This window comes from Pseudomonas sp. LF020 (assembly GCF_053456425.1).
Genome location: NZ_JBRFIX010000008.1, coordinates 245453 through 299352, shown reverse-complemented (window position 1 = coordinate 299352; position 53900 = coordinate 245453). Strand labels below are relative to the sequence as shown.

General features: G+C 60.4%; 62 protein-coding genes and 1 tRNA gene (1 of these 63 cut by a window edge). 31 read left to right on the top strand and 32 right to left on the bottom strand.

From position 1 onward, the window contains the following. On the bottom strand, window positions 1–541 hold the 5' portion of the coding sequence (gene emhA / locus ACU680_RS20340) for an efflux RND transporter periplasmic adaptor subunit EmhA (protein ID WP_007963180.1). 614 nt of this gene lie to the left of the window's left edge; 541 of the gene's 1155 nt are visible here — the first part of the coding sequence; it begins with the start codon at window positions 539–541; its stop codon lies off the left edge, out of view. 267 nt (window positions 542–808) lie between these two features. Between emhA and emhR the strand changes: the two genes are divergently transcribed. Next, on the top strand, window positions 809–1441 hold the full coding sequence (gene emhR, locus ACU680_RS20335; protein ID WP_027614407.1) for an efflux system transcriptional repressor EmhR: 633 nt from the start codon (window positions 809–811) through the stop codon (window positions 1439–1441). A gap of 344 nt (window positions 1442–1785) precedes the next feature. On the opposite strand, the gene ACU680_RS20330 is transcribed toward emhR, so the two are convergent. From ACU680_RS20330 to ACU680_RS20315, 4 genes are all read right to left on the bottom strand, one after another. Further along, window positions 1786–2235, bottom strand: a complete 450-nt coding sequence (locus ACU680_RS20330; protein ID WP_367083543.1) for a hypothetical protein — start codon at window positions 2233–2235, stop codon at window positions 1786–1788. Between the two features lie 159 nt (window positions 2236–2394). Next, window positions 2395–3444, bottom strand: coding sequence for an alkene reductase (locus ACU680_RS20325; protein WP_448180365.1), 1050 nt, complete (start codon window positions 3442–3444; stop codon window positions 2395–2397). Between the two features lie 30 nt (window positions 3445–3474). Then, complete coding sequence (locus tag ACU680_RS20320) at window positions 3475–4641, bottom strand: MFS transporter (protein ID WP_108590685.1); 1167 nt, start codon at window positions 4639–4641, stop codon at window positions 3475–3477. Between the two features lie 5 nt (window positions 4642–4646). Further along, window positions 4647–4967: an ArsR/SmtB family transcription factor gene (locus tag ACU680_RS20315; protein ID WP_003222436.1), complete on the bottom strand. Its 321-nt coding sequence runs from the start codon at window positions 4965–4967 to the stop codon at window positions 4647–4649. 169 nt (window positions 4968–5136) lie between these two features. Here ACU680_RS20315 and ACU680_RS20310 point away from each other — a divergent pair, with 169 nt between their 5' ends. Then, entirely contained in the window at window positions 5137–5715 is a 579-nt protein-coding gene (locus ACU680_RS20310; protein ID WP_448180364.1) for an acyl carrier protein phosphodiesterase, read from the top strand. Between the two features lie 125 nt (window positions 5716–5840). On the opposite strand, the gene ACU680_RS20305 is transcribed toward ACU680_RS20310, so the two are convergent. Together ACU680_RS20305 and olsB are read right to left on the bottom strand one after the other, a co-directional pair. After that, complete coding sequence (locus ACU680_RS20305; protein WP_448180363.1) at window positions 5841–6632, bottom strand: lysophospholipid acyltransferase family protein; 792 nt, start codon at window positions 6630–6632, stop codon at window positions 5841–5843. Next, window positions 6632–7387, bottom strand: a complete 756-nt coding sequence (olsB, locus tag ACU680_RS20300) for an L-ornithine N(alpha)-acyltransferase (RefSeq protein ID WP_007963187.1) — start codon at window positions 7385–7387, stop codon at window positions 6632–6634. Before olsB ends, ACU680_RS20305 begins: the two co-directional genes overlap by 1 nt. 153 nt (window positions 7388–7540) lie before the next feature. Between olsB and ACU680_RS20295 the strand changes: the two genes are divergently transcribed. The 5 genes from ACU680_RS20295 to ACU680_RS20275 all read left to right on the top strand — a co-directional run bounded on the left by ACU680_RS20295 (window position 7541) and on the right by ACU680_RS20275 (window position 11908). Next, entirely contained in the window at window positions 7541–8422 is an 882-nt protein-coding gene (locus ACU680_RS20295; RefSeq protein WP_448180362.1) for an acyl-CoA dehydrogenase middle domain-containing protein, read from the top strand. 137 nt (window positions 8423–8559) lie between these two features. Further along, the gene (locus ACU680_RS20290; RefSeq protein ID WP_448180361.1) at window positions 8560–9639 is read left to right on the top strand and encodes a serine hydrolase domain-containing protein; all 1080 of its coding nucleotides are present in this window, start codon (window positions 8560–8562) and stop codon (window positions 9637–9639) included. Further along, the gene (locus ACU680_RS20285) at window positions 9636–9941 is read left to right on the top strand and encodes an amidase (protein WP_448180360.1); all 306 of its coding nucleotides are present in this window, start codon (window positions 9636–9638) and stop codon (window positions 9939–9941) included. The genes ACU680_RS20290 and ACU680_RS20285 overlap by 4 nt, the downstream gene beginning before the upstream one ends. 217 nt (window positions 9942–10158) lie before the next feature. Further along, window positions 10159–10749 (top strand): YceI family protein, encoded by a 591-nt coding sequence (locus tag ACU680_RS20280; protein WP_448180359.1) that lies wholly within the window; start codon window positions 10159–10161, stop codon window positions 10747–10749. A 1-nt stretch (window position 10750) separates the two neighbouring features. Continuing rightward, complete coding sequence (locus ACU680_RS20275; protein WP_400759440.1) at window positions 10751–11908, top strand: phospholipase D-like domain-containing protein; 1158 nt, start codon at window positions 10751–10753, stop codon at window positions 11906–11908. 127 nt (window positions 11909–12035) lie between these two features. Here the strand turns inward: ACU680_RS20275 and bglX are convergent, their stop codons facing one another. Next, entirely contained in the window at window positions 12036–14327 is a 2292-nt protein-coding gene (gene bglX / locus ACU680_RS20270; protein WP_007963198.1) for a beta-glucosidase BglX, read from the bottom strand. 258 nt (window positions 14328–14585) lie between these two features. On the opposite strand from bglX, the gene ACU680_RS20265 reads away from it, so the two are divergent. The 4 genes from ACU680_RS20265 to ACU680_RS20250 all read left to right on the top strand — a co-directional run bounded on the left by ACU680_RS20265 (window position 14586) and on the right by ACU680_RS20250 (window position 18191). Next, window positions 14586–15194 carry a LemA family protein gene (locus ACU680_RS20265; protein ID WP_007963199.1) on the top strand — a complete coding sequence of 203 codons (609 nt, stop codon included), beginning with the start codon at window positions 14586–14588 and terminating at the stop codon, window positions 15192–15194. 110 nt (window positions 15195–15304) lie between these two features. Next, window positions 15305–16054, top strand: a complete 750-nt coding sequence (locus ACU680_RS20260; protein ID WP_448180358.1) for a TPM domain-containing protein — start codon at window positions 15305–15307, stop codon at window positions 16052–16054. A 33-nt stretch (window positions 16055–16087) separates the two neighbouring features. Next, the gene (locus ACU680_RS20255) at window positions 16088–16705 is read left to right on the top strand and encodes a TPM domain-containing protein (protein WP_448180357.1); all 618 of its coding nucleotides are present in this window, start codon (window positions 16088–16090) and stop codon (window positions 16703–16705) included. Window positions 16706–16976: 271 nt separating this feature from the next. After that, window positions 16977–18191 carry a class I SAM-dependent methyltransferase gene (locus tag ACU680_RS20250; RefSeq protein ID WP_448180356.1) on the top strand — a complete coding sequence of 405 codons (1215 nt, stop codon included), beginning with the start codon at window positions 16977–16979 and terminating at the stop codon, window positions 18189–18191. Between the two features lie 59 nt (window positions 18192–18250). Here ACU680_RS20250 and ACU680_RS20245 read toward each other — a convergent pair whose 3' ends face one another. Beyond that, window positions 18251–19156, bottom strand: a complete 906-nt coding sequence (locus tag ACU680_RS20245; protein ID WP_448180355.1) for a DMT family transporter — start codon at window positions 19154–19156, stop codon at window positions 18251–18253. Between the two features lie 324 nt (window positions 19157–19480). Between ACU680_RS20245 and ACU680_RS20240 the strand changes: the two genes are divergently transcribed. From ACU680_RS20240 to ACU680_RS20230, 3 genes are all read left to right on the top strand, one after another. After that, window positions 19481–20062: a DJ-1/PfpI family protein gene (locus ACU680_RS20240; protein ID WP_448180354.1), complete on the top strand. Its 582-nt coding sequence runs from the start codon at window positions 19481–19483 to the stop codon at window positions 20060–20062. Window positions 20063–20075: 13 nt separating this feature from the next. Next, window positions 20076–20381, top strand: coding sequence for a ribbon-helix-helix domain-containing protein (locus ACU680_RS20235; protein ID WP_448180353.1), 306 nt, complete (start codon window positions 20076–20078; stop codon window positions 20379–20381). Window positions 20382–20574: 193 nt separating this feature from the next. Beyond that, complete coding sequence (locus ACU680_RS20230) at window positions 20575–20919, top strand: YegP family protein (protein WP_041070456.1); 345 nt, start codon at window positions 20575–20577, stop codon at window positions 20917–20919. A 131-nt stretch (window positions 20920–21050) separates the two neighbouring features. On the opposite strand, the gene ACU680_RS20225 is transcribed toward ACU680_RS20230, so the two are convergent. Next, window positions 21051–21935: a dihydrodipicolinate synthase family protein gene (locus ACU680_RS20225; protein ID WP_448180374.1), complete on the bottom strand. Its 885-nt coding sequence runs from the start codon at window positions 21933–21935 to the stop codon at window positions 21051–21053. Between the two features lie 22 nt (window positions 21936–21957). After that, entirely contained in the window at window positions 21958–22740 is a 783-nt protein-coding gene (locus tag ACU680_RS20220; RefSeq protein WP_367083572.1) for an aldolase, read from the bottom strand. A 106-nt stretch (window positions 22741–22846) separates the two neighbouring features. On the opposite strand from ACU680_RS20220, the gene ACU680_RS20215 reads away from it, so the two are divergent. Further along, window positions 22847–23389: a helix-turn-helix domain-containing protein gene (locus ACU680_RS20215; RefSeq protein ID WP_027614428.1), complete on the top strand. Its 543-nt coding sequence runs from the start codon at window positions 22847–22849 to the stop codon at window positions 23387–23389. Between the two features lie 136 nt (window positions 23390–23525). Here the strand turns inward: ACU680_RS20215 and ACU680_RS20210 are convergent, their stop codons facing one another. Beyond that, window positions 23526–24545 carry a DUF4917 family protein gene (locus tag ACU680_RS20210; RefSeq protein WP_448180352.1) on the bottom strand — a complete coding sequence of 340 codons (1020 nt, stop codon included), beginning with the start codon at window positions 24543–24545 and terminating at the stop codon, window positions 23526–23528. Between the two features lie 154 nt (window positions 24546–24699). Between ACU680_RS20210 and yiaY the strand changes: the two genes are divergently transcribed. Next, window positions 24700–25848, top strand: a complete 1149-nt coding sequence (yiaY, locus tag ACU680_RS20205) for an L-threonine dehydrogenase (protein ID WP_448180351.1) — start codon at window positions 24700–24702, stop codon at window positions 25846–25848. Window positions 25849–25998: 150 nt separating this feature from the next. Here the strand turns inward: yiaY and ACU680_RS20200 are convergent, their stop codons facing one another. Beyond that, window positions 25999–26487, bottom strand: coding sequence for a DMT family transporter (locus ACU680_RS20200; protein WP_448180350.1), 489 nt, complete (start codon window positions 26485–26487; stop codon window positions 25999–26001). 77 nt (window positions 26488–26564) lie between these two features. Between ACU680_RS20200 and ACU680_RS20195 the strand changes: the two genes are divergently transcribed. Then, window positions 26565–27488: a LysR family transcriptional regulator gene (locus ACU680_RS20195; RefSeq protein ID WP_448180349.1), complete on the top strand. Its 924-nt coding sequence runs from the start codon at window positions 26565–26567 to the stop codon at window positions 27486–27488. A gap of 7 nt (window positions 27489–27495) precedes the next feature. Here the strand turns inward: ACU680_RS20195 and ACU680_RS20190 are convergent, their stop codons facing one another. Next, the gene (locus ACU680_RS20190; RefSeq protein WP_367083582.1) at window positions 27496–27780 is read right to left on the bottom strand and encodes a type II toxin-antitoxin system RelE/ParE family toxin; all 285 of its coding nucleotides are present in this window, start codon (window positions 27778–27780) and stop codon (window positions 27496–27498) included. After that, window positions 27770–28009, bottom strand: a complete 240-nt coding sequence (relB, locus tag ACU680_RS20185; RefSeq protein ID WP_103485684.1) for a type II toxin-antitoxin system RelB family antitoxin — start codon at window positions 28007–28009, stop codon at window positions 27770–27772. The genes ACU680_RS20190 and relB overlap by 11 nt, the downstream gene beginning before the upstream one ends. A 108-nt stretch (window positions 28010–28117) precedes the next feature. On the opposite strand from relB, the gene ACU680_RS20180 reads away from it, so the two are divergent. The 6 genes from ACU680_RS20180 to ACU680_RS20155 all read left to right on the top strand — a co-directional run bounded on the left by ACU680_RS20180 (window position 28118) and on the right by ACU680_RS20155 (window position 32239). Beyond that, on the top strand, window positions 28118–28834 hold the full coding sequence (locus tag ACU680_RS20180) for a PA3715 family protein (RefSeq protein WP_367083584.1): 717 nt from the start codon (window positions 28118–28120) through the stop codon (window positions 28832–28834). 4 nt (window positions 28835–28838) lie between these two features. Next, a complete protein-coding gene (gene fos / locus ACU680_RS20175; RefSeq protein WP_367083586.1) occupies window positions 28839–29255 on the top strand; it encodes a fosfomycin resistance glutathione transferase in 417 nt (138 codons plus the stop codon). Between the two features lie 60 nt (window positions 29256–29315). Continuing rightward, window positions 29316–29954, top strand: a complete 639-nt coding sequence (locus ACU680_RS20170; protein WP_367083587.1) for a LysE family translocator — start codon at window positions 29316–29318, stop codon at window positions 29952–29954. A 79-nt stretch (window positions 29955–30033) separates the two neighbouring features. Further along, a complete protein-coding gene (locus ACU680_RS20165; RefSeq protein WP_448180348.1) occupies window positions 30034–31383 on the top strand; it encodes a sensor domain-containing protein in 1350 nt (449 codons plus the stop codon). A 118-nt stretch (window positions 31384–31501) separates the two neighbouring features. After that, the gene (locus tag ACU680_RS20160) at window positions 31502–31660 is read left to right on the top strand and encodes a KGG domain-containing protein (RefSeq protein WP_003222499.1); all 159 of its coding nucleotides are present in this window, start codon (window positions 31502–31504) and stop codon (window positions 31658–31660) included. Window positions 31661–31735: 75 nt separating this feature from the next. Next, window positions 31736–32239, top strand: a complete 504-nt coding sequence (locus tag ACU680_RS20155; protein WP_027614439.1) for a DUF4142 domain-containing protein — start codon at window positions 31736–31738, stop codon at window positions 32237–32239. 100 nt (window positions 32240–32339) lie between these two features. Here the strand turns inward: ACU680_RS20155 and ACU680_RS20150 are convergent, their stop codons facing one another. Further along, window positions 32340–32750, bottom strand: coding sequence for a low affinity iron permease family protein (locus ACU680_RS20150; protein WP_003222503.1), 411 nt, complete (start codon window positions 32748–32750; stop codon window positions 32340–32342). 187 nt (window positions 32751–32937) lie between these two features. Between ACU680_RS20150 and tam the strand changes: the two genes are divergently transcribed. Beyond that, the gene (tam, locus tag ACU680_RS20145) at window positions 32938–33708 is read left to right on the top strand and encodes a trans-aconitate 2-methyltransferase (RefSeq protein WP_448180347.1); all 771 of its coding nucleotides are present in this window, start codon (window positions 32938–32940) and stop codon (window positions 33706–33708) included. 126 nt (window positions 33709–33834) lie between these two features. On the opposite strand, the gene ACU680_RS20140 is transcribed toward tam, so the two are convergent. The 7 genes from ACU680_RS20140 to ACU680_RS20110 form a co-directional block, all read right to left on the bottom strand. Beyond that, the gene (locus ACU680_RS20140) at window positions 33835–34563 is read right to left on the bottom strand and encodes a class I SAM-dependent methyltransferase (protein ID WP_448180346.1); all 729 of its coding nucleotides are present in this window, start codon (window positions 34561–34563) and stop codon (window positions 33835–33837) included. 244 nt (window positions 34564–34807) lie between these two features. Beyond that, window positions 34808–34966, bottom strand: a complete 159-nt coding sequence (locus ACU680_RS20135; RefSeq protein ID WP_448180345.1) for a hypothetical protein — start codon at window positions 34964–34966, stop codon at window positions 34808–34810. Beyond that, window positions 34963–35688, bottom strand: a complete 726-nt coding sequence (locus ACU680_RS20130) for a zeta toxin family protein (RefSeq protein ID WP_448180373.1) — start codon at window positions 35686–35688, stop codon at window positions 34963–34965. The genes ACU680_RS20135 and ACU680_RS20130 overlap by 4 nt, the downstream gene beginning before the upstream one ends. Before the next feature lie 367 nt (window positions 35689–36055). After that, window positions 36056–36129 (bottom strand) — tRNA-Gly (locus ACU680_RS20125). 159 nt (window positions 36130–36288) lie between these two features. Further along, window positions 36289–37173, bottom strand: a complete 885-nt coding sequence (locus ACU680_RS20120) for an alpha/beta fold hydrolase (RefSeq protein ID WP_448180344.1) — start codon at window positions 37171–37173, stop codon at window positions 36289–36291. 315 nt (window positions 37174–37488) lie between these two features. After that, the gene (locus ACU680_RS20115; protein WP_448180343.1) at window positions 37489–38181 is read right to left on the bottom strand and encodes a pseudouridine synthase; all 693 of its coding nucleotides are present in this window, start codon (window positions 38179–38181) and stop codon (window positions 37489–37491) included. Window positions 38182–38214: 33 nt separating this feature from the next. Beyond that, window positions 38215–38445: a cysteine-rich CWC family protein gene (locus tag ACU680_RS20110; RefSeq protein ID WP_448180342.1), complete on the bottom strand. Its 231-nt coding sequence runs from the start codon at window positions 38443–38445 to the stop codon at window positions 38215–38217. A 264-nt stretch (window positions 38446–38709) separates the two neighbouring features. Here ACU680_RS20110 and ACU680_RS20105 point away from each other — a divergent pair, with 264 nt between their 5' ends. Further along, window positions 38710–38973 (top strand): hypothetical protein, encoded by a 264-nt coding sequence (locus ACU680_RS20105; RefSeq protein WP_123586907.1) that lies wholly within the window; start codon window positions 38710–38712, stop codon window positions 38971–38973. Window positions 38974–39152: 179 nt separating this feature from the next. After that, a complete protein-coding gene (locus tag ACU680_RS20100; protein WP_007963255.1) occupies window positions 39153–39551 on the top strand; it encodes a hypothetical protein in 399 nt (132 codons plus the stop codon). Window positions 39552–39616: 65 nt separating this feature from the next. On the opposite strand, the gene dspII is transcribed toward ACU680_RS20100, so the two are convergent. Further along, window positions 39617–40729 (bottom strand): enoyl-CoA hydratase/isomerase DspII, encoded by a 1113-nt coding sequence (gene dspII / locus ACU680_RS20095; RefSeq protein WP_448180341.1) that lies wholly within the window; start codon window positions 40727–40729, stop codon window positions 39617–39619. Between the two features lie 132 nt (window positions 40730–40861). Between dspII and ung the strand changes: the two genes are divergently transcribed. Then, window positions 40862–41554: a uracil-DNA glycosylase gene (gene ung / locus ACU680_RS20090; RefSeq protein WP_448180340.1), complete on the top strand. Its 693-nt coding sequence runs from the start codon at window positions 40862–40864 to the stop codon at window positions 41552–41554. A gap of 158 nt (window positions 41555–41712) precedes the next feature. Here the strand turns inward: ung and ACU680_RS20085 are convergent, their stop codons facing one another. The 5 genes from ACU680_RS20085 to ACU680_RS20065 all read right to left on the bottom strand — a co-directional run bounded on the left by ACU680_RS20085 (window position 41713) and on the right by ACU680_RS20065 (window position 47137). Further along, a complete protein-coding gene (locus tag ACU680_RS20085; RefSeq protein WP_448180339.1) occupies window positions 41713–42747 on the bottom strand; it encodes an AbrB family transcriptional regulator in 1035 nt (344 codons plus the stop codon). Then, complete coding sequence (locus ACU680_RS20080) at window positions 42740–44254, bottom strand: tripartite tricarboxylate transporter permease (RefSeq protein ID WP_007963259.1); 1515 nt, start codon at window positions 44252–44254, stop codon at window positions 42740–42742. Before ACU680_RS20080 ends, ACU680_RS20085 begins: the two co-directional genes overlap by 8 nt. 1 nt (window position 44255) lies before the next feature. Then, window positions 44256–44714, bottom strand: a complete 459-nt coding sequence (locus ACU680_RS20075; protein ID WP_448180338.1) for a tripartite tricarboxylate transporter TctB family protein — start codon at window positions 44712–44714, stop codon at window positions 44256–44258. A 58-nt stretch (window positions 44715–44772) separates the two neighbouring features. Beyond that, a complete protein-coding gene (locus ACU680_RS20070) occupies window positions 44773–45750 on the bottom strand; it encodes a Bug family tripartite tricarboxylate transporter substrate binding protein (protein WP_115988033.1) in 978 nt (325 codons plus the stop codon). A gap of 94 nt (window positions 45751–45844) precedes the next feature. Further along, a complete protein-coding gene (locus tag ACU680_RS20065) occupies window positions 45845–47137 on the bottom strand; it encodes an OprD family porin (protein ID WP_448180337.1) in 1293 nt (430 codons plus the stop codon). A 236-nt stretch (window positions 47138–47373) separates the two neighbouring features. On the opposite strand from ACU680_RS20065, the gene ACU680_RS20060 reads away from it, so the two are divergent. Continuing rightward, window positions 47374–48045, top strand: coding sequence for a response regulator (locus ACU680_RS20060; protein ID WP_003222545.1), 672 nt, complete (start codon window positions 47374–47376; stop codon window positions 48043–48045). Beyond that, the gene (locus ACU680_RS20055) at window positions 48038–49423 is read left to right on the top strand and encodes a sensor histidine kinase (RefSeq protein WP_448180336.1); all 1386 of its coding nucleotides are present in this window, start codon (window positions 48038–48040) and stop codon (window positions 49421–49423) included. The genes ACU680_RS20060 and ACU680_RS20055 overlap by 8 nt, the downstream gene beginning before the upstream one ends. Window positions 49424–49574: 151 nt before the next feature. Here ACU680_RS20055 and ACU680_RS20050 read toward each other — a convergent pair whose 3' ends face one another. Beyond that, a complete protein-coding gene (locus tag ACU680_RS20050) occupies window positions 49575–50396 on the bottom strand; it encodes an HDOD domain-containing protein (protein ID WP_448180335.1) in 822 nt (273 codons plus the stop codon). Between the two features lie 35 nt (window positions 50397–50431). Then, window positions 50432–51373: a CAF17-like 4Fe-4S cluster assembly/insertion protein YgfZ gene (gene ygfZ / locus ACU680_RS20045; RefSeq protein ID WP_448180334.1), complete on the bottom strand. Its 942-nt coding sequence runs from the start codon at window positions 51371–51373 to the stop codon at window positions 50432–50434. A 149-nt stretch (window positions 51374–51522) separates the two neighbouring features. Between ygfZ and ACU680_RS20040 the strand changes: the two genes are divergently transcribed. Continuing rightward, complete coding sequence (locus tag ACU680_RS20040; RefSeq protein WP_003222550.1) at window positions 51523–51777, top strand: FAD assembly factor SdhE; 255 nt, start codon at window positions 51523–51525, stop codon at window positions 51775–51777. Then, window positions 51761–52213 carry a protein YgfX gene (locus tag ACU680_RS20035; RefSeq protein ID WP_448180333.1) on the top strand — a complete coding sequence of 151 codons (453 nt, stop codon included), beginning with the start codon at window positions 51761–51763 and terminating at the stop codon, window positions 52211–52213. The genes ACU680_RS20040 and ACU680_RS20035 overlap by 17 nt, the downstream gene beginning before the upstream one ends. On the opposite strand, the gene nadB is transcribed toward ACU680_RS20035, so the two are convergent. Beyond that, entirely contained in the window at window positions 52182–53798 is a 1617-nt protein-coding gene (gene nadB, locus ACU680_RS20030; protein ID WP_448180332.1) for an L-aspartate oxidase, read from the bottom strand. The genes ACU680_RS20035 and nadB overlap by 32 nt on opposite strands. Window positions 53799–53900 lie beyond the last annotated feature (102 nt).

The following is a 53900-nucleotide window of genomic DNA, read 5'->3' as shown; positions in this document are numbered from 1 at the left end:
CATTGCTGACCAGCGCGCCTTCGGTCACCGAAGAACGGCCAATGCGGCCGGAGATCGGCGCGTAGACCTTGGTGTATTTCACGTTGATCTGCGCGCTCTGCAGCGACGCTTCCGATTCCATGCGATTGGCGACGGCGGTGTCGAATTCCTGGCGGCTCACGGCCTGCTCATCGACCAGTTGCTTGTAGCGGTCGGAGATCGACTTGGTCGAACGCAGGTTGGCCTCAGCGCTTTTCAGGGTCGCTTCATAGACTGCCGGATCGATCTGATACAGCTGCTGGCCGGCTTTGACGTCGCCGCCTTCCTTGAACAGACGTTTGAGAATGATGCCGTTGACCTGTGGTCGAACTTCAGCGATGCGGTACGCACTGGTGCGCCCCGGCAGTTCCGACGTGAGGGTGAACGCTTGTGGTTGCAGGGTGACGACGCCGACCTGAGGAGGCGGAGCGGCTGGAGCCGCTTCTTCCTTTTTACATCCGCTGAGCAGCGATGCCAGGGCGACGGCAGTGACCAGAGCGGTAACAGCTGGCTTGAATTGCATGAAGATCCTCGGGTCAGGCGCGCACATTGCGCACAAGAAGTGTGAAAGGGTAAAAAAATCGGGTCGAGTGGATAAGTAGCTTGCTAAGGAATATACTTACGTTCATGGTTGTTTGTAAATAGCTTGGCGTCGTACCCACCCTGTTACAAAATGCGTCGCAAGGTTTGAAATTGTAGGCCGGGGAGCTGATTCGTGAGAGATCGGCCCCCTCTTTATTCAGCGGATATTCAGCCATCCCTGAAACATCCCGTTTGAGGTTTTACTGCCATGGTCCGTCGTACCAAAGAGGAAGCTCAGGAAACGCGCAGCCAGATTCTCGAAGCGGCCGAGAAAGCGTTTTATGAAAGGGGCGTGGCGCGCACGACCCTGGCGGATATCGCGACAATGGCCGGCGTCACGCGCGGGGCCATCTATTGGCATTTCAGCAACAAGGCTGATCTGGTGCAGGCGATGCTCGACAGCCTGCATGAACCGCTGGATGAATTGGCCAAGGCCAGCGAGAGCGAGGATGAACTCGACCCGTTGGGGTGCATGCGCAAGCTGTTGATCCATCTGTTCCATCAGGTAGCCCTGGATCCGAAGACCCGTCGCATCAACGAGATTCTGTTTCATAAGTGCGAATTCACCGATGAAATGTGCGATCTGCGCCAGCAGCGCCGCACGGCCAGTCTCGATTGCAACCTGCGCATCGGCCTGACCCTGCGTAATGCGGTCAATCGCGGCCAGTTGCCGGAAGATCTCGACACTGCCCGGGCGGCCATCAGCATTCATGCGTATATCGATGGCCTCCTGTATGGATGGCTGTTGGCGCCGGACAGCTTTCAATTGCATGCCGAAGCCGAGCGCTGGGTCGATACAGGGCTGGATATGCTGCGCCTGAGCCCCAGTCTGCGCAAATGAAACAAAATGCGTAATTGAATCTATCCGTGTCAAGACTTGAAGCGGGGAAATGTCCCTGCTTCAAGACTTTCTGTAATGGGGTGCTTTTATATACGTACGTCGGCCGGGTTGATAGGTAGCGAGCTACGTATTTTGTAGGGGTTTTGTGTCGACTGTGTGAATGAGTGTTAACGCTGGGGCTAAAAGGGCGCCGAGCAGCCGATACGCACCAACCGGTCCGTTTTGTTTCTGTGTCCCCTGTGCCCGATTTTTACCACTGGGCTGCGTCACTTCCGATGGGCTGGAGCCACGGTGGTGAGTTGCCTTGCGCCTTTACCGTTACTGCATGAGGGGGTAACTCTCTATCAGTCCGATGGCGTCATAAATGCGACCATCTTATTGCTGTAAGGATAAACCGGGTTTTCATTTGCCAATAATGCGTCGCAGGTGATGGGTTCGGCGCCAATAGAGAAAGCATTTTTATCCCAGAAGAGTTCGAATTTTGGAGCCCGGTGCCCCGCCATTTTTCTGTAGCAATAACTGAGCGAGGTGTCGAACTGTACTTTCTGTTTGTAGTTGGTGTAACAGACGTAAGTGCTGAATATCTCTTTTTTGATATCGTAATCAATAACGATGTCCTGCTTCAGATGAGGATCTCCCTCAAACATCATAAAGACGGTCTGGTAAGGAAGGATCTTATCGATAGGGGTCAAGGGTGGGTGCTTTGGAGAGGAATCATCAAGCCAGAAAGTAGAATCCGTGGCATTGGTGATTTGCAGGAGAAATGTAAGTTTATTTGGGTCTATATTGTTCATTTTTATATATCCTTGCTTGATTAGGTTGGTTGATGTGCAAGTGGTAAGTTGCAAGGCGAAGTTTAGGTTTGTATTCTTTCGAAGGCGAATCTTTAAATGTGTGCAAATAAAAAAGCCCTGACTCTTTCGAGGCAGGGCTTACTTGTTGGTTGATGTTTTTTACAGCGCTGGATAATCGATATAGCCGACCGGGCCTTTGCCGTAGAACAGTTCAGGACGCGCATCGTTGAGCGGTGCATCGGCCTTCAGGCGGGCTGGCAGATCCGGGTTGGCAATGAACGGTACGCCGAACGCCACCGCGTCTGCCTTGCCTTCAGCCAGCCAGGCATTGGCGCTGTCCTTGGTGAAGCGTTCGTTGGCGATGTACGCACCACCGAAGGCTTCTTTCAATTGTGGGCCGAGGCTGTCGGTGCCTTCTTTCTCACGGGAGCAGATGAAGGCGATGCCGCGCTTGCCCAGCTCGCGAGCCACATAAGTGAAGGTCTCGGCCAGATTGTCGTCGCCCATGTCGTGGGAGTCGGCGCGGGGTGCCAGGTGCACGCCGACACGGCCGGCGCCCCAGACGTCGATCGCCGCGTCAGTCACTTCCAGCAGCAGACGTGCACGGTTCTCCAGGGAGCCGCCGTAGTTGTCGGTGCGCTGGTTGGTGCTGCTTTGCAGGAACTGGTCGAGCAGGTAGCCGTTGGCGCCGTGGATTTCCACACCGTCGAAGCCGGCGGCTTTGGCGTTTTCGGCACCGGTGCGGTAGGCCTCGACGATCTCGGCGATTTCAGCGGTTTCCAGAGCACGCGGGGTCGGATAGTCGGCCAGTGGGCGAACCAGGCTGACGTGACCCTTCGGCTGGATGGCGCTCGGCGCGACCGGAGTTTCGCCATTGAGGTACGACGGGTGCGAGATGCGGCCGACGTGCCACAGTTGCAGAACGATCTTGCCGCCGGCCGCATGCACCGCTTTGGTTACGTTGGTCCAGCCGCGCACCTGGTCGTTGGACCAGATGCCCGGGGTGTCCGGGTAGCCAACGCCCATCGGCGTCACCGAAGTGGCTTCGGACAGGATCAGACCGGCGGAGGCGCGTTGCACGTAGTACTCGGCCATCAGCGCGTTCGGTACGCGGCCTTCATCAGCGCGGCAGCGGGTCAGCGGGGCCATGATGATGCGGTTGGACAGCTCGAGGTCGCCCAGTTTGATCGGATCGAAAATAGTTGCCATGTGTACAACCCTCGTCAGTGAAGTGGTTAATCAGTGGGTAGCAGGGGCCAGGCCGGCATCGCCGTTCTGACGGAAAGTGATCAGGGTCACCAGCAGCGCGAGTACCGCCAGGGCTGCTGCGGCCAAGGGCACGCTGGTCAGGCCGAAACCGTGGGCGATGACGCTGCCGCCGACCCAGGCGCCCAGGGCGTTGCCGATGTTGAAAGCGCCGATGTTCAGGGTCGACACCAGGTTCGGTGCGGCCTTGCCGAAGGTCACCACGTTGACTTGCAGCGCCGGGACGGCGGCGAACGAAGCGGTGGCCCAGAGGAACAGAGTGATTTCTGTCGGGATCAGCGCAACGCTGGTCCAGCTCAGTACGGTGGAGACCACCGCCATCGCCACGAACACGCCGATCAGGGTCGCGCCGAGACGCTTGTCCGCCAATTTGCCGCCGATGATGTTGCCCACCGTCAGGCCGAGGCCGATCAGCAGCAGGGTCCAGGTCACGCCTTTTGGCGAGACGCCGGTGACGTCACCGAGCAGCGGTGCGACATAGGTGAAGAGGGTGAACATCGACGCGGCGAACAGCGCGGTCATGCTCAGCGACAGCCAGATGCCGGCGCCTTTGAGGGCGGCGAGTTCGGCGCGCATGTCGAGTTTTTCCTCGTCACGCTTGGCCGGCAGGAAGCGGATCAGACCGATCAGCGCTACCACACCGATCACGGTCACCGCCCAGAAAGTCGAACGCCAGCCGGCTTCCTGACCCAGCGCCGTACCCAGCGGTACACCGAGGACGTTGGCCAGGGTCAGGCCGGTGAACATCAGCGCCACGGCGGATGCACGCTTGTTCGGCGCCACCAGCCCGGCAGCTACCACAGAACCGATACCGAAGAACGCACCGTGGCACAGCGCGGTGACGACACGGGCAAACATCAGCACGTTGTAGTCACTGGCGATGGCGCACAGCAGGTTACCGACGATGAAAATCCCCATCAGCGCTACCAGTGCAGCCTTGCGCGGCAGTTTTGCGGTGGCCAGTGCCATGAACGGCGCACCGATGGCCACGCCCAGGGCGTAACCGGTCACCAGCCAGCCAGCGCCGGGGATCGACACACCGAGGTCGGCCGCCACATCGGGCAGCAGGCCCATGATGACGAACTCGGTGGTGCCGATGGCGAAGGCGCTCAAGGCCAGAATGAGTAGCGAGAGGGGCATTTAAGTCAATTCCTTGTGGGAGCGCTGAGCTCTTTGACGATGGCGTCGAGGAACGCCTGGATCACGTCCTCGTTGCGTTTGAAGAAGTGCCACTGGCCGGCTTTCTGGCTGCTGATCAAACCTGCACGCTGCAGGGTTGCCAGGTGGGCGGAGACGGTCGACTGCGACAGGCCGCAGCGTTGATCGATCTGCCCGGCGCAGATGCCGTACTCGTGGTTGTGAATCTGCTCAGGAAACTGGGCTTTGGGGTCTTTCAGCCAGATGAGGATGTCTCGCCGTACTGGGTGTGCCAGGGCTTTTATTATTTCGTCGAGGTCGAGGTTCATGGCTTTGTGCTCGTGATCTGTAGCGCTATATCGCGATGAGGCGAACTTTAAATCGGTATTTCGCGATATACCAATATGATTTTGATCTGATGACCGCATAAATCGGTATATCGGGTTATAACGATACGTGTGGTGTAACGATGAAAGCGCGCAGTGCTAAGCTGCGCCCATGAACTATCTCGCACATTTACACCTCGGAGGCCAGCGCCCCGAGCAATTACTCGGCAGTCTGTATGGCGATTTCGTCAAAGGACGCCTGCAAGGGCAGTTTGCGCCGCCGATTGAAGCGGCGATTCAGCTGCATCGGCGGATTGATGTGTTCACCGATCGCCACCCGTTGGTGGACATCGCCCTCGGGCGTTTCACCGCGACCCGGCGGCGTTATGCCGGGATCGTCCTCGATGTGTTTTTCGACCATTGCCTGGCGCGGGACTGGACGCTGTACGCCGATCAACCGCTGCAGCAGTTCACCCGTGACGTGTACCGAGTGCTGTCGAATGAACGGCAATTGCCCGAACGCCTGGCGCAAATCGCGCCGCACATGGTTGCCAATGACTGGCTGGGGTCGTATCAGGAGTTTGAAGTGCTGGAGCAGGTGCTGCGCGGGATCTCGCGGCGTCTGACGCGGCCTGAGGAATTGGCGGGGGCGATGCAGGAATTGCGGCGGTTGTATGAGCCGCTGAGTGAGGATTTCGCGTTGTTCTACCCGCAATTGCAAGACTTCGCACAATCCTCAACAACACCCTGAATCCCTGTGGGAGCTGGCTTGCCAGCGATGGCGTCGGCACATTCAACATTCGTGTCGGCTGGTCTACCGCTATCGCTGGCAAGCCAGCTCCCACAGGGGCCGACGGTGATTTTAGCGGTTGTATTTCAGGCGGCGATGGCCGGGCGCATCGGGTTTTTCTGCTTTTCCAGAATCGCGCCAAACAACGCCTTCTGCACTGCTTGCTGCGCTTCGAACGCCAGCGCCGCACGTTCGCGTCCCTGACAAGCGATCGGCTTGAGCAGGTGCACTTCGACATCGCCGCAATCATGGCTGAACAGCCGCATCAGGTGCGACAACAGATCATCGTCGCCAATGAACGGTGCCAGCGTGTCGATCTCGCCATCGCGCAGATAACGGATCGCCACCGGTTGCAGCATCACCTCTGAATCAATCGCCGCCGACAGCAGGCGACCATGAAAGGTGCGCAGCGAGCGGCCATCGGTGGTGGTGCCTTCCGGGAACATCAGCAGCGGATGCTGCGTCTGCAAATGGCGGGTCATCTGTTTGCGGATCAACTGGCTGTCACCCGAGCCGCGACGGATGAACAGACTGCCAGCCTTGGCCGCCAGCCAACCCGCCACCGGCCAGGTGCGCACTTCGGCCTTGGACAGAAACGACTGCGGCGTGAGCATGCCCAGCAGCGGAATGTCAGTCCATGACACATGATTGCTGACCCACAGCATCGGCTGCTTCGGCAATTCGCCATGCACAGTCACGCGAAAGGGCAGGGCATGGCTCAGGCGCGCCATGAAAAACCGCGACCAGCGCTGTCGACGTTGCATCGAATGCGCCAGGCCCAGGCGTTCGAACACGCCGAAGACGCTGGCCATGGTCAGGCCCAGCGCCACCACCAGCAGCACCCGCGCGATCCGCGCGTACACCCGCAACCGGCTCATCACACGGCCGCCTTGAAGTGCTTGGCGTAGCGCGGGCAGAGTTCGTCGCGCTTGAGCAGGATGAACACATCGGCGACCTGGAAGTCTTCGTCCCAGCATGGCTCGCCGCAGATCTTCGCACCCAGACGCATGTAGGCCTTGAGCAGCGGCGGCATCTCGGCGATCACGTTCGACGGGATATCCAGCGACGGCAACGGATTTTTCGGTTCGGCGCGCAAATGTTCGGTGCACAGATAACGTTCGCGCAGACGCTGCATGATCGCGTGGGCCTGCACGCCGCCGTCCTGCATTGGAATGCTCGCGCAACCCATCAGGTAGCTGTAGCCGCCCTGATTCAGCACTTCGGCCAGTTCACCCCACAGCACGGCGATGGTGCCGCCGTTGCGGTAGGCCGGGTCGACGCAGGTGCGGCCGATTTCGAGAATCGGGCCTTGCAGATGCGCCAGGCCATGCAGGCTGAATTCTTCTTCACTGTAGAACTTGCCCAGGCTGCTGGCGGCGGTGTGATCGAGCAAACGGGTGGTGGCGACCAGACGCCCGGTGTTCAGGTCACGCACGCCGATGTGGCTGCAGTGAACATCATAGTCATCCATGTCCAGACCCAGTTCCGCGCCTTTCAGCTTGGCGTTGAACTCGCCGCTGAATACGCTGAAGCGCAAGGCCTGGGCTTGCTGCAAGGCCTCGGCGCCGATCAGGCGTTCGGCTTGCAGGCGGCGTTCATTGCCGGTGTCGCTGATGCGGGCGATCTGAGTCATTTGAATCTCCGTACGGGCCTTGAACCCGTCGTGGGTTGCAGCCGATCGACTTTCTTTATGCAGCCATGTTGTGCAAAGTCAGGCTATGTAGCCCCGGTGTCATCGCCATGAACGTTTGGTGATGCTTGTATGACAGCCCACAAGGAGCCTCTTATGCCCTGGCCCAGCCTGCTCGAAAGCCGTGAACGCCTGCCCGCCGTGGCTGATCTGGCGGAAGGTTTCGCCACCTTGCTGCATCAATTGGGCAATGTGACGCCGTTCGAACTGGCAGTGGCCGGAGGCCGGCGGATGGCGACGCCGGGGCTGGCATTTCTGGTGGGGTATCAGGCGGCGTTACGCATGCTCTGGCCCAGCGCGCCGCCGAGCCTTGGCGCCTTGTGTGCGACCGAACAGCGCAGTTTGCGTCCGGCGGACATGCAGACGCGCCTGACGGATTTGCGCCTCAACGGGCGAAAGGATTTCGTCACCGCCGGGGATGCGGCGGACTGGCTATTGATCGCCGCGCGCACTGAAGAGCCCGGCGAAACGCCGCGCCTGAGTCTGGCGGTGGTCTATCCCGGCGAACCCGGTGTACGTGTGGAAAAACTCCCGGCGCTGCCGCTGATGCCGGACATCAGTCATGGTCGGCTGCATCTGGATGGCGCACTGTGCGAGCTCCTCGCGGGCGATGGCTGGGATGCTTATGTGAAGCCGTTTCGCACCCTGGAAGATATCTACGTGCTGAGCGCGATGACCGCGTGGTTGTATGGCGTCGGTCAGGACAGCGGCTGGTCGCAGCCGCTGCTGTTGCGCTTGCTGGCGCTGTTGGCCGGGTGCGCGGAGGCGAGCCGCCAGCCGCCGAACAATCCGGCGGGGCATGTGTTGCTGGGTGGGTTGTTTGCGCAGTTTGATGCACTCAAACCCGAGATCGATCAGGTGTTGGCCGAGGGTAATCCGGAGTGGGCGCAGATGTGGCAGCGTGATCAGGGGGTGATGCAGTTGGCGGCCGGTGCGCGGGCCAAGCGCTTGGCCAAAGCCCTGCACATTTCCCTGTAGGAGCTGCCGCAGGCTGCGATCTTCTGATCTTTAAAAGCACAAGCAAAAGATCGCAGCCTGCGGCAGCTCCTACAGTGATCGGCATATTGTCATTTGTCTGGGCCATGATTTTTGCATCCTTCGGTTGAGACTTTTCCATGTGCAAAGGCCTGTCCCTGTTTCTGCTGCTGATCAGCTTCACGGTCCAGGCCGGGCAATGGCCCGGTGAGCAATGGCCGGCTGGCGCAAAAATCAGCGGCGCAGCAGTCGAGGCATTGGATAGCTACGCCTTCCCACCCCGCGACGACACTACCCGCCAAGGCATCCGCACCGACGCTCTGCTGATCATCCGCGACGGCCAGTTGATCTACGAACGCTACGCCGGCCCGACCCGTGCCGAGACCCCGCACTTGACCTGGTCGATCAGCAAAAGCCTGATGGCCACCGTGCTGGGTGTGGCCTATGGCGAAGGCCTGTTCAAACTGGATGATCCGGTTTCGAAGTTTTATCCGGCACTGGAAAAACACCCGGCGATCACCATAGCGGATCTGCTGCACTGGGCCTCCGGGCTGGACTGGCAGGAAGACTACGAATACGCCCCGCTGAAATCCTCGGTGGTGGCGATGCTCTACACCCGTGGGCATCGCGACATGCCTGGGTTCACTGCCGATCACGACGCCTACGCTCCACCGGGGCAGGCGTTCCGTTATTCCAGTGGCGACAGCAATCTGCTGGCGGCGGCGCTGAAAAACATGGTGGGCCCGCAGCGTTATCCCGACTATCCATGGACCGCGTTGTTCGAGCCGCTGGGCATCCGCCACGCCGTGTGGGAAACCGATGCCGGCGGCACGTTTGTCGCGTCCTCTTATGCCTATCTCACGGCGCGGGATCTGGCACGGGTCGGTCTGCTCATGGCCCGCGACGGGCGCTGGAATGATCGACAGTTGTTACCCAAGGATTGGGTCGCCTTCAACCGCGAGGCTTTTGCCGGCTACAAGGCGCACCAAGACGAAGCGGTGCCCGGTGGCCAGTGGTGGCTCAATCGCCCGGCGGATGGCGCCGCCGCACCGTGGCCCGACGCACCGCCCGATACCTTTGCCGCCCTCGGCCACTGGGGGCAGGCGATGTATGTGATTCCCAGCGAGAAACTGGTGATCGTGCGCTATGCCGATGATCGCGACGGTAGCTATCGCCATAACGAATTGCTCAAGCGCGTGCTCAAGGCGGTGCAGCCATGAAGCTGGTCAAGCGGATTCTGCTGCTGGCGCTGATCGTGCTGCTGGGCTGGATCTGGCTCGAACGGGACAACCTGTGGGCGTTCCCCGACATCATCAGCGCGTACACGGCGAAGGAATATTGTTCGTGTCGCTACGTGATGAACAACGACGCCGAGTATTGCCGGGGCTATGTGAAACAGTGGCTGCCGACCAGCGGGTTTACCGATGACAGTGCGAGCAAAACCGTCACCGTCAGTGGCATGGGCCGCAGCAACCGTGCCCAGTGGTTGAGCGAACGCCAGGGTTGCCGCCTCAATCCCTGAAACCCTCGATCCTCCAGTCAATAGATAACCCTGTGGGAGCTGGCTTGCCAGCGATGACGGTGTGTCAGTCAACAGAGATATAGCCTGTCCCGCCGCTATCGCTGGCAAGCCAGCTCCCACAGGGATTTTCACCAATCGATAGATTTGCGGCGATCAGTTTGCAATAACGGCGTGGGCGGTTAAGGTTCGTGCAGGTTTATCGCCCAACGAGTGTTCAATGTTCAACCGCTCCCTCTACAAAGCCTTTGTCAGTCTGCTGCTGGCCTCTGCCGCATTGCCGGTGCAGGCCAATTGGTATCTGGATGGCGAGTCGTCGCGGCTGTCGTTTGTCAGCACGAAAAACGCCCACATTTCCGAAGTGCAACGCTTTCTGGTGCTGCACGGCAAGGTCGATCCCGACGGTCGGGCCGAGGTCGAAGTCGAGCTGGAATCGATCAACAGCGGCATCCCGCTGCGCGACGAGCGCATGCGCAAGGAGCTGTTCCAGATCGAGCAATTCCCCGAAGCGACCATCAGCACCCAAATCGACCTGCGCCCGATCAACGATCTGGCCCCCGGCGCGCAGCTGGAATTGCGTTTGCCACTGACCGTCAACCTGCACGGCAAGCAACACGAATACCCGGCGGAGTTGCTCGCAACCCGCCTCGATGACCGGCGTTTTCAAGTGGTGACCCTCGAACCGCTGGTGATCAACGCCGAAGACTTCGACCTGGTTCCGGGGCTGGAAACCCTGCGCAACCTCGCTGGTCTGTCGGCCATCAGTCTGTCGGTGCCGGTGGGTGCGGTACTGATTTTCACGGCGCGCTGACATGCGCGGCGCGGTGTTTCCGTGGCGTGACGGCAACCGGTTCGAACTGTTGATCGACGGCCCGCAATTCTTCCCGCGCATGCTGGTGGAGATTGCCCGCGCCGAGGAGCAGGTCGAGCTGGAGTTGTATCTGGTGGAGGCGGGCGCTTGTGCCGAGGCCGTGGTTCAGGCGCTGGTGCAGGCCGCCGAGCGCGGGGTGCGGGTGCGCTGCCTGTTCGATGACTACGGCAGTCTCGCGTTTACCTTGCACCTGCGTCAGCGCCTGACCAAAGCCGGGGTCGAACTGCGTTTCTACAATCGCCTGAACTGGCGGCGCTGGGTCGGCAATTTCTACCGCGATCACCGCAAATTGCTGCTGGTCGATCAGCGTCTGGCAGTGGTCGGCGGTACCGGTGTCACCGATGAGTTCTGGACGCCGGGGCAGGACAGCAGCGAGTGGCACGAAGTGATGGTGGAAATTCGCGGCCCGCTGGTGCTCGACTGGCAAGTGCTGTTCGATCGCCAGTGGATCGCCAACCGCCATCGCCGGGCCTGGAAACCTTCCGCGCATGTCGGTCTGCCGCGCCTGCCCAAAGTCCCGGACATGGGTGAGGGCATGGGGCGAGTGGCCTATGCCGATGCGCGTCAGCATCGCGACATTCTGCAATCGTTGTTTCGCGCCCTCAACAGCGGGCAGAAACGCATCTGGATGGCCACCCCGTATTTCCTGCCGACCTGGAAAATCCGCCGCTCGCTGCGCAAGGCTGCGGCCCGTGGTGTCGATGTGCGGCTGTTGCTCACCGGGCCGCGCACCGATCACCCGTCGGTACGCTACGCCGGCCATCGCTACTACCCGCGCCTGCTCAAGGCCGGGGTGCAGATCTTCGAATATCAGCCGTGTTTCCTGCATCTGAAAATGGTCCTGGTGGACGAGTGGGTGAGCATCGGTTCGTGCAACTTCGACCATTGGAACCTGCGCTTCAATCTGGAGGCGAATCTGGAGGCGCTGGACCCGGCGTTGACGGCAGCGGTGGTGCAGAGTTTCGAGAAGGATTTCGGCCTGAGTCAGCAGGTCAGTTTGGAGGAGTGGCAGCGCCGGCCGTTGTGGCGGCGAGTGAAGCAGCGGATCTGGGGATGGGTGGATCGGCTGGTGGTCAACATTCTCGATCGGCGCGGATAACCGCCAAACACCATTCCCCTGTAGGAGCTGCCGAAGGCTGCGATCTTTTGATCTTGTGTTTCTAAACCAAAATCAAGATCAAAAGATCGCAGCCTTCGGCAGCTCCTACAGGGTATTGCGGTGTTTGTTACAGCAACTCAAAACTCTGCTGCGTCACATCCTGCGAATCCAGGCCGATCTGCACGTTGAACTTGCCAGGCTCTGCCGCGTACTTGAGCTGGGCGTTGTAGAACTTCAGGTCATCTTCGGTGATGGTGAAGTGCACGACTTTCTGTTCGCCGGCCTTGAGCATGATTTTCTGGAAGTTCTTCAGTTCCTTCACCGGGCGAATCATCGAGCCGGCAACGTCCTGGATGTACAGCTGCACCACGGTTTCGCCGTCACGTTTGCCGGTGTTTTTCAGGGTGACACTGGCATCGAGCTTGCCGGTCTTGTTCAGCGTGGTCGAGGACAGCGCCATGTCGCTCAGCGTGAACCGGGTGTAGCTCAGGCCGTAACCGAACGGGAACAGCGGGCCGGTGGTGTCATCGAAATATTGCGAGGTGTAGTTGCCCGGTTTGCCCGGCGTGAACGGCCGGCCAATGCTCAGGTGGTTGTAGTAGGTCGGGATCTGGCCCACGGAGCGCGGGAAGGTCACCGGCAGTTTGCCCGACGGGTTGTAGTCGCCGAACAGCACGTCGGCGATGGCGTTACCGCCCTCGGTGCCGCTGAACCAGGTTTCCAGAATCGCATCAGCCGACTGGTTCTCTTCGAGGATGGTCAGCGGACGGCCGTTCATCAACACCAGTACCAGCGGTTTGCCCGTGGCTTTCAATGCGCGGATCAACTCGCGCTGGTTTTCCGGGATGTTCAGGTCGGTACGGCTGGAGGACTCGTGGGACATGCCACGGGACTCGCCAACGGCGGCGACGATCACGTCGGCGTCCTTGGCCGCTTTTACCGCTTCGTCGATCAACACGTTGGCCGGGCGCGGATCATCGACCACTTCCGGGGCGTCGAAGTTGAGGAAGTTCAGGTAATCCAGAACCTTCTTGTCGCTGGTGATGTTGGCGCCACGGGCGTAGATCAGGTTGGCCTTGTCGCCGATCACCGAGCTCATGCCGTCGAACAGGGTGACTGATTGCGCAGGTTTGCCCGCAGCGGCCCAGCTGCCCATCATGTCGATGGGTGCCTTGGCCAATGGGCCGACCAGCATGACTTTTGCGTCTTTCTTCAGCGGCAGGGTGTCGTTCTGGTTCTTCAGCAGCACCAGGCTGCGACGTGCCACGTCACGGGCCTCGGCGCGGTGCAGACGGCTTTCGGCGTAGGTGTCGGCCGGATCATCCTCGGCCTTGCCGATGCGCAGGTACGGATCCTTGAACAGGCCCATGTCGTACTTGGCGGCGAGCACTTCGCGCACCGCGTTGTCGATGTCTTTCTGCTCGATCTCGCCGGACTTGAGCAGCCCCGGCAGCTCTTTGCCGTACAGGGTGTCGTTCATGCTCATGTCGATGCCGGCCTTGATCGCCAGCTTCGCCGCTTCACGACCGTCGGCGGCCACGCCGTGCTTGATCAGTTCGAAGATCGCGCCGTGGTCGCTGACCGCCAGGCCTTTGAAGCCCCAGTCCTTGCGCAGCAGGTCGTTCATCAGCCAGGTGTTGGCCGTGGCCGGAATGCCGTTGATCGAGTTCAACGCCACCATCACCCCACCGGCACCGGCGTCGATCGCCGCGCGGTACGGTGGCAGGTAATCCTGGTACATCTTCACCGGGCTCATGTCGACGACGTTGTAGTCGCGACCGCCCTCGACCGCGCCATACAAGGCGAAGTGCTTGACGCTGGCCATGATGCTGTCAGCCGCGCTCGGCGTGTCGCCCTGATAGGCCTTGACCATCACTTTGGCGATGCGCGAGGTCAGGTAGGTGTCTTCACCGAAGCCTTCGGAGCTGCGGCCCCAGCGCGGATCGCGGGAGATGTCGACCATCGGCGCGAAGGTGATGTCGAGGCTGTCGGCCGCAGCTTCTTTGGCGGCAACGCGCCCGGACTGGCCGATGGCGTCCATGTCCCAGCTCGAGGCCAGGGCCAGCGGAATCGGGAAAATCGTACGGTGACCGTGGATCACGTCGTACGCAAAAAACATCGGAATCTTCAGGCGACTGCGCATCGCCGCGTCCTGCATCGGACGGTTTTCCGGGCGAGTGATCGAGTTGAACGTGCCGCCGATGTTGCCGGCGGCGATCTCTTTGCGGATCAACTCGCGAGGCATTTCCGGGCCGATGCTGATCAGGCGCAACTGGCCGATCTTTTCATCGAGGGTCATTTGCTTCATCAGATTGCTGATGAACGCGTCCTTGTTTTCCAGGGGTGCCGGGGTCGTGGCGGCCAATACTTGATGACTGGCCAGGCTGACGAACAGACCCAGCAAACACAGCTTCTTCATGAATATTTTTCTCAAGGGCCCAAGCGGCAATGCAATGCCGGCCAGCCAAAAGTTAGGGAGCGACTATTGTTGTTCGGGTGCAGGCTCAAAATGACCGAGCCAAAAACGCCCGCCGACACTCGGCAGCGTTTGCGCAGGGCCTCTTTTTAGCCCATCGGCCCGTTGCAATCCAGTGGCGCGGCCGATTATGCCCCAACCGCCGATGCAGAAGGTTTCACGGTCGGTTTTTTATGAAATACGCCAGGGAGCATCACTTTGATGAATGTCAGTCCAACCTACCGTTCGCGTTTGCAGGTCGCCACGCTGCTGGTCCTCGCCACCTTGTTGACCGCGTGCGGCATCAACAATATCCCGACCCTCGACGAACAGGCGAAAGCCGCCTGGGGCCAGGTCCAGAACCAGTATCAGCGCCGTGCCGATCTGATCCCCAACCTGGTGGAGACTGTCAGAGGCTACGCCAAACATGAAGAGGCGACCCTGACCGCAGTGGTCGAGGCGCGGGCCAAGGCGACGTCGATCCAGGTCGATGCCAGCACCCTCGACAACCCGGAAAAACTCAAACAGTTCCAGCAGGCCCAGGATCAGTTGAGCGGTGCGCTCAGCCGTCTGATGGTGGTCTCCGAACGTTATCCGGACCTGAAGGCCAACCAGAACTTTCTCGCCCTGCAATCGCAGCTCGAAGGCACGGAAAACCGGATTGCCGTGGCGCGGCGCGATTTCATTCTGGCGGTGCAGAAATACAACACCGAGATCCGCACCTTCCCCGGTCGCCTCTGGCACAGCGTGATGTACAGCGATCTGCCAATTCGCGAAACCTTCGAAGCCACCACCCCCGGTGCGGAAAAGGCCCCGGAAGTGAAGTTCTGACAACCCCCTGTAGGAGCTGCCGCAGGCTGCGATCTTTTGATCTTGATTTTTTAAAAGCAAAAGATCGCAGCCTGCGGCAGCTCCTACAGGAGGATCGGTGGAGGGTATTCATGCGTGTGTTGAAGATAGGCCTGGTGCTGATGCTCTGGCTGTTCGCCGTCAGCGCCCGGGCCGAGTTGACGTTCCCGGCGCTGAGCGGGCGGGTGGTGGACGAAGCGCAGATGATCGAGCCGTCGGTGCGCGCCCAGTTGAGCCAGCAATTGCAGGCTCACGAGCAGGCCACCGGCGAGCAACTGGTGGTGGTCACGGTGCCTGATCTGCAGGGCACCACCATCGAGGATTACGGCGTGCAACTGGGCCGGCACTGGGGCATCGGCCAGAAGGACAAGAACAACGGCGCGCTGCTGATCGTTGCCCGTGACGAGCGCAAGCTGCGCATCGAAGTCGGCTACGGTCTGGAGGATCGGCTGACCGATGCTCAGACCTCGGTGATCATCCATCAGGTTATCACCCCGGCGTTCAAGGCTGGCAATTTCAGCAAGGGCATCAGCGACGGCGTGGCGGCGATGCTGGTGGTGCTTGGCGGCAATCCGCTGGACGAGCCGTCGACGGTGTATGAGTCGAGCGGCGATCCGCAGAGCGATTTTGTCTCGCGTCACCCGCTGTTGTTCGTTTTTCTGGTGGTGTTGTTCATCCTGACCGTGTTTGTCTGCCAGATGCTCGGTATCCTTCCCGCCGGCCGGGGTGGCTCCGGTGGCGGAGGCGGTTTCGGTGGTGGTGGTTTTGGCGGCGGCGGAGGTGGGGGCTTCAGCGGCGGCGGGGGCAGTTTCGGCGGCGGCGGTTCGTCCGGCGGCTGGTGAACACACAACAATAATGATCAGGCACTTTTCGACATGGCATTACTGACTGAACACGAACAACGCAAAGTCGCCGAGGCGATCGCCCGGGTCGAGCGCGACACCGACGCCGAACTGGTCACAGTGCTGGCGGCCCGCGCCGATGACTACGCGTACATTCCGCTGCTGTGGGCCAGCCTGCTGGCGCTGCTGGTGCCGGGCATCGTTCATTACCTGACGGGCTGGCTGACCATGCGCAGCCTGCTGCTGGTGCAGTGGGGGTTGTTCATCGTCCTGTGCCTGCTGTTTCGTCTGCCGAAAATCACCACCCACCTGATCCCGCGCCGTGTGCGCCACTGGCGCGCGTCCAACCTGGCGCGGCGGCAGTTTCTCGAACAGAACCTGCATCACACCGTGGGCAGCACCGGCATGTTGATCTTTGTCTGCGAAGCCGAGCGTTACGTGGAGATTCTGGTAGACGAGGGGATCTCCCGACGGCTGGACAACAACAGCTGGGACACGATTGTCGCCGCGTTCACCGAGCAGGTGCGTCATGGCCGCACGCTAGAAGGGTTTGTCACCTGCATCGAGGCCTGCGGTGAACTGCTCAAGGTGCACGTACCGGTGACGCAGGTGAGGAATGAATTGCCCAATCGGTTGATTGTGTTGGGTTGAGTCTCTGGGCGCAGTCATTCCCTGTGGCGAGGGAGCTTGCTCCCGCTGGGGCGCGAAGCGGCCCTGAACCCGGTAAACGCGGTTTGTCTGGAGTAAGTAGTCGCCTGTTTTAACGACTGCTGCGCAGCCGAGCGGGAGCAAGCTCCCTCGCCACAAAAGACCCGGTGCAATAGGTTCTGGTGCCGTTGGGTAAATAAGAGCGTGTCCCCAACCGCCATCCCCCCTAAAATACCCGCCACTTCCGATTTCGCCCGTTCGAGGCCGCTTGTCCATGTCCGTTACCGCCCCCTCCACCAAACCCACGCCAGACCATCACGCCCAGTTCATCGAGCTGCTGCAAACCAGCCTCGAACAGAACGGTTTCATCAAACTGGTGCTGGCCAAATACGTGGGCGAAGAGGCGGATCTGCAGCGGATCATCATCAAGGCAGTGACGGTCAAGGCGCAGCCCAACCTGTCGTTCGTTTATCGCTACAAGACCCGCGACATCACCAAGAACCTGCCGTTGGCCGAAGGCGTGGCGGTGATTGCCGAGCTGTTGCCGGCCGCGTTCAAGAATGCGCATTTGCTGACCGTGACCGACGAAGCCCAGCTCGAATACAGCAAAAAGGGCAAGAGTTCGCTGTTCAAGAGCAAGCCTCAGCAATTGCGTGAAGCACCGTCCGCCGAGCACAACCGTGAGAAAAACCGTTTTCTGGACCTGAGCCGGCCGTTCCTCAAGGATCTGGGCGTGACCAACGCGCAGCATGAGCTGATCCCGGCGATGTCGCGCAAGTGGAAGCAGATCAACAAGTTCATCGAAGTCTTCAGCCACGCCCTGACCTCCTCACCGCTGGCGCTGGACAAGCCGGTGCGGGTGGCGGATTTCGGTTCGGGCAAGGGCTACCTGACGTTCGCGATTCACGATTACCTGCGCAACACGCTCAAGGCCGAAGGCGAAGTCATCGGCGTCGAGCTGCGCGAAGAAATGGTCAACCTGTGCAACGCCGCTGCGGCCAAGCTGGAACACCCGGGGCTGGTGTTCAAGTGCGGTGACGTGCGCAGCGTGGCGCCGAGCGAACTGGACGGGATGATCGCCCTGCATGCCTGCGACATCGCCACCGACTACGCGATCCACACCGGCATCCGTTCCGGCGCGTCGATCATCATGTGCTCGCCGTGCTGCCACAAGCAGATCCGCCTGCAGATCCAGAGCCCGGCGCTGCTCAAGCCGATGTTGCAATATGGTCTGCACCTGGGCCAGCAGGCGGAAATGGTCACCGACAGCCTGCGCGCGTTGTTCCTCGAAGCCTGCGGTTACGAAACCAAAGTGTTCGAGTTCATCTCGCTGGAACACACCAACAAGAACAAGATGATTCTGGCGGTGAAACGCGCCGAGCCGGTCGACCCGGCCCAGTTGCTGGTGAAGATTGCCGAGTTGAAAGCGTTCTACAACATCAGCGAGCACTGTCTGGAAACGCTGCTGCGTTCGGATGGATACCTCTGATCCTGTGGGAGCGAGCTTGCTCGCGAAAGCGGACTGACAGTCAACGATGATGTCGACTGTTACGGCCCCTTCGCGAGCAAGCTCGCTCCCACATTTGATTTTACTGCGGTCTTGCGCCCAAGCATCACCGTCGCGATGACCCCACAGGCAAACACCCAGGTGATCGGCTCGACATGTTCGCCAAAGAACAGCGCCGAAAACGCGATGGTGAAAAAGATCTGCAGTAACTGGATCTGACTGACCCGCGCGATCCCGCCCATCGCCAGCCCGGCGTACCAGGCGAAGAACCCGAGGAACTGCGAAAACAGCGCCACATAGCCGAACGCCCACCAGGCCTTGGCTGACACTGCACCGTGATGTTGCAGCGCCAGATACAAGACTGGCCCGATCAGCAGCGGCGTCGACAGCACCAGCGCCCAGCAGATTACCTGCCAGCCGCCCATTTCCTTGGCCAACCGGCCACCTTCGGCATAGCCCAGACCACCGACGGCAATTGCGCCGAGCATCAACAAGTCACCGGCCTGAATGCTCCCGGCTCCGGTGTACAACGCGTAGCCGAGCACCAGCGCACTACCGAGCGCGGCGCAGGCCCAGAAGGCTTTCGACGGGCGTTCATGGGACAACCAGGCGGCATACAGCGCCACGCACAGCGGCTGCAAACCGTTGACCAGTGCGCCATGGGACGCCGGCAAAGTTTGCATGGCCCACGCCGACAGTACCGGGAAGCCAAGAATCACCCCGGCGATTACCAGGCTCAGGCCTTTGACCTGCTGCCAGGTCGGCCACTTCTCGCGCCGCCATAACAACAGCGCCGCCGCCGGAATTGCCGCAAACAGCGCGCGGCCGAGGCCGTTGAGCAACGGATGCAGTTCCTGCACCACAATCCGGGTGAAGGGCAGGGTCAGGCTGAAAATCACAACCCCGAGCAGGCCGAGGGCCATGCCGGTGTTTTCGCGCGAGGACATGATGAGAACCAGAATAGAAGGTGGCAGGGGATTGCCTTAATCAAGCCATAAACCGGGGCGCTCGGGCTGGTACAGCCAGGCAAAGAGTTATCCATACAGTTGGATCCCCTGTGGCGAGGGAGCTTGCTCCCGCTGGGCTGCGAAGCGGCCCCCGCTTTTTCAGGAAAACTGTGCAAACAGGTTTTGCGCCTGCTGCGCAGTCGAGCGGGAGCAAGCTCCCTCGCCACAAAGGCGGGGAGGCGTAGTAGCCGGTTGTTACCCGCCCGAAACAATAAGGTCTACCTTGAATACTCCTGCAAGCCCATTCCCAGAGGAGTCCTCCCCATGGCCGCGAAAAAAATCCTGATGCTGGTCGGCGATTACGTCGAAGACTACGAAGTGATGGTGCCGTTCCAGGCCCTGCAAATGGTCGGTCACACTGTGCACGCCGTGTGCCCGGAAAAGGCTGCGGGCAAGACTGTGCGCACCGCGATCCATGACTTCGAAGGCGACCAGACTTACAGCGAGAAACCGGGTCACCTGTTCGCCCTCAACTTCGATTTTGCCAAGGTCGCCGAGGCCGATTACGACGCGCTGCTGATCCCCGGCGGACGAGCGCCGGAATACCTGCGCCTGAACGAGACAGTCCTGGAACTGGTGCGCGCCTTCGACAAGGCCGGCAAGCCGATTGCCGCGGTCTGCCACGGCGCGCAGCTGTTGGCGGCAGCGGGCGTTCTCGAAGGGCGCGAATGCAGCGCCTATCCGGCCTGCGCGCCGGAAGTGCGCCTGGCCGGTGGCACGTTCATCGATATCCCGGTGACCGACGGCCACGTTCAAGGCAATCTGGCGACTGCGCCAGCGTGGCCGGCGCATCCGAACTGGCTGGCCGGTTTCCTCGGCCTGCTCGGCACCAAGATCACCCTGTAACGAGGATTCGCCGATGTGCGAGCTCTACGTCAAGGCCGACCCGATTCTCTACGAATCCCGCTCGCGCTCGCTGCGCATCTGCGGCGTGGTGACGACGCTGCGCCTGGAAAACCAGTTCTGGGACATCCTCAGCGAAATCGCCGAAGTCGATGGCATGACCACCAACCAGTTGATCGCCAAGCTGTATGAAGAGGTGATGGATTATCGCGGGGAGGTGGTGAATTTTGCTTCGTTTTTGCGGGTGAGCTGTACGCGGTATCTGAGCCAGCGGCGCACGTCTGCGCCGGCGTTGGCGGTGGTACGGGCGGGGGTAAAATAGCCCCGACCGAGTTGACCCCATCGCGGGCAAGCCCGCTCCCACAGGTTTCTCTGATGCTCACAAAATTTTGTGGTCGCTGAAGAACTCTGTGGGAGCGGGCTTGCCCGCGATGGCACTGGTACAGGCGACATAAGTCCTGGGCTGGTCTTAACTCACTGGCGCAAAACCTCTCAACCGCCAAGGAGAAACGCGCATGTCCGGATGGTACGAAGTGAGCAAAAGCAGCAACGGCCAGTTCAGGTTTGTGCTGAAGGCCGCCAACGCCGAAACCATTCTCACCAGCGAGCTCTACACCACCCGCGCGGCTGCCGACAGCGGCATTGCTTCGGTGCAGACCAACAGTCCGCTGGATGAACGCTACGAGAAAAAGACCACCAAGGACGGCCATCCTTACTTCAACCTCAAGGCCGCCAACCACCAGATCATCGGCAGCAGCGAGTCGTACTCCAACGACGCCGCTTGCGCCAAAGGCATCGCCAGCGTCAAGGCCAACGGGCCGAGCAAAGTGATCAAGGACAAGACCTTGCCGGTGCTCTGAGTCCAGCACATCCCTCTGTAGGCGCTGCGGCACGCTGTGATCTTTTGATCTTGATGGTAAAGATCAGGATCAAAAGATCGCAGCCTCGTTTCACTCGACAGCTCCTACAGGGTTTTGTGTGTGGCCTGGGATCAGCGCAGGGTCTTGAGGAGGGTTTGCAGCTGCGTTTGTCCCGCCTCGCTCAACGGGAATACCGGTAGTCGTGGAGCGCCGACTTCCAGCCCGGTTTCACGCAATCCAGCCTTGATCGTCGCTGGCAAACCGCCCTTGAGGATGAAGTCCAGCAGCGGCAACTGGCGGTAGAACAACTCCCGTGCCCGTTCCAGATCACCGGCCAGCGACGCCGCGTACAGATCCAGATTCAGCTGCGGAATCAGGTTCGGCGCGGCGGTGCACCAACCCTTGGCCCCGGCGGCAAACGCTTCCAGCGCCAGCGGGTTGCAGCCGTTGTAGAACGGTACCTGACCGTCGCCCAACAGTTGCAGCTTGTGCATGCGCTGAATATCGCCGGTGCTCTCCTTGACCATGGTCACGTTTTCCACGCCGTTGACGATGCGCAGAATCAGCTCCACCGACATGTCGGTGCCGCTGGTGGCCGGGTTGTTGTAGAGCATGATCGGCACGCCGATGCTGTCGCCGATGGCGCGGTAGTGCGCGAGGATTTCCGCTTCAGTGAGCTTCCAGTACGACGCCGGCAGCACCATCACCACGTCAGCGCCGTGGGCTTCAGCGAAGCGTGCGCGGCGTACGGCTTTGGCGGTGGTCAGGTCGGACACGCTGACAATGGTCGGCACCCGTTTGGCCACGTGTTTGATGCTGAACTCGGCGACCTGATCCCACTCGGCGTCGCTGAGGTAAGCGCCTTCGCCGGTGCTGCCGAGCGGGGCGATGGCATGGACGCCACTGTTGATCAGGCGATCGATGGATTGGCCGAGTGCCCGCAGATCGAGGCCTTCGCCATGGGTGCCGAACGGGGTGATGGTGTAGCCGATGATGCCGTGAATATTGGACATGATGAGTCTCCGGAAAAAGCTGAAATCAGTTCAGGCAATCGGCGTGTTGGCGCAGGTTCTGCCGGGCATAGTAGTTGAAGGCGGCAGCGTGGCGTTTGGGTTTTGACACCCAGTCATGGGCCTCGCGACCCAGTTGCGGAATGATCGGCTTGATCGTCCCGGCGGCCATCGCCAGCAGCTGCAGTCTGGCGGCGCGCTCGATCAATTGGGCGATGACGCAGGCTTCTTCGATCGTGCTGCCGGTCGACAACTGGCCGTGGTGCGACAGCAGAATCGCGCGCTTGTCGCCCAGTGCCCCGGCGATCAGTTCGCCTTCCTCGTTACCAACCGGCACGCCTGGCCAGCCTTCGAGAAACGCGCAGTCGTCGTACAGCGGGCACAGATCCATGTGGGAAATCTGCAGCGGCACTTCCAGCATCGACAGTGCGGCAATGTGCGTCGGATGGGTGTGGATGATGCAGTTCACGTCCGGCCGGGCGCGGTAGACCCAGCTGTGGAAACGGTTGGCCGGGTTGGCCATGCCGTGGCCTTCGAGCACTTCCAGGTCTTCGTTGACCAGCAGCAGATTGCTCGCGGTGATTTCATCGAAACCCAGGCCCAGTTGTTGAGTGTAATAGGTCCCCGGTTGTGGGCCGCGAGCGGTGATTTGTCCGGCCAGACCGGAGTCATGACCGTTCTCGAACAGGATCCGGCAGGTCAGCGCCAGCTTTTGCCGGTCAGTCCACGTATTATCCGCCAGGGTGTTTTGCATCTGGGTCAGCGCTTGCTTGACCAGTTGCGCTTTGGGTAGTGCTAATGTCTTGGCCATGTCTGTGTCCTTTGGGTGAGTGCAAATGACACGAAAGAGCCTATATGACACAAAGTGTCATAAGCAAGCATGAATTGTCGCTTCCTTGATGGAATAACTGCTGCGCATGTCTATCCGTTTGAAATTATTGAGAAAAAAACTTGGCGTAACGCTTGAGGCACTGGCCGAAAAATCCGGCATGACCAAGAGTTATCTGTCGAAAGTCGAACGCGGGTTGAACACTCCGTCGATTGCGGCCGCGCTGAAACTGGCGAAAGCGCTGAACGTGAAGGTCGAGGAACTGTTCTCCGAAGACAACGTCAGCCTCGACAGCTACAGTCTGGTGCGCAGCCACGAACGCCAGTCACTGGCGGCCAATGATCAGAGCCCGGGCTATGCGGTGCTGGCGCATCAGGTCAGCGAACGCAACCTGCTGCCATTCATCATCTACCCGCCGCGCGAATTCACCGACAAGACCTTCAAGGAGCACTTGGGCGAGGAGTTTCTGTTCGTCCACGAAGGGCAGGTGGAAGTGGATTTCATGAATGAGCGGGTGCTGCTGGAGCGCGGCGATGCGCTGCATTTCAATGCGCAGAAACCGCATCGGATCCGGTCGGTGGGCGAGGTGCAGGCGCAGTTGCTGGTGGTGGTGCACAGCAGCGAAGAATGAGCCGATTCTGCTGTTGTGGCGAGGGAGCTTGCTCCCGCTTGGCTGCGCAGCAGTCAGCGCTTTGCAGCTTGATATTTGGGGGCAGCTTCGCTGCCCAGCGGGAGCAAGCTCCCTCGCCACAGGTGATGTATTGGCTTCAGACTTCGACGGGCACTGACAACTTCGGATTCCCCAACGCATGCGTCTTCGCATCAAAAAACCGCAACGCAACCCCGGTGCCCTCAAACACCTTGGCGTAATGCCGTTTCTGATGCTGGATGAACGCCGCACTGCGCGGGTAAATCGAGATCGCCACGTTCGCCGGTTTTGCCAGCCGCAGCGCCCGCACGATGTGCGCATCCTGCTCGCCCAGCGCATGCCCGAAGATGCACAGGTTCTGCGCGTGTCCCAATAACTGCTCATAACAGAACGACAGATAATCCGAACTGCGGATGGTCTTGAGCTTGTCCGCGCTCGGCCCTTCGGTGACGAACAGCGGCACATCATCCAGGGTCTTGATCGTATTGTTGATCGCGAAACTGCCGAGCAGGGTGCCCTCGGTCGAGGTCAGTTTGCGCGCGGTGCCGTCCTGATTGCGCACCAGGTGCAGGCCACCGTGCAGGTACAGCAGACGCGGTTTGGCGCTGCTGCTTGCACTCAGATCGAAACTGGCGTCGGGGCCATTGAACAGGTCATCGATCGCCTCGCTGCGGTGCTGGATCGCCCAATAGTTGAGCAGATCGTAATTGGTGGTGAACACCGTGCGATAACGCGCCAGTTCTTCATTGAGCGTGGTCAGGGTCGAGGCCTGCACCAGTCGCCAGGGAATGTGTACCGCGTGCACGCTGTTGATCAGCGCTTCCTTGATCGCGTAATAGCGATTGCGCGGTGCGGCCGAGCTGACCGCCAGCGCCTTGTTGACCCGGCTGGTGGTTTTCAGCGCACCGAGCACTTGTTCGAAGCTGCGCGTCTGCATCGCGTCGAACACGCTCAGTTCCGACGGGCTCAGCGGTTTCTCTTCCACGGTGCGCGCGTTTTCGAACAGCGAGTCGTAGCCGAAATCGTCCCACACCGCGCGACTGGCGCCATTGCCCACCAGCAGACCGTTGAAGTCGGCGGTGGCGCGCAGGGCGCTCCAGTCTTCGAGGGTGGCATCGACATCCAGAAAATCGCTCATTGCTTGGCACATCTCAAAACATAGGGGCTGATGGACGGCGACTTTATCACGAGCGGGCATTGAGCCAGATCAACATCGGTGCTGACCGATCGGTCGATCCTGTGCACATCCGCCGGATCGGAGCAGTCGATTCGGCCCCAGTCAGGAGACGCGCATGAGCAGCACCTTTTTCATTCCGGCGGTAAACATCATGGGCAACGGATGCCTCGACGAGGCCATGGTTGCGATCCGTAATTATGGTTTTCGCAAGGCGCTGATCGTCACTGATACGGGGCTGGCCAAGGCTGGCGTGGCAACCATGATCGCCGAGAAACTGGCGATGCAGGACATCGATTCGGTGATCTTCGATGGCGCCAAACCCAACCCGAGCATCGCCAACGTCGAGTCCGGTCTGGCGCTGCTCAAGGACAGTCGCTGTGATTTCGTGGTGTCGCTGGGCGGTGGTTCGCCCCATGACTGCGCCAAGGGCATCGCCCTGTGCGCAACCAACGGCGGGCAGATCCGCGACTACGAAGGCGTCGATCAATCGAGCAAGCCGCAGCTGCCGCTGATCGCTATCAACACCACCGCCGGCACCGCCAGCGAGATGACCCGTTTCTGCATCATCACCGACGAGTCACGCCACGTGAAAATGGCCATCGTCGACCGCAACGTCACGCCGCTGCTGTCGGTCAACGACCCGGCGCTGATGGTCGCCATGCCGAAAAGCCTGACCGCCGCCACCGGTATGGACGCGCTGACCCACGCCATCGAAGCCTACGTTTCGACTGCGGCCAACCCGATCACCGACGCCTGCGCACTGAAGGCCGTGACTCTGATCAGCAACAACCTGCGTCTGGCGGTGCGTGACGGCAGCGACCTTGCGGCGCGAGAGAACATGGCTTACGCGCAGTTCCTCGCCGGCATGGCGTTCAACAACGCATCGCTTGGCTACGTGCATGCGATGGCGCACCAGTTGGGCGGTTTCTACGACTTGCCCCATGGCGTGTGCAATGCAGTGTTGCTGCCGCACGTGCAGACTTTCAACGCGCTGGTCTGCGCCGAACGCCTGACTGACGTCGCCCACGCCATGGGCGCGGATATTCGTGGGTTCAGCCCGGAAGAGGGCGCCCAGGCGGCGATCAATGCGATCCGTTGTCTGGCCAGGGACGTCGACATACCGGGCGGCCTGCGTGAACTCGGCGCCAAGCTCAGCGATATTCCAGTGCTCGCCACCAACGCACTGAAAGACGCGTGCGGTCTGACCAACCCACGGGCGGCGGATCAGCGGCAGATCGAGGAGATTTTCCGTAACGCGTTTTGAGCAGGGTACAGCCTCGACACGTTCCGAGGTTTTTCGCGCCACCTCTGACGCCATCGCGAGCAGGCTCACTCCTACAGGGGAACGCATTTCAACTGTAGGAGTGAGCCTGCTCGCGATGGCTGTCTTCCAGACATCGAATAACCCTCTGGATTAACCGACTGCTGCCACATTCCTCTCAAACACCCCACCAAACTGAATCAACATCACCCCGCCAATCAGCAACAACGACCCCAGCGCGCGCGATAACGTCAGCTGTTTCTCCACCAGCCCGAACAGCCCGAAGTGATCAAGCAGCATCGACGCAATCACCTGCCCGGCCAACGCCAGCGCAACAAATCCCGACGCGCCGAGCCTGGGCAGCAACATCACCGCCAGCGCCACAAAACACACGCCGAACGCACCGCCAGCCCACATCCACAAGGGTGCCTTGCTGATAAACCCCAGCGACGGCAGCGGCAGGCGCAACGCCAGAATCACCGGCACCAGCACCAACACACTCACCAGCAACGAGGCCAGAGTTGCCCACAACGGATGGCCGAGTCCCCGTGCCAGGTTGCTGTTGATCGCACTTTGAAACGGCACCACCGCCCCGGCAAACGCGGCCAGCAGCAACAAACCGGTCCACTGCAACGTACTCATGATCACTCTCCAACAGGTTTTGCTGGACTCTAGAGTATTCGTCGCGCAGATTTAAATTCGGTTTTGTCATACAGGGCATGCACAAGATGAATGATCTGCGTCGTATCGATCTCAACCTGCTGGTGGTTCTCGACGCCTTGCTCGGCGAGCAACATGTCACCCGCACCGCCGAGCGGCTACACCTGAGTCAACCGGCGGTCAGCCATGCGCTGGCGCGTCTGCGCGACTTGCTCGGCGATCCGCTGCTGGTGCGCGCCGGTTCGACTTTGGTGCCCACGGCGCGGGCGCTGGAACTGGTTGCGCCACTGGCCGAAGCGTTGGCCCAGGTGCAGTCGTTGCTGGCGCCGAACACGTTCGATCCGGCCACTGCGCGGCGGACCTTTCGCGTGGCGATGTCCGACTACGGCGCGGCCATCATCCTGCCCGGGCTGATCCGCACCTTGCGCCGTGAGGCGCCGGGCATCGATCTGCAGATCAGCCATGCCAGCCGCGAAGGCATGCTCGAAGGCGTGCTCAACGGCGACATCGACCTGGCCGTCGGGGTGTTTCCGGAAATGTCCAACGAGTTGCGCAGCAGCGTGCTGTTCGAAGAACGCTACGTCTGCCTGCTGGATCGCCGCAGCTTGTCGACCGACGGCGTACTGGATTTGCCGACTTACTTGTCGCGTCCGCATGTTCTGTTGGAAATGCGCGGCAGTGGCACCCCGGAAATCGAACGGGCGCTGACCTCATTGCGCGAACGCCGCCGCGTTGCCATCAGCCTGCCGCACTGGAATGTCGCGCCGCAGTTGATCAGCGGTACGGATTTGATTCTCACGGTGTCGTCGCGCAGCGTGCGCGAGATTGATCAGCAGGAACTGATTGTGCTGCCGCCACCGTTCGAGATCGCGCCGTTCACGTTTGTGCTGGCGTGGCATAGGCGCCGGGGTGGGGATCAGGCGTTGAACTGGTTGAATCGCCGGATTGAGGAGGGGATAGATCGATCCGGGAGCCGCGATTGATAATGGCCTACCACGTGCGCGGAGGAAGCCTGCGAGTATGGAAGACGCGCAGAACCTGAAGTCGGCCCTGACGAACCCGGTACGGAATCAGATAGGGGCGATCAGGGAGCGCCCACTCTCTGGTTCCGGGCAAACGTCCCTCGCGCCCGGAGGCAGGAAAGCGGGCAAGGTGATCGACGCAGTCGAGAATGGCTTGAACAAACTCTGAGGCTGCCTGCGGATTTTCAATCGCGATGTAGGCCGCTTCGTCATCGAGATTCCTGAGTGCGGTACGCAGCCACTCAACGCGCATTGGCATTCCATTTGTTGGCGATCGCCCTGACGTCATCGGCAGAAGCGAAATCACCGGCATCGGCTTCGTTCAGCGCTTTTTGGATTTCTTCAATTTGCCAGGCTTCGCGCGCCAGGTATTCGCGCAATGCATCGACTGCCAGATAGGACTTGCTGCGCCCGGTCGCTTTGGCGAGGTTGGCCAGCGTATCTGCAATTTCGTCGGGAAGCCGCAAAGACATGACGGACATGATGATCTCGGTGTAGTGATTTGTAGTGCAACATACTACAGCGTCATACTTGTCCCGGCCCGCCATTCGTCTAACTGTTGCGCACATGACTTTTATCAAGGAAGAAACATGACCTGCAGAAACACCTTCATCTTGGCTTTTGCATTTATGGCCATCACCACCCAGGCCCACGCCGCCTGCACAACCAAGAGCTTCGACGGCAAATCCATGTCGCGCTGCAATGTCTGGCCGGCGTTTCCGAGTCAGGCGATTTCGGTCAAATCCACCTATCTTGCCGATTCCGGTAGCGACGATGCCGGGGCGTTCGATCTGGAACTGGCGCTCCTCAACGCGAGCAACGCCAAACCCATTGCCACCTACCGTAAGCCGGGCGCCTACAACTCCGATGCCGTGCGCCTGGATGATGTGCGCATCGACACGGCGCGCTACCGATTGACGCCGGATATCCGCGCCTTTGGGTTGCGCGCGAAGTTCGCGCACAGTTCCCATGCCATTCCCTACGAAAAAACCGATCTGGCGCTGTATGTGCGCGAGGGCGATGAGTTACGTCCGGTGCTTGAAGGCCTGGTGGTCTTCAAGGACAACGGTGAGTTCGTAAATGACTGCGAGGGCTACAGCAAAAAAATCCGCCGGACGCTCGAGATCGCTCCAACGAGCCACAATGGTTTCGCCGATCTGATCGTCACCACCAGCGGCAGCAAAATGAAAAACACCCGGTCCGGCAATCAGTGCATATCGACAAACACCGAGCTGAAGAAAAAGCAGATCACCCTGACGTACGATGGCCAGCAGTACAACGTTCCTGAAGACCTCAGAGGTTACTGATCCCATGCTCACCGGTCTCAACCACCTGACCCTCGCCGTCAGCGATTTGCCCCGCAGCCTGGCGTTCTATCGCGATGTGTTAGGTCTGCGCGTCGAAGCGACATGGGATGCCGGTGCGTATCTGTCGCTGCCGGGGCTGTGGTTGTGCCTGTCGCTGGATGCGCAGCGTAACGGCGAGCCGTCCGTCGACTACACCCATTACGCGTTCAGCCTCGCCGAGGCAGATTTTCCGTTGTTTGTGCAGACGCTAAAAGCGGCGAATGTGAGGGAATGGCGCGACAACCGCAGTGAAGGCGCGTCGTTCTACTTTCTCGACCCTGATGGCCACAAGCTCGAGGCTCACGTCGGCGATCTCGCGTCGCGACTGGCAGCCTGTCGGCACAAACCGTACGCGGGCATGCGTTTTTACGACGCGTCGTGATCTGGCGTTGCGGGCTGATATAGACTGGCCATCACTTGTACTGGCGACAGCAGGTTTTTCATGACTCCATCGCTGCTAATGGCCGTTCTGGCCTCGGGTTTCATTTACGGCATCACGCCAGGGCCTGGCGTTCTGGCGGTGTTCGGCATCGGCGCGGCGCATGGCCGGCGGGCCGGGGCCGGGTTTCTTTGCGGCCACCTGCTCGGTGATGTGGTCTGGTGCAGCACCGCGCTGATCGCGATCGTTGGCGCCCGCGAGATCGGCAGCACCGCGTTCGATGTGCTCGGCGTGCTCAGCGGCTTGTACCTGTTCTGGCTCGGCTGGCGTGCAGTGCGGGCCAAACGTCGCAGCGCTGATCAGCCACAAGGTGCAGCGCGTCAGCCTTTCTGGCACGGCATCCTGTTCGGCCTGACCAATCCCAAGGCTTACCCGGTGGCGGTGGCGACCTTTACCGCGCTGCTGTCGAGCCGTGCCGAACTGCTCAACTGGTCGATGCTGCCGGCGCTGATCGCCCTGAGCTTCTTCGGCGGATTGCTGGCTTACGCTATCTTGATCGGCGTTGTCGGCGCCCAACGGGTACGCACGCTGTATCAGCGCCATGAGCTGATGATCACGCGGTTGTGTGGCGTGATGTTTATCGGTTTTGCCATCAATGCGCTGGTGCATGCGCTGCCGGGATTGCTGCCGAACAAGGCTTGAAGTTGTGTGCAGGGATGCGTGAACAAAGGGTCAGGGATGGTTGATCAGTGCTGCATTGTCCGGACATCCACGCTGAACCATGGAAAGCCGAAATTCCGCGCCGCTGGCGAGTTACATGGACCTGTTGCTGGATGCCGTCTGTGCGGTGGACAGGCAGGGCCGTTTCGTTTTTGTCAGCGCCGCCTGCGAGCGTATTTTCGGTTATACGCCTGACGAGTTGATCGGCCGGTCGATGATTGAGCTGGTGCATCCCGCAGACCGTCAGCGCACTCTCTCCGCCGCCCGCGACATCATGGGCGGCGAACCCAAGCACAATTTCGAAAATCGTTACGTGCGCAAGGATGGCCGCATCGTCAACATCCTCTGGTCGGCGCGCTGGTCGGAGGTCGACCAGCTGCGCATCGCCGTGGCCCGCGACATCACCGAGCGCAAGCAGGCGGAATCGCGTCAGGCTGCGCTGTATGCGATTTCCGAGGCGGCGCATGTCGCCGAAGACTTGCTGGCGCTGTTCAAACGCATCCACCTGATCATCGGCGAATGGTTGCCGGCGCTGAATTTCTCCGTGGCGCTGTACGACGAGCACTGTGCGCAGTTGAATTTTCCCTATCACGTCGATGACCACGAATTGCAGCCCGAGCAACCGGGCACCGTCACCGGGCGTTTGTGTACGGAGGTCATCCGCAGCGGTCAGCCGATTCTGCTGACGCCGGACAGCCCCGACGCCTCGCCCGACTTCGCCGCGCTGGTGACGGGGCAGGACTCACCCTGCTGGCTCGGTGTGCCGCTGAATTCGAAGAACGGCACCATCGGTGCGCTGATCGTCAAAAGTCTGCCGGGCGGCGAGCGTTACACCGAGCAGGACAAGGAATTGCTGCAATACGTCTGCGCCCAGGTCGCGACCGCGATCGAGCGTCAGCAACTGCACGCGCGGCTCAAGCGCATGGCGCAGTACGATCAACTGACCCAGCTGCCCAATCGCGGATTGCTCAAAGAGCGCCTCAAGGCTGCGTTGGCTGCTGCCCGCGAAACCTCGGGAAACATGGCGCTGCTGTACGTCGATCTGGATCGCTTCAAACAGGTCAACGACACATTTGGCCATGCGGTCGGCGACATGCTGCTGCAAACGGTGGCGAGCCGGCTCAAGGGCTGCGTACGCGATACCGATACCGTGGCGCGCATCGGTGGCGACGAATTCGTGGTGCTGTTGCACAGCGTTCACGCCGCTGAAGACGCCGACATCGTCGCCGGAAAAATCCGCCAGGTACTGATGAAGCCGATGCGCCTGGACGGTCACAACCTGCACATCGAACCGAGCATCGGTGTGGCCCGTTATCCCGAACATGGCAGCGAGGAACAGCAACTGTTCCGGCATGCCGACCAGGCGATGTACACCGCCAAACGCCTCAATCATCGGGCGGTGGATAACTGAGCCAGTGCGCGCCGTTCGTCGCGGCGCGGGCAACTTTTCTAAACCTTTGGCAGTCCGGCAATTCTCAATCTAGGCGGGCACCTGCTCGCCAACGATCAATACCAAGAGGAAGAGAATCATGCCTAATTCAAGAAACTCGAACTCGGGAAACTTCGCCAACGATCGAACGAAGGCCTCTGAAGCCGGTCGCAAAGGTGGGAAAACCACCACCACGACAGTCGACAAAGAGCCTGCGAAAACCGAAATGGGCCGCAAGCCAGCTCAGAAGTCGAAGTAGTCGGTGAGGTAGTTTTGATTGAGAGGCGGGGGCGCAAGCCCCCGCTTGAATTTGCAGAGATAGGAGGGCGCGACCATGAGCCGGATGGCCACCCAGATACGTCGTTTCAGTTTTGCCACGCTGTTGGGTTTGTTCGCGGGCACAGCATTCGCCCAGTCGCCTGCCGACTTCATCAACGATGCGTCCGCCAAAGGCATGGCCGACATCGAAGCCAGTCGTCTGGCGCACCAGAAATCCGAATCCAAAGAGGTCAAGGATTACACCATCGTCGTGATCAATGACCGCACCACGGCCAACCAGCATCTGGCGAAGATCGCGAAGAAACTCGATCTGCCGGTCGCGCCCCGTGAAGAAATCGCCGACAAGGCCAAGACCATGATCCCGCAGGTTAAAGACGGCGAAACCTTCGATCAGGCCTACGCCGCGAGCCAGGTGAAGGCGACCGAAGAGGCCATCCAGCAGATCCAGCAGGAAGCGCAGTCGACCGACGTGCCGGAAATCAAGGCATTTGCCGACGAGACGCTGCCAAAACTGCAAAGCCATCTGGAAATGGCGCGAGCGCTGCAAGCCAGCCGCTGATACTACTTGCCAATCAAAAGATCGCAGCCTGCGGCAGCTCCTACACCATTCCCTGTAGGAGCTGTCGCAGGCTGCGATCTTTTGCTTTGTTCAACTTTACTTAGCAGTCATTCAAATCCTGCTTCGGCTTGCTCTTCTCCCCCAGCCCATCAAGATTGAACACCTCGCTTTCCCCCAGGCTGCGGTAATGCTTGCGCAGCGCCTCGAGTTGTTTGAGATCCAGCGATTCCAGCCCGAGCATCGCGTTCTGCGCTTCTTTATTCACCCGCAGCAACTCATCAAGCTTCAGGTGCAGGATGTCGGTATCGCGGTTCTGCGTGTTCTGGATCAGGAACACCATCAGAAAGGTGATGATCGTGGTCGAGGTGTTGATGATCAGTTGCCAGGTGTCATTGAAATGAAAAATCGGCCCGCTCAACCCCCACAGAAAAATCAGGATCAATGCGCCCATGAACGTTTTCGGGCTACCGGCCCAGAGGGCCAGGGTCTGGGAGATTTTCGCGAATTTCATTGCCGTGTTCCTTATTGGGAGAGCTTGAAATTCAGACATCCGGGGCGCGATGAAAATTCTACTTACAAATGACGTCTGCCAAAAATTGTGAGGGTGAAGACATCCCTTGCAATAAGCCTCTCTGGAACTGTCCGCAGCGCTGCCTGTATTGTGACGAACCGCAGGAATGTCCCGACAGGAGAACGCAATGAGTTGGTCCGCCAGACAATACGTCGCTTTCGAAGATGAACGCACCCGCCCGGCCCGTGATCTGCTGGCGGCGATTCCCACGGTTCAGGCGCGATCGGTGGTCGATATCGGTTGTGGCCCGGGTAACTCCACCGAACTGCTGGTGCAGCGTTTCGAGCAGGCGCAGGTCCGAGGGCTGGACAGCTCGGCGGACATGATTGACGCGGCGCGCAAGCGGCTGCCGCAGTTGCAGTTCGAGGTCGCGCAAATCGATAGTTGGGCGGATCAAGGGCCGTTCGATGTGATCTTCGCCAACGCCGTGCTGCAGTGGGTGGCGGAACACGCGACGTTGCTGCCGGCGTTGGCGGGTAAGCTTTCGGACGGTGGCAGTCTGGCGATCCAGATGCCGGACAACCTCAACGAGCCTTCCCATCGACTGATGCGCGAAGTCGCCGCCAATGGCCCATGGGCCGCGAAACTCGCCGGCGCCGCCGGGCAGCGCACCGACATGGCGAGTGCCAGCGAATACTTCTCGATGTTGCGTCCGCACTGTTCGCGGGTCGATGTGTGGCGTACTACCTATCACCATCAGTTGTCAGGTGGAGCGGCGGGGATCGTGGAGTGGTTCAAGGGCAGTGGCTTGATTCCGTTTCTGAGCCCGCTGAGCGAAGAGGAGCAGACGCAGTATCTGCAGCAGTACCTGGCGGCCGTTGCAGAGGCTTATCCGGCGCTGCCGGATGGTTCGGTGCTGTTGCCGTTTCCGCGGCTATTTATCGTCGCGACTCGCTAAGGGCAAACAACAATTCTGTGGCGAGGGAGCTTGCTCCCGCTGGACTGCGAAGCAGGCCCAAGGTCTTCGGGGCACTTCGCGCCCCAGCGGGAGCAAGCTCCCTCGCCACAATGCATGTTTCGCGAGTTAGCGCTGCACCGCCACCAACATCATCATCGGTCGCTCCCGCTCTTCAGCCAGCGCCGGTTGCGCGGCCACCTCTGCATCGCTCGGGCCCCATTCGTTGACGTGGCGAATGGCAAAACCCGCCGCGATCAACGAATTCAACAGCGTGCCAAGCGTGCGGTGCTGCTTGATCACCCCGTCGGCCAGCCAGTGGGTTACCCGCTCGCCTTCCATCTGATAACTGTCCAGCGGCCAGCGCTTGCGACCATCGCTGTCGACCAGCCAGCCTGGATTGCGCGGGGCCATGAAGATCGGATGTTCGATGGAGAACACAAAATACGAGCCCGGTTTCAACGCCGCGTACAAATGGGCGAACAGTCCGGCCAGATCCTTGATGTAATGCAGCGCCAGCGAACTGTAGGCCAGATCGAAACTGCAGGTCGGCAGGTCGATGTGTTCAAGATCGGCGCGTTCATAGCGGATGTTCGCCGCCGTAGTGGTTTCACGCGCGCGCTCCAGCATCTTTTCCGAAACATCCAGCCCCAGCACATTGGCGGCGCCATGTTCACTAGCCCAACGGCTGAACCAGCCATAGCCGCAGCCGAGGTCGAGCACATTCAAGTCGTGCATCGATGGCAGCAAAGCCTTGAGCGCCGGCCACTCCGGCGCGGCATCGAGGCCACCGATTGAACGGTTCATCTGACTGTAACCCTGGAAAAAATCCGGGTCGTCGTAAATGTTTTGCGTCATGGGGGAAATACTCTTTTGAGTTCGGTCATCAGCGGCAAAGTGGCCGCGCCATGGAGTCCCTCGAAAGTCAAAACGCGTATTCGTCGATGGCCGCGCAGGGGGGAGGGTGGTGGGTGAAGTGGAAATGCTAGCGGGTCGTGGGGAGGGTGAGAACCGTGGGTGTGTTGTGGATCTGTAATGTCGGAACGGTGAGAATAAAAAAGCCCGGCAAACGGCCGGGCTTTTTTAAATATCAGTGACGTAATCAGTCCTGCTTTTCACGCGCCGCCAACATCAGTTGATTCTGTTTTTTGGTAGCTTCGCTCAGCACTTCGCTGTAAATGCGCTTTTTTTCTTCCGATTTCGCATTGCGAATGAAGTCTGCGAATGGACTCGTGGACTCCTTTGTGGATCCGGGTTTCATGGAGTTGCTCCGTTATTGATCCCAAGCATGGCCATCAGTTCGTGTCTCGTATGCTTCTCTGGGATATGGTAGTCGATCTTGTCGACGCCAGCCTTGTAGAGGCGTCCAGAATTATCAATATGCTTCACAAGCAGATCGACATGCAGGTCTTTGCCAAACTCTAGCTTAAGCGTGTTTACCACGTCACGCGCTGCAAAGTATTGGTCGACGAAATGCTCCGGTCGAATCCTGCGTCCTTCGGCTTCCTCACGAGCTCTGACAAAGGACCAGGCCAGGCTGGGGTCTTGGTAAACGTAGAGAACTTGCACAAATCTCCCTTTGTGGAGGCACCGCCGCACATTTTTCCTCGCGATTTCGATATTCGAAAGCGTTCCATCCAGCAGGAAGGATTGCTTTCGATCCAGAGCCAGGTCAATCAGTTTTCCAACCAGAATCGACACGGCGCCTTGGAAAAGCCAGGCATTGCCACCGTGATAGGCTTCAAATTCGTTTCTGAGTTCGTCTGGATCAATTCGCAAGATGGGCGTATCGGAGAAAAGGTTCAGCAGAGCTAATGAGGCCTCCGTTTTGCCAGCGCCCGGCGACCCCGCCATGAAAACCGAAACAGGTTCTTTTTCGGGGGGATACATCGTTTGCTCCGTGAGCCGCTTTCCAATCGCCTTCTTGTTTGATCGAGCAAACCTGATAGCGTCATTCCAGATAGCCTGCTCTTCCCCCGTCATTCCAGATCTTTTGTTTTCCTGCACTGATGGGAACCCTCTTCGAGTGAAAGGTGATTTACGGCGGAGCTCCGGACTTACCGAACTGTCGCGCCTTCCAATCAGTCAAAGCCCAAGAGCGGCTTTGCCAATACCGATTGGGAAGCCCATGCATGGGGATCATCCCTTTGAGCAGGCGGCGCTTCCGTCGTTAGTAACGATCAAAGCGTAAAGAGGGCTGGTGCATCTGCAATAAACAGTGTGTTGCATAATGGGTCGGTGCCGACCCAGAAGCTGACCTCAAATCCCGGACACAAAAAAACCGGCCCTATAGGCCGGTTTTTTTGTGTCTGCATCCCCCGTCATAACCACGACGTGAGACCTGATTGAGTGGAGCGGGTAGAGGGAATCGAACCCTCAACTAAAGCTTGGGAAGCTTTCGTTTTGCCACTAAACTATACCCGCTCAGAGCGGCTGACTTTGTACCAGAGTCGGGCGCAGATTTGAAGTTTTTCTTTTGCTCGCAGCGCGTTACAGCATTGAAAACGGTCATCCGCGGGCGAATCTGCAGGACAGTCCATGCTGGTTTTTCAGCCCCAAAGACTCGCTCGCGACGACGCTTTTTCAAATGGCCAATGCATGGTGATCCTGGACGAACGAGTAGCGCGTTCGGCTCGACTGTTGTGACGGTTTCAGGAAACCGAGCAGGGCGTTCTGGCTATCGCGGCACGCAGCCTTGTGCTCCATGTCGAGGAAGTGCCCAGTGGCCTGCAGCGTGGTGAAGGTGCTGTGCGCCACGTGGTTGGCAAATATCCGGGCGTCTTCGGCGGCAGTGTATTCATCCCATTCGCCGTTGAGGAACAGCACCGGCACGCTGATCTTCTTCGCCGCATTCAAATAGCACTGACGATCGCTGTGCAGTACGTCATTGATGTGGAAGTGCATCTGCCCGTATTCGTGCTCGGCCAGGCTGCTGACGTGGCGATAGTTGAAGCGCTTGAACAGTGACGGCAGGTGTTTGCCGATAGTGTTGTTGACCAGATGCCCGACGCGGTCGCCGTCGCGTTGGCCGAGGTAATCGACACCGCGCTCAAGGTAATCAAGCATGTGTGCGTTGATCACCGGCGAGAACGAGCTGATCACGGCTTTCTCGATACGCCGCGGCTGGTGGGACAGGGCAACCAGAGTCGCCGCACCACCCCAGGAAAACGACAGCACGTGTTCGGCGCCGAAATGGTCGATCAGCTCCAACAGGATCTGCCCTTCGACTTCCTTGGTCAGATGTTTCTCGTGACGGTTGTGGATTTTCGACTTGCCCGCGTAGGGTTGGTCGTAGCAAACCACGTTGAATTGCGGGTGCAGGTTTTTCACAGTCTGTGCAAACGACGCAGTCGTGGCCATCGAGCCGTTGACCAGGATGATGGTCTTTTCTGCGGCGTCTGCGCGATAGAACTCCGTGTAAACCCGATACTGACCCTGTATATCCAGCACAGCGATTTCTGGCCTCATGTCATAAGACTCCTGGCAAGCAAGCGGGTATGCGCGCAAATAGAGATTGCACGAGCTTTGTGACAGGTAGGCATACGCCTGGAATTTGCTTGGCCCATGTCGATCCATGACTGCGGTCGACGGGTGTTGTTATTGGCGGGCAGTCTGCCGGCTGAGGCGCAACCCAAGGGCTGACGACCGGCAAAAAGTTTCTTGGAAGTATGTTGTGACTCATCGGTCACAATTTGGCCGACGTCCTGATTCAAGCAGTGGGAGCGGGATCGCGCAAGTGCCGTTGGTAAATTGTTCGACAACTTCTGCTGAGCGGTCGCCGGCTTAGAACAAATGGATCTCTTCGGTGCGCAAAGCGCGGTACTCGCCCGGTTTTAGCGCGTTATCCAGCGACAGCGGGCCCATGGATTCGCGGTGCAGGCGCAAGACTTTGTTGTTGAAGTGACCAAACATGCGCTTCACCTGATGGTAGCGACCCTCGATGATGCTCAGGCGCGCCACTCGCGGGCCGAGCACCTCGAGTCGCGCCGGTTGTGTGTTCAGGTTTTCGAAAGCGAAGTAGATGCCCTCGGCAAACGTAAGCGCGTATTGCGGCCCGATCTCCTGTTCGGTCTCGACGTAATAGACCTTCGGCAGTTTGGTCTGCGGTTGGGTCAGGCGTCGCGACCAGCTGCCATCGTTGGTGATCAGCATCAGCCCGGTGGTGTTGAAGTCGAGGCGCCCGGCGATGTGCAGGTCGTCCTTGTCCGGTTCATCGATCAGATCAAGCACGGTCGGGTGTTGCGGATCGCGGGTGGCGCTGACGCAGCCGGGCGGTTTGTGCAGCATGAAGTAGCGTGCCGGTTTGCCGAGTTGCAGGACTTCTTCATCGACTTCGACGCGGCTGAACTCCAGCACTTCGCTGTGCGGGTCGCTGACGACTTTTCCGTCGATCCGCACGCGCTTTTCCACCAGCAAAAGGCGAACCTGCTGACGGTTATAGCGGGGCAGGTTGCTGAGGAAACGGTCGACGCGCATGGTCAGGAATCGGCGGAAAAAGGGTCGCGCATCTTACGGGATTGGCCGAGCCGCTGCTTGCAGTTGCGCTTCGACCTGAGCGCAGCGCGAACATAGGCAAGATTTGTCGCGCAGCGCCGCTGGCAGCGCCTCGAGGACTGCCGGATCAATGCTGACGCCGTAGCACCAGCAGGCTCGGTCAGCGGTGCGCGGGTCGGCAAGGCTGCAGTCGTTGCGGGCGCCGCAGGCCGGGCAGAGGTCGGGTTTAGTGTCGGAATCAGGCATAAGTCGGGTGAGGCATTTCCACGCAGGTGCGGTTACGGCCGGTTTGCTTGGCCCGTTGCATCGCATGATCGGCCCGGGACGGTAGCCTGTGCAAGCTCGCAGGCCAACTGTGGGAGCAAACCTGCTACCACAGAGGATTTTCAGTGTGACTGACGCCGCTGATCTGAAGCCTTTCCGCGCCCGGCACTCGCCCCGAACCTGACAGTCAAAAACTGTGTCGACTGCGCTGTCCTGCTGCGGTCGTGGGTCTTTCAGGAGGCCGTCATGGGTACTTCAAAACTGTTGCGCCGGGTGCTGCTGGGAGCGGTGCTCGGCCTGGGTCTGTCCGGTTGTTATTACTACGCCGGGCCTTACGACGCTTACCCCGCCACTTACTACTACCCCGGCTATTATTCGCCGTATTACTACGGCGGTTATTACGGACCGCGTTACTACGGTGGCGGGCATTATTACTACGGCGGCTACGGTTATCGCGGTGGTTATGGACGCGGTTATCACGGCGGCGGCTATCACGGTGGGCACCACTGATCGACGGCTGAATGACAGTGTTTTCCAAATGAACAGGATTTCATCAATCACATGTTTCAACTTGTTACGAAAGCGCACCAGATTCGGAAAACGCTGTCTGATTATTCGTCAGTCACCGAATAAACGACTGATGCCTGCCAGCGTCGCTGGTGCGGCTACCCGCGGTCCAGGAGGCCGCCATGTATCGACGAATTCTTCTACTTGCTGCGATGATGTTTTCCGTTGCCGGTTGCGCTCCTTACTCCTACGCAGACAGTTATTACAGCTCGGAGGTTTACACCTCACCCGCTCCGGCGTACTACAACACTGGCGGCACCTATTACAGCGGTGGCAGCACCTACTACTCGGCCCCGCGCTACTACCAGGCGGCCCCGCGTTACTACCAACCGGCCCCGCGTTATTACTCGGCGCCACGTTACTACCAACCAGCGCCGCGCTACTACGAGAGCCGCCGCTGGCACGACAATGATCGCGGGCGCTGGGACGGTCACCGTGGTGGGGGTTGGGATCGTGACCGTGGCGGCCGTGACCATCACGGTAACCGCGGTGATCACGGCGGTCGAGGTGGTCGCTGGTAATCATCCGCAAACAAAAAAGCGGCGCATTGAGCGCCGCTTTTTTGTGCCTGCGATTTGCCGGGTATTCAGTAAACCGTCAAATCCGCCAACGGATGCCGACCTTCCCACACCTTGTGAAAATGCGCCTCGACCACTGCATCCGGGACGTTGTTGATATCCGGCCAATGCCAGTGCGGTTTCTGATCCTTGTCGATCAGCCGCGCGCGAACCCCTTCGCTGAATTCCGGGTGCCGGCAGCAATTGAGGCTCAGGGTATATTCCATCTGGAACACCTCGGCCAGCGACAGGTAGCGGGCGCGGAGGATCTGTTCCCAGACCAGATGCGCGGTCAGCGGCGAGCCTTCGCTCAGGGTGTTCGCGGCGCGGGCGATCAGCGGGTCGCTGCTGTCGCGTTGCAGGCTGATGGCTTTCCAGGCGCAGGTGACGTCGCTGACGTCGAGCAGTTCGTCGATCTGCTGACGGCGCGGCAACCACTGCGCTTCGGGCATCTGCCCCACGGCTTCCTGTTGCAGGGCCTTGAACAGACTGTTGAGCTGCATGTCGGTCTGTTCCTGCCAATTCAGTTGCAGCAGGCCTTCGATCAGTTGCGGTTGCTGTTCTTCAAGCAGGAAGCGATCGGCCAGATCCAGATCGATGGCATCGCGCCCGTTCATGTGCGCGCCGGTCAGGCCAAGAAACAGACCGAGCTTGCCCGGCAACCGTGAGAGAAACCAACTGGCACCGACGTCCGGATACAGACCGATGGTGATCTCCGGCATCGCCAGACGACTGCTCGGCGTGACGATTCGCGTGCTCGCGCCTTGCAACAGGCCCATGCCGCCGCCGAGCACGTAACCGTGGCCCCAGCAGATCAGCGGTTTGGGGTAGGTGTGCAGGCTGTAGTCCAAGCGATATTCGGCGGCGAAAAACTGCGCGGCCAGTGGTGGGACTTCGCCGGGATGGGCGCGACAGGCCTCCACCAAGCTGCGCACCTCGCCGCCGGCGCAGAACGCCTTGGCACCGTTGCCGCGCAGCAGCACGCAGACGATTTGTGAATCCTTGGCCCAGGCGTTCAGTTTGTCGCTCAGGGCGTTGATCATCGGCAAGGACAGCGCGTTGAGCGACGTTTCAGCATCCAGGCTGGCGATCCCGAGGCGGGCGCCGTCGGTGCCGGTGAGTTCTTCGAAGTGCAGATTCATCGTGACCTCGATCGGGAATATGAAGGATCAGTATGATCGCTGTGCGGGAAAGTGCCGGATCTGCGTCAGATCAATTGACAAGCGTGGTCGGCTTTCCTAGGGTTCGCCCCATTGTTTTTGCCGGGTATGACCATGACTGCTGACGACCGTATCAAACTCGAACCGAGCTGGAAGGAGGCACTGCGTGCTGAGTTCGACCAGCCTTACATGGCAGAGTTGCGCACTTTTCTGCAGCAGGAGCGGGCGGCCGGCAAGGAAATCTACCCGCCGGGACCGCTGATTTTCAACGCGCTGAATTCGACGCCGCTGGATAAAGTCAAAGTGGTGATCCTCGGCCAGGACCCGTACCACGGCCCGGGCCAGGCCCACGGCTTGTGCTTTTCGGTGCAACCGGGCGTGCCGGCGCCGCCGTCGCTGGTCAACATCTACAAAGAGCTGAAACGCGACCTGAACATCGACATCCCCAACCACGGTTACCTGCAGAGCTGGGCCGATCAGGGTGTGTTGATGCTCAACACCACCATGACCGTCGAGCGCGCCAATGCCAACGCGCACAAGGACAAGGGCTGGCAGTTCTTCACCGACCGGATCATCGAACTGGTCAGCGAACGCCAGCCGCACCTGGTGTTCATGCTGTGGGGGGCGCATGCGCAGAGCAAGCAGAAGCTGATCGATGCGACCAAGCACCTGGTGCTGACCTCGGTGCATCCGTCGCCGTTGTCGGCTTATCGTGGATTTTTGGGGTGCGGGCATTTCAGCCGGACCAACAAGTTTCTTGAGCAGAATGGCGAGACGCCGATCGAGTGGCGTCTGCCGCCGATTTGACTGGCTGAGTAAATCTGTGGCGAGGGAGCTTGCTCCCGCTCGGCTGCGCAGCAGCCGCAAAACCTGTGATTTCGGTGTGCCAGAAGCACCCGTTCAAGGATCTCGGGTCTGCTGCGCAGCCCAGCGGGAGCAAGCTCCCTCGCCACAGTGACTCGGTGTCACTCGGGATTACGGTTCCAGTACTTGAACAACGGCTCCGCCAGAAACAGCACAAACAGCAGCCGCATCACCTGCATCGCCGTCACTAGCGGCACCGACAGTCGCAGGGTCTCCGCCGTCAGACTCATCTCGGCAATCCCCCCGGGCATCATGCCCAACGTCAGCGAGCGCAGATCCAGATGGGTCAGCGCGCTCAAGCCCAACGCCGCCAATGTGGCGATCAACATGGTCAGCGCCGTGCCGATCAATGTCCTGCCCATGAATGACGGTGCGCGGCGGAAGAACTGTCGATTGAAGTGACAGCCCAGCCCGCTGCCGATCAGCCACTGGCCGATCTGGCTGCCACCGTCCGGCAGACCGATGTGCAAATCCCAGGCAATGCTCACCGTGGCACTGACCAGCAACGGGCCGAACAACCACGGATTGGGGTGACGCAAACGCTGCCAGAGCCAGGCGAGCAGGGCGCCCGCAGGAAACAGAATCGCCAGCCAGCGCCAATCGACGTTGCCAGCGTGGGAAATCGGCGTGCCGTCGCCCAGCAGATACTTGAACGCGGCCGGCACGCACAGCACCACCACCAGCACCCGCAGACTCTGCCCCGCCGCGACATGGCTGAGCAGCGCGCCATTGCGTGCGCCGAGGTTGACCATCTCCCCGGAACCGCCGGGCATGCTTGAGAAAAACGCCGTGGCGCGATCCTCGCCGGTGCGGCGCATTAACCACACGCCGACCACTGCCGAGAGGCTGGTGACCAGCGCACCGAAGAAGATCAAACCGAAATGACTCAGCACCTGCTCCATCACCACCGGGGTGAAGTGCAGGCCGATGCCGATACCGACGATCCATTGGCCGCATTTGCGCCCGCCGGGGATTTCCGTGAGTTGCCACGGGGTCAGGCAGCGCACGAGGATGATCGCCAGCAGCGAGCCGACCATCCACGGCAGTGGCCAGCCGATCTGGCTGGCGATAAAACCGCCAAGCAGACCGACCAGCGGGGTCGCCCACCAGCTTCTGAGGGAAGAGCGATCAGACATCGGCGATGGCGCGTTGCGCAGCCGAACGTTTACGCCAGATACGCAGCAGCGGCAGCAGCAACATGATCGCGGTCAGGATCCACACACCGAAAGTGATCGGGCTCGACCAGAGGATTTCCAGCGCACCGTTGGAGATCGACAGCGCACGACGCAGGTTCTGCTCCATCAGCCCGCCGAGAATGAAGCCCAGAAGCACCGGCGACAACGGGAAATCCAGTTTGCGCAGGATGTAACCGAAGATGCCGATGCCGACCATCAGGAACAGGTCGAACGTGGTCGCATGCACGGCGTAGACGCCGATCCCGGTGATGATCGCGATCACCGGCACCAGTGCCCAGTTCGGCACGGCGAGGATGCGGGTGAAGATGCGGATCATCGGGATATTCAGGATCACCAGCATGATGTTGGCGATGAACAACGAAGCGATCAGGCCCCAGACGATGTCCGGTTGCTGTTGGAACAGCAGCGGCCCCGGGGTGATGTTGTACAGCGACAGCGCGCCGATCATCACGGCGGTAGTGCCGGAACCGGGTACACCGAGGGTCAGCATCGGCACCAGCGCGCCGCAGGCCGACGCGCCGATCGCGGTTTCCGGAGCGGCGAGGCCACGGGCGTCACCCTGACCGAATTTGCCGCCAGTACCGGCGATGCGTTTTTCGGTCATGTAGGCCACGGCACTGGCCAGCGTCGCGCCGGCACCCGGCAACACGCCCATGATGAAACCCAGCAGGCCGCAACGGATGTTCACCACGAACACCGACGCCGCTTCCTTGAAGTTGAACATCATGCGCCCAGTGGCCTTCACCGCTTCCTGGCCGCGATGGGTTTTTTCCAGGAGCAGAAGGATTTCGCTGACCGAGAACAGACCCAGCACCAACACCACGAACTGGATGCCGTCGGTCAGGTGAATGTTGTCGCCGGTGAAGCGATAAACACCGCTGTTGGCGTCGATGCCGACGGTCGACAGAAACAGCCCGATCAACGCCGCAATAAACGTCTTCAGCGGTCGATCGCCGGCCATGCCGCCGAGGCAGACAATCGCGAACACCATCAACACGAAGTATTCCGCCGGGCCGAAGGCAATCGCCCATTTCGCCAGCAACGGGGCGAAGAGCACCATGCCGCAAGTGGCGATGAACGCACCGATGAACGAACTCCACGCTGACAGCGACAGGGCGACACCGGCCAGACCCTGACGCGCCATCGGATAACCGTCGAGGGTGGTCATCACGGTGGAGGCTTCGCCCGGAATGTTCAGCAGGATCGAGCTGATCCGCCCGCCGTATTCGCAACCCAGATACACCGCCGCCAGCAGAATCAGCGCCGACTCCGGCGGCAGGCCGAGGGCGAAGGCGATCGGGATCAGCAGGGCCACGCCATTGATCGGACCCAGGCCCGGCAACAGCCCGACCACGGTGCCGATCAGCGTGCCGGTCAGGGCCGTGACCAGGTTGTACGGGCTCAGCGCGACGCCGAAGCCCTGACCCAAATAACCGAGAGTATCCATATCAGTTCTCCAGAACGTCGAGCAGGCCCAGCGGCAGCGGAACGTCCATCAGACGGTCGAACAGCAGGTACAGACCGATGGCCATCAACGTTGTCACCACAATGCTCGGCAGCCAGCGACCGCCATACAGGCGCGCCATCGGGATGCCGATCAGGATGCTGCTGAGAATGAAGCCCAGCGGTTCGAACAGGCCGGCGAAGACCAACAGCAACAGCACGCAGATGCCGATCTTGATCAGGGTTTGGCGATCCAGCGGTGGCTCGTCTTCGCTGTGTTTGATCGGTGCCGGGCGGAACACCATGTACAGCAGCGCCGCGGCCATCAAGCCGAGCATCAGCAGAGGAAAGGCGCGCGGGCCCACCGGTTCATAAGAAAAAGCCGCTTGATACGGCCACGCCATCAGGGCCAGGCCGACGCAGGCCAGCAACAGCACCGAGGCGAAAATGCGTTGTAAGAGCATGGGAAACTCCTGGGCCATGGCCTCGATGCGCGAGGCCGCAGCCGCTAGACAGAGACGATCACTGAATCAGGCCGAACTCTTTGGCCAGCACTTTGTAGTCCGCGACCTGCTTCTTCACGTAGGTGTCCAGCTCCGGGCCGGTCATGGCGAACGGGAACAGTTCACGCTGATCGCGCAGCTTGGCGAACTCTTCCGAGGCCAGCAGTTTGTCGAAGGCGTCTTTCCACCAGGCGTAGTCTTCGTCGCTGACTTTTGGCCCGAGGTAGAAACCACGCACCACCGGCCAGACGATGTCGTAGCCTTGCTCACGAGCCGTCGGGATGTCTTTCATTTCCGGCTCGTCGATGCGCTTGTCGGCGAATACCGCGAGCAGACGCATGTCACCGCTCTGGATGTGCGGCATGGAGTCGGAAATGTCGGTGCTGCCGACCTGGATGTGACCACCGAGCAGAGCAGTGGCGATTTCACCGCCGCCTTCGAGGGCGACGTAACGCAGGTCACGGGGGTTGATCCCGGCAGCCTTCGCGATCAGTGCGGTCTGCATCCAGTCCTGACTGCCGACGGTGCCGCCGGAGCCGATGACCACGGAGCTCGGATCTTTCTTCAGGGCTTTGACCAGATCGTCAAGGGTCTTGTAGGGCGAATCGCTTTTCACCGCGATGGCGCCGTAACTGGTGCCGACGGCGGCCAGCCAGCGCACATTGGTTTCATCGAAACGACCGAACTTGCCCTGCGCCAGGTTCAGCAACGAACCGCTGGACCACGCCACCAGCGTGCCGGCGTCGGCCGGGCGCTGGGCAACCACCGCGTTGTAAGCCACCGCGCCGACCCCACCGGGCATGTAGGTCACGCGCATCGGTTTGGTCAGCAGTTTTTCGTTGACCAGCGCGCTCTGCGCCAGTTTGCAGGTCAGGTCGAAACCGCCGCCGGGGGAGGCCGGGGCGATGCATTCCGGACGTTTCGGTTCGGCCATCAACTGGCCGGCGAACAGCATGACACCAGCGGCCAGAGCAACTTTACGCAGTGACAAATTCATTGGTTTCTCCACAGTCTTGTTGTTGTAGGGTTTCATGTAGGAGCTGCCGCAGGCTGCGATCTTTTGATCTTCAACACTCCGGCATTTCAATCAATTACCAAAGAGCAACGCTATAGCTCACCAGCAACCGCACTTCATCCGCATCGCGAGCCGAGTAGTTGGAACGGTAAGTGGCATTACGCAAACGCAACGCAACGTCCTTCAGGGCGCCGCTTTGTACTACATATTTGATCTCGGTGTTGCGCTCCCACTCTTTGCCTTCTTCGCCGTTCTTGAGCTTGATGTTGTCACCGCTCAGGTAACGGCTCATGAACGACAGGCCGGGGATGCCGAGGCGGGCGAAGTCGAAGTCGTAGCGCGCTTGCCAGGAGCGTTCCTCGGCACCGGCGAAGTCGTTGATCTGCACGAAGTTGACCAGGTACGGGTCGCTGCCATCGACATACGGGAAGGCGCTGTCGCCGGACATGTGCTGATAACCGGCGCTGAACTTGTGGCCGCTCAGGGCATAGCTGACCAGACCGTTGAGCGAGCGGTTGTCGATCTCGCCACCCCGGGCCGCGCCTTGATCATCACTGACGGCAAAGCGCAGGTCGGTGGCGAAGGTGCCCGGGCCCATCGGCCGCGAGGCAACGAGACCGAAGAAGTGCTGGTTATAGACTTCGTCGAGCTGGGCGAAGTGGTAGCTGCCGGTGATCTTGTCGGTGAACTTGTAGTCCACGCCGGCAAAGTCGAAATGCTTGCCGGCGGCCGTGCCGGCAAAACGGCTGTTCTTGTTGTTGAGGGCAATGTCCTCGAAGTCGGTGCTGTCGCGATCCTTGGCCTTGTCCAGACGCCCGCCGGTGAAGGTCAGGTTCTTGATCTCTTTGGAGGTCAGCAGACCGCCTTCAAAGGTCTGCGGCAGGATGCGTCCGTCGTTGGGTTTGAGGATCGGCAGTTCGGGAATCAGGCTGCCGATTTTCAGTTCGGTGGCGGAAATTTTCACTTTGCCGGTCAGGCCGACTTTCGAGTATTCGTTCGCCGCGCGCCCGTCATCGTGGGTCGGCAAAAGGCCGGTACCGGTACGATCCGGGCTCGAATCAAGTTTGACGCCCAACATGCCTAGCGCATCGACACCGAACCCCACGGTGCCGTCGGTGTAACCCGATTGCAGGTTGAGCATGAAACCCTGCGCCCATTCATCACGCTTGCTTTGCTGGGCACTGGTGCCGTCGCGAAAGTCGCGGTTGAAGTACATGTTGCGGGTTTCGAAGGTGGCGGAACTGTCTTTGATGAAGTCGGCGTAGCTCAGCGGCGAAAACCCGGCGAGGGCAGCGGTGCTGGCGAGGGTGGCGTGGCGCAAACGAGAAGGACGAACAGGCGTGGGAGCCTTGGTCTGCAAGGACTGCATGCGGGTGTACTCCGTTTATTGTTCTTATTGGTCGAAAACGCTTCGTGGCGTTTTTCGTAGCGCTGTGTGGCAGCAGCGACGGCAGTCGAAACTGTCCGTGACCGGACTCTAACGACCCAACCTTTCGCTAACCTTTCAGCTGGATTTCGCGGGTTTCGGGCTTCACAGCGGCGGTTGCGGCTGTAAACTCCGCGGCAAAGAGTGGCGTCGGCCATCCCTGAATGAGGTAGAGATCCATGCGTGTTCTGCTCGTCGAAGACCATTTGCAACTGGCCGAAAGTGTCGCCCAGGCGCTCAAGAGCACCGGTCTGACCGTGGACGTGCTGCACGATGGCGTGGCCGCCGACCTGGCGCTGGGCAGCGAGGAATACGCGATGGCGATCCTCGATGTCGGCCTGCCGCGCATGGACGGTTTCGAGGTGCTGGCGCGCCTGCGGGCACGCGGCAAGAACCTGCCGGTGTTGATGCTGACGGCGCGCAGTGATGTGAAGGACCGCGTACACGGCTTGAATCTCGGTGCTGACGATTACCTGGCCAAACCCTTCGAACTGACCGAGCTCGAAGCCCGGGTCAAAGCCCTGCTGCGGCGCAGTGTGCTCGGTGGCGAGCGTCAGCAGCGCTGCGGCGTACTGGCCTACGATCTCGACACCCGGCGCTTCAGCCTCGGCGAAGAACTGCTCACGTTGACCTCTCGCGAACAAGCAGTGCTCGAAGCGTTGATCGCCCGCCCGGGACGGGTGATGAGCAAGGAGCAACTGGCCGCTCAGGTATTCGGTCTCGACGAGGAGGCCAGCCCCGACGCCATCGAAATCTACGTGCATCGTCTGCGCAAGAAGCTCGACGGCCAACCGGTGGCGATCGTGACCTTCCGTGGCCTCGGCTACTTGCTGGAAAGCCGCGATGCATAAGCCCAGCAGCCTGCGCTGGCGGTTGCTGTGGAACCTCGCGTTGTTGCTGGTGGTGTTGATGCTCGCCAGTGGCTTGAGCGCGTACTGGAACGGGCGCGAAGCCGCCGACACGGCTTACGACCGAACCCTGTTGGCCTCGGCGCGGACTATCGCTGCCGGCCTGTCGCAGCGTGACGGCACACTCAGCGCCGACGTGCCCTACGTGGCGCTGGATACCTTCGCCTACGACAGCGCCGGACGGATTTACTACCAGGTCAACGACATCCATCAGAAGCTGATTTCCGGCTACGAAAACCTGCCCGGACCACCACCCGGTACGCCGAGAACCGACGATTATCCAGCGCTCGCGCGCTTCTATAACGCGACCTATCGCGGGCAGAACGTGCGCGTGGTCAGTCTGCTCAAAGCGGTCACCGAGCCGAACATGAACGGCATGGCGGAAATCCGCGTCGCCGAAACCGACGAGGCGCGGGTCAGCATGGCCCGCAGTCTGGCGGCCGATACACTGCTGCGTCTGGGCATGCTCGCCATCGGCGCCCTGTTGCTGGTGTGGTTTGCGGTGAGTGCCGCGCTGCGCCCGCTGGAGCGTTTGCGCACGGCGGTGGAGGAGCGTCAGCCCGATGATTTGCGGCCCCTGCCGCTGGTGGAAGTGCAACATGAATTGTGGCCGCTGGTGCGCGCGCTCAATCACTTCACCGAACGCTTGCGCGGGCAATTCGAACGACAGGCGCAGTTCATCGCCGATGCTGCACACGAACTGCGCACGCCATTGGCGGCGTTGAAGGCGCGGCTGGAGTTGGGGTTGCGTTCCAGTGAACCGGAAACCTGGCGCACAACCCTGGAATCCTCTGCGCAAAGCACCGACCGCCTGACCCATCTGGCCAATCAACTGCTGTCGCTGGCGCGGGTGGAAAACGGTGCCCGGGCGATAGCCGAGGGCGGCGCGCAATTATTGGATCTGAGTCAGTTGGCCCGCGAGCTGGGCATGGCCATGGCGCCCTTGGCCCATGCGCGCGGAGTCGCGCTGGCGCTGGAGGCGGATGAGCCGGTGTGGCTGCGCGGTGAACCGACGTTGCTCAATGAGCTGCTGAGCAATCTGGTGGACAACGCACTGGCGCATACGCCACCGGGCGGCAACGTGATTCTGCGGGTCGCGGCGCCGGCGGTGCTTGAGGTCGAAGATGACGGGCCGGGGATTCCGCTGGAGGAGCGGGATCGGGTGTTTGAACGCTTCTACCGGCGTAATCAGCAGGTCGCGGGCTCAGGGCTGGGGCTGGCGATTGTCGGAGAGATCTGCCGGGCGCATCTGGCGCAGATCAGCTTGCACGATGGTGAGCAGGCCGGTTTGAAGGTTCGGGTGAGTTTTATTGCCGGATAGCAGCCGAGATGGCTGTTGTGGCGAGGGAGCTTGCTCCCGCTCGGCTGCGCAGCAGTCGTGATTCCTGAGTGCACGGTTTGCCTGATGAAGGGAGGTCGTCTGGTTTGGGGCCGCTTCGCAGCCCAGCGGGAGCAAGCTCCCCCGCCACAGGTCAGTAAAACATCGTTCGCGATTCTTCCAGATCCGCGCACAATGGCTTGTTTTCCGGATCGATCCCAAGCTTCCTGAATGCCGGCACACTGAGCGGGTCAATCCGCGCAATCGGATGATCGCTGTCCTTGTGGCAATACAGGCTCGCCACCTGCACCAGATCGACGTAATCGAGGTGTGCCGAGTCGCGTTTGAAATCCAGATACAGCCCCGGCAACGCCACCAGTTGCTCGGGAAATTCCCAGACCCGCAACAGCTTGTCGCCCAGCAACGGGTGAATATGGTCGATCACATGGTTGAGGCTGACCGGGTCCGACAGCAGTTCGTAGTGATCTTCGGCGTAGGTCAGGATCGGCAGCACGCCGATCTGATGCACCAGTCCACCCAGCGCCGCCTGATCAGGTTTGAGTTGGGTGTGACGGCGGCACAGGGCGTAGCTGACGCCGGCGATCTCCAGGCTCTTGCGCCAGACTTCGCGCATCTTCTGTTCGACCACCTCGGAGCGGGCGTGGAAGATCTGTTCCATCACCAGCCCGATCGCCAGGTTGCTGCTGTAGTTCACCCCCAGTCGGGTGATTGCGGTGTGCAGGTCGGTGACTTCCTGGGTCGCGCGCAGCAACGGACTGTTGACCACTTTGATCAGGCGTGCCGACAGCGCCGTGTCGCGGCCAATCACTTTGCTCAGGTCGCTGACACTGATCTCCGGGTCTTCGGCGGCCTTGCGAATTTGCAGGGCCACTTCCGGTAACGTTGGCAGAACCAGGTCATCGTTATCGATGGCCTCAACCAAATCCTGTTGGACCTTATCCGCCAGCTCGCTCATGTAGATTCTCTAGGGTGTTGCAACAAAAGCTGCGATCAGCGCTGGATTTCGCGGTCGCGATCCAGTTCGTAGGGCAGGTCGAGCAAATGCAGGGCTGGCCCCTCAAGGGCGCCCAGATGCAGATCACCCGCTTCGGCAGCTTCGGCCTGCAACACCGCCAGCAGTTCAATCTTTTCTGCGGCGCGGGCGGCAATCACCACTTCGCCGATGGCGCTGCTGTGGCTTGGGGCGAACAGCGGGGTGCCCGGCTCCGGCAGTTCGCTCGCGTCCAGTTGCACGCGATAGAGGCGACGCTTGAGCTTGCCCAGGTACTGCATGCGCGCGACGATTTCCTGGCCGGTGTAGCAACCTTTCTTGAAACTTACGCCACCGACGGCCTGCAAGTTGAGCATCTGCGGGATGAACAGCTCGCGGGTGGTGGGCATGACCTGACCGATACCGGCGCGAATCTGCCCCAGCAACCATTGGTTCAGATCGCCTTCAGGCAGGGCGGCGGCCAGTTTGGCCTTGATGACGTCGGCTTGATCGGCCGGTACCCAGAGTTCGGCGCGATCCGGCGAGACGCGAATCGCGATCAGGCCTGCATTGCGCACTACGCTGTCGGTTTCGCCTGGCAGGTTCAGCCCCAGGTTGATCAACCCGGCGTCGCCGTGCTCCAGACCAAAACGCACCCAGGCGGCGCTTTCGTCGGTCAGTTTGGATTTGGAGAACACCGCGTACTTTTTCAGGTCCGCCAGTTGCGGCTCCAGCAGTTCGCTGGCCATTGCCAGCAGCACGCCGTCACCTTCAAGCAGAATGCGGAAGCTCGACTGCATCCGGCCTTTTTGCGTGCAGCGCGCGCCCAGGCTGGCCTGGCTGTCGCTGAGGTAATTGATGTTGCAGGTCAATTGGCCTTGCAGGAATTTGCCGGCATCCACGCCGCGAACCGCGAGTACGCCTTCATGAGACAGGGTGCAGAAAAAAGCAGAATCGGCCATGGGTCATCGCAGGGTAAAAAGTCTGGGGCACATCATAAGGGCGCGTTGTTGAAATGGGTAGTTGATAAAGGATCGGTGGTGCCCGACCAAAGCCGACTGTGCGACCCGCGCCGGGGCTGTATACTGCGCGCCTATTTGAGGAGGGCTCTATGGTCGAACAAGTTGAACTCAATCGCCTCTTCTGGCACAGCCGCCGCGGCATGCTGGAACTTGATGTGCTGCTGGTGCCGTTCGTGAAAGAGGTCTATCCGCACCTCAATCAGGTCGATCGCGACTTGTATGTCCGTCTGCTGACCTGTGAGGATCAGGACATGTTCGGCTGGTTCATGGAGCGCAGTGAGTCCGAAGACCCTGAGCTGCAGCGCATGGTCCGGATGATTCTGGACCGTGTTCAGCCCAAGTAATACTTTCGAATGCCGCTGGCATGCCTCTCGGCAGTTGCTGGCGGCGTATCTATTGACCCAGGCATTCGCGCTGGGTGTTTTGTTTCTCCTGTCGATTCCACTCTGGGCCTGTCTGCTTGGGGCCTTCGCCTGCCTGCTACACGCCGCGTGGGTGTTGCCACGGCAGATTCTGCTGAAGCATCCGCAGGCTTTTTGCGGATTGCGCCGCGACGCCGATGGCTGGCAGTTGTGGAACCAGGCGGGCGGCTGGCAAGCGGTGCAGCTGCGCCCTGACAGCCTGGCGTTGCCGTTGATCGTGGTGTTGCGCTTTCGTTTGCGCGGCGAGCGGCGGGTGCGTTCGATCTGTATACCGCGGGACTCGCAGGCGGCGGATCTGCACCGTCGCTTGCGAGTGCGGCTCAAGTTCAGCCGGCGTAGGTGGGCGGCACCAGAATAGTGTCGAGCGCCTCGGGCAACAGGTTCGGATAGTCGAGGGTGTAATGCAGACCGCGACTTTCCTTGCGCTCCATGGCTGAGCAGATCATCAGTTCGGCGACTTGCGCCAGATTACGCAGCTCGATCAGGTCGCGGCTGACTTTATAGTTGCTGTAGAACTCGTCGATCTCGTCCAGCAACAGACGCACGCGGTGCTGCGCCCGTTGCAGACGCTTGTTGGTGCGCACGATGCCCACGTAGTCCCACATGAAGCGGCGCAGCTCGTCCCAGTTGTGGGCGATGATCACGTCTTCGTCGGAATCGGTGACCTGGCTGGCGTCCCACTCGGGCAGGGCGTTTGGCGCGGTGACCTCATTCAGTTGCGCAAGAATGTCCGCTGCCGCCGAGCGGGCATAGACGAAGCATTCGAGCAGCGAGTTGCTGGCCATGCGGTTGGCGCCGTGCAGGCCGGTGAAGCTGGCTTCGCCGATCGCGTACAGCCCCGGCACATCGGTGCGACCGTGTTGATCGACCATCACCCCACCACAGGTGTAGTGCGCCGCCGGTACGACCGGGATCGGCTGCTTGGTGATGTCGATGCCGAAGCCCAGGCAACGTTCATAGACGGTTGGGAAGTGGCTTTTGATGAAGGCTTCAGGCTTGTGGCTGATGTCGAGATAGACGCAGTCGACGCCCAGGCGTTTCATTTCATGGTCGATGGCGCGGGCGACGATGTCGCGTGGCGCCAGTTCGGCACGTTTATCGAAGCGCGGCATGAACCGTTCGCCGTTGGGCAGCTTCAGGTGCGCGCCTTCGCCACGCAGGGCTTCAGTGATCAGGAAACTCTTGGCCTGCGGGTGATACAGGCACGTAGGGTGGAACTGGTTGAATTCCAGGTTCGCCACCCGGCAGCCCGAACGCCAGGCCATGGCGATGCCGTCACCGCAGGCACCGTCGGGGTTGCTGGTATAGAGGTAGACCTTGGCCGCGCCGCCAGACGCGAGGATCACGAAGCGTGCGCCGTAGGTATCGACTTCGCCGGTCGCGCGATTCAGCACATAGGCGCCGAGGCAGCGCTCACCTTCCATGCCCAGACGGCGTTCGGTGATCAGATCAACGGCAACTCGCTGCTCCAGCAGTTCGATGTTGCTGCGTTCTTTGGCTTGGGCGAGGAGGGTGGTGAAAATCGCTGCGCCGGTTGCGTCGGCGGCATGGATGATGCGCCGATGGCTGTGGCCACCTTCGCGGGTCAGGTGGAATTCGAAACCGCCGTCTTCGGTGCCGGACTGTTCGTCGCGGGTGAACGGCACGCCCTGGTCGATCAGCCACTGGATGGCTTCGCGGCTGTGCTCGACGGTAAAACGCACTGCGTCTTCATGGCACAGACCGCCGCCGGCGTTCAGGGTGTCGTCGACGTGGGATTCGACAGTATCGGTATCGTCCAGCACGGCAGCGACGCCGCCCTGGGCCCAATAAGTCGAGCCGTTGGCCAGATCACCTTTGCTCAATACGGCAATGCGCAAATGACCCGGCAGGGTCAGCGCGAGACTCAAACCGGCAGCACCGCTGCCAATCACCAGAACATCGTGTTGAAACTGTTGGCTCATTTCAGGATTCCGCTCAAAGCGACCCGGATCGGGGGTGGTGCAAGACAGCTGGATCGGCGAGTCAAGACAGCCACACAGCCCACTAGTATATAGAGGGGTGGA

Bases quoted from the DNA above. Each gene is read 5' to 3' on its own strand.
- ACU680_RS20075 (WP_448180338.1), bottom strand. From the start codon at position 44,714: ATGCTCTTACAACGCATTTTCGCCTCGGTGCTGTTGCTGGCCTGCGTC.
- bglX (WP_007963198.1), bottom strand. From the start codon at position 14,327: ATGAAGAAGCTGTGTTTGCTGGGTCTGTTCGTCAGCCTGGCCAGTCAT.
- ACU680_RS20230 (WP_041070456.1), top strand. From the start codon at position 20,575: ATGTCCGGATGGTACGAAGTGAGCAAAAGCAGCAACGGCCAGTTCAGG.
- ACU680_RS20305 (WP_448180363.1), bottom strand. From the start codon at position 6,632: ATGAGCCGGTTGCGGGTGTACGCGCGGATCGCGCGGGTGCTGCTGGTG.
- ACU680_RS20065 (WP_448180337.1), bottom strand. From the start codon at position 47,137: ATGCAGTCCTTGCAGACCAAGGCTCCCACGCCTGTTCGTCCTTCTCGT.
- ACU680_RS20200 (WP_448180350.1), bottom strand. From the start codon at position 26,487: ATGAGTACGTTGCAGTGGACCGGTTTGTTGCTGCTGGCCGCGTTTGCC.
- ACU680_RS20330 (WP_367083543.1), bottom strand. From the start codon at position 2,235: ATGAACAATATAGACCCAAATAAACTTACATTTCTCCTGCAAATCACC.
- ACU680_RS20295 (WP_448180362.1), top strand. From the start codon at position 7,541: ATGCCCTGGCCCAGCCTGCTCGAAAGCCGTGAACGCCTGCCCGCCGTG.
- ygfZ (WP_448180334.1), bottom strand. From the start codon at position 51,373: ATGGCCGATTCTGCTTTTTTCTGCACCCTGTCTCATGAAGGCGTACTC.
- ACU680_RS20130 (WP_448180373.1), bottom strand. From the start codon at position 35,688: ATGACGGGGGAAGAGCAGGCTATCTGGAATGACGCTATCAGGTTTGCT.
- ACU680_RS20235 (WP_448180353.1), top strand. From the start codon at position 20,076: ATGTGCGAGCTCTACGTCAAGGCCGACCCGATTCTCTACGAATCCCGC.
- ACU680_RS20195 (WP_448180349.1), top strand. From the start codon at position 26,565: ATGCACAAGATGAATGATCTGCGTCGTATCGATCTCAACCTGCTGGTG.
- fos (WP_367083586.1), top strand. From the start codon at position 28,839: ATGCTCACCGGTCTCAACCACCTGACCCTCGCCGTCAGCGATTTGCCC.
- ACU680_RS20080 (WP_007963259.1), bottom strand. From the start codon at position 44,254: ATGGATACTCTCGGTTATTTGGGTCAGGGCTTCGGCGTCGCGCTGAGC.
- ACU680_RS20040 (WP_003222550.1), top strand. From the start codon at position 51,523: ATGGTCGAACAAGTTGAACTCAATCGCCTCTTCTGGCACAGCCGCCGC.
- ACU680_RS20250 (WP_448180356.1), top strand. From the start codon at position 16,977: ATGTCCGTTACCGCCCCCTCCACCAAACCCACGCCAGACCATCACGCC.
- tam (WP_448180347.1), top strand. From the start codon at position 32,938: ATGAGTTGGTCCGCCAGACAATACGTCGCTTTCGAAGATGAACGCACC.
- ACU680_RS20265 (WP_007963199.1), top strand. From the start codon at position 14,586: ATGAATGTCAGTCCAACCTACCGTTCGCGTTTGCAGGTCGCCACGCTG.
- ACU680_RS20165 (WP_448180348.1), top strand. From the start codon at position 30,034: ATGGAAAGCCGAAATTCCGCGCCGCTGGCGAGTTACATGGACCTGTTG.
- relB (WP_103485684.1), bottom strand. From the start codon at position 28,009: ATGTCCGTCATGTCTTTGCGGCTTCCCGACGAAATTGCAGATACGCTG.
- ACU680_RS20110 (WP_448180342.1), bottom strand. From the start codon at position 38,445: ATGCCTGATTCCGACACTAAACCCGACCTCTGCCCGGCCTGCGGCGCC.
- ACU680_RS20285 (WP_448180360.1), top strand. From the start codon at position 9,636: ATGAAGCTGGTCAAGCGGATTCTGCTGCTGGCGCTGATCGTGCTGCTG.
- ACU680_RS20140 (WP_448180346.1), bottom strand. From the start codon at position 34,563: ATGACGCAAAACATTTACGACGACCCGGATTTTTTCCAGGGTTACAGT.
- ACU680_RS20325 (WP_448180365.1), bottom strand. From the start codon at position 3,444: ATGGCAACTATTTTCGATCCGATCAAACTGGGCGACCTCGAGCTGTCC.
- ACU680_RS20280 (WP_448180359.1), top strand. From the start codon at position 10,159: ATGTTCAACCGCTCCCTCTACAAAGCCTTTGTCAGTCTGCTGCTGGCC.
- ACU680_RS20050 (WP_448180335.1), bottom strand. From the start codon at position 50,396: ATGAGCGAGCTGGCGGATAAGGTCCAACAGGATTTGGTTGAGGCCATC.
- ACU680_RS20055 (WP_448180336.1), top strand. From the start codon at position 48,038: ATGCATAAGCCCAGCAGCCTGCGCTGGCGGTTGCTGTGGAACCTCGCG.
- ACU680_RS20215 (WP_027614428.1), top strand. From the start codon at position 22,847: ATGTCTATCCGTTTGAAATTATTGAGAAAAAAACTTGGCGTAACGCTT.
- ACU680_RS20255 (WP_448180357.1), top strand. From the start codon at position 16,088: ATGGCATTACTGACTGAACACGAACAACGCAAAGTCGCCGAGGCGATC.
- ACU680_RS20160 (WP_003222499.1), top strand. From the start codon at position 31,502: ATGCCTAATTCAAGAAACTCGAACTCGGGAAACTTCGCCAACGATCGA.
- ACU680_RS20100 (WP_007963255.1), top strand. From the start codon at position 39,153: ATGTATCGACGAATTCTTCTACTTGCTGCGATGATGTTTTCCGTTGCC.
- ACU680_RS20170 (WP_367083587.1), top strand. From the start codon at position 29,316: ATGACTCCATCGCTGCTAATGGCCGTTCTGGCCTCGGGTTTCATTTAC.
- ACU680_RS20275 (WP_400759440.1), top strand. From the start codon at position 10,751: ATGCGCGGCGCGGTGTTTCCGTGGCGTGACGGCAACCGGTTCGAACTG.
- ACU680_RS20070 (WP_115988033.1), bottom strand. From the start codon at position 45,750: ATGAATTTGTCACTGCGTAAAGTTGCTCTGGCCGCTGGTGTCATGCTG.
- ung (WP_448180340.1), top strand. From the start codon at position 40,862: ATGACTGCTGACGACCGTATCAAACTCGAACCGAGCTGGAAGGAGGCA.
- ACU680_RS20105 (WP_123586907.1), top strand. From the start codon at position 38,710: ATGGGTACTTCAAAACTGTTGCGCCGGGTGCTGCTGGGAGCGGTGCTC.
- ACU680_RS20150 (WP_003222503.1), bottom strand. From the start codon at position 32,750: ATGAAATTCGCGAAAATCTCCCAGACCCTGGCCCTCTGGGCCGGTAGC.
- emhR (WP_027614407.1), top strand. From the start codon at position 809: ATGGTCCGTCGTACCAAAGAGGAAGCTCAGGAAACGCGCAGCCAGATT.
- ACU680_RS20060 (WP_003222545.1), top strand. From the start codon at position 47,374: ATGCGTGTTCTGCTCGTCGAAGACCATTTGCAACTGGCCGAAAGTGTC.
- ACU680_RS20260 (WP_448180358.1), top strand. From the start codon at position 15,305: ATGCGTGTGTTGAAGATAGGCCTGGTGCTGATGCTCTGGCTGTTCGCC.
- ACU680_RS20290 (WP_448180361.1), top strand. From the start codon at position 8,560: ATGTGCAAAGGCCTGTCCCTGTTTCTGCTGCTGATCAGCTTCACGGTC.
- ACU680_RS20115 (WP_448180343.1), bottom strand. From the start codon at position 38,181: ATGCGCGTCGACCGTTTCCTCAGCAACCTGCCCCGCTATAACCGTCAG.
- dspII (WP_448180341.1), bottom strand. From the start codon at position 40,729: ATGAATCTGCACTTCGAAGAACTCACCGGCACCGACGGCGCCCGCCTC.
- ACU680_RS20155 (WP_027614439.1), top strand. From the start codon at position 31,736: ATGAGCCGGATGGCCACCCAGATACGTCGTTTCAGTTTTGCCACGCTG.
- ACU680_RS20310 (WP_448180364.1), top strand. From the start codon at position 5,137: ATGAACTATCTCGCACATTTACACCTCGGAGGCCAGCGCCCCGAGCAA.
- ACU680_RS20190 (WP_367083582.1), bottom strand. From the start codon at position 27,780: ATGCGCGTTGAGTGGCTGCGTACCGCACTCAGGAATCTCGATGACGAA.
- yiaY (WP_448180351.1), top strand. From the start codon at position 24,700: ATGAGCAGCACCTTTTTCATTCCGGCGGTAAACATCATGGGCAACGGA.
- ACU680_RS20135 (WP_448180345.1), bottom strand. From the start codon at position 34,966: ATGAAACCCGGATCCACAAAGGAGTCCACGAGTCCATTCGCAGACTTC.
- olsB (WP_007963187.1), bottom strand. From the start codon at position 7,387: ATGACTCAGATCGCCCGCATCAGCGACACCGGCAATGAACGCCGCCTG.
- ACU680_RS20120 (WP_448180344.1), bottom strand. From the start codon at position 37,173: ATGAGGCCAGAAATCGCTGTGCTGGATATACAGGGTCAGTATCGGGTT.
- ACU680_RS20320 (WP_108590685.1), bottom strand. From the start codon at position 4,641: ATGCCCCTCTCGCTACTCATTCTGGCCTTGAGCGCCTTCGCCATCGGC.
- nadB (WP_448180332.1), bottom strand. From the start codon at position 53,798: ATGAGCCAACAGTTTCAACACGATGTTCTGGTGATTGGCAGCGGTGCT.
- ACU680_RS20240 (WP_448180354.1), top strand. From the start codon at position 19,481: ATGGCCGCGAAAAAAATCCTGATGCTGGTCGGCGATTACGTCGAAGAC.
- ACU680_RS20315 (WP_003222436.1), bottom strand. From the start codon at position 4,967: ATGAACCTCGACCTCGACGAAATAATAAAAGCCCTGGCACACCCAGTA.
- ACU680_RS20220 (WP_367083572.1), bottom strand. From the start codon at position 22,740: ATGGCCAAGACATTAGCACTACCCAAAGCGCAACTGGTCAAGCAAGCG.
- ACU680_RS20245 (WP_448180355.1), bottom strand. From the start codon at position 19,156: ATGTCCTCGCGCGAAAACACCGGCATGGCCCTCGGCCTGCTCGGGGTT.
- ACU680_RS20085 (WP_448180339.1), bottom strand. From the start codon at position 42,747: ATGTCTGATCGCTCTTCCCTCAGAAGCTGGTGGGCGACCCCGCTGGTC.
- ACU680_RS20180 (WP_367083584.1), top strand. From the start codon at position 28,118: ATGACCTGCAGAAACACCTTCATCTTGGCTTTTGCATTTATGGCCATC.
- ACU680_RS20210 (WP_448180352.1), bottom strand. From the start codon at position 24,545: ATGAGCGATTTTCTGGATGTCGATGCCACCCTCGAAGACTGGAGCGCC.